Source organism: Streptococcus sp. 29896 (assembly GCF_032594915.1).
GTDB lineage: Bacteria > Bacillota > Bacilli > Lactobacillales > Streptococcaceae > Streptococcus > Streptococcus suivaginalis.
In genome coordinates this window covers 519,044-576,714 of the sequence record NZ_CP118733.1, presented here as the reverse complement: position 1 = coordinate 576,714, position 57,671 = coordinate 519,044, and the positions used below count along the sequence as shown (strand labels likewise).

The window sequence follows — 57,671 nt, the reverse complement described above, 5'->3', positions numbered from 1 at the left end:
GGCCCTTGCTGAACAGGGCATTGACCCATTTGGAAAACGTTTTGAGCGTTCTGCAAATTCAGCTGAATTGAAAGCTCAGTACGAAGAAAAATCAAAAGAAGACTTAGAAGAATTAGGGCAAACAGCAATCATTGCAGGTCGTATCATGACCAAGCGTGGTAAGGGTAAGGCAGGTTTTGCTCACATTCAAGACCGCGAAGGCCAGATTCAGATCTACGTTCGTAAGGATGATGTTGGCGAAGAAAATTATGAAATCTTCAAAAAAGCAGACCTTGGTGACTTTATCGGTGTCGAGGGAGATGTTTTCAAGACAAATGTTGGTGAGTTGTCTATCCATGCTCGCAAATTGACTCACTTGTCTAAAGCGCTCCGCCCATTGCCAGAAAAATTCCACGGTTTGACAGACATCGAGACCCGCTACCGCAAGCGTTATTTGGACTTGATTACCAACCGCGAGAGCTTTGACCGCTTTGTGACCCGCTCAAAAATCATCTCAGAAATCCGCCGTTATCTTGACGGACTTGGTTTCTTGGAGGTGGAAACACCTGTCCTTCACAACGAAGCCGGTGGTGCTGCGGCTCGTCCATTCATCACCCACCACAATGCCCAAAACATTGACATGGTCCTTCGTATCGCGACAGAACTCCACCTCAAACGCCTGATTGTTGGCGGTATGGAACGCGTTTATGAAATCGGCCGTATCTTCCGTAACGAAGGTATGGATGCGACTCATAACCCTGAGTTCACTTCCATTGAGGTTTACCAAGCCTATGCGGATTACTTGGACATCATGGACTTGACAGAAGGAATTATCCAGCATACTGCCAAGGCTGTTGTCGGTGATGGTCCTGTGACCTACCAAGATACTGTCATTAACATCCACGAGCCATTCAAGCGTATCCACATGGTCGATGCTATTAAGGAACAAACTGGCGTGGACTTCTGGCAAGAGATGAGCTTCGAGGAAGCAAAAGTCCTTGCAGCTGAGCATAAGGTCCCTGTGGAAAAACACCATACAGAAGTTGGTCAAATCATCAACAGCTTCTTTGAAGAATACGTTGAAGCAACTCTTATCCAACCAACCTTTGTCTATGGTCACCCAGTAGCCGTATCCCCACTAGCTAAGAAAAACGATGAAGACCCACGCTTCACAGACCGCTTCGAGCTCTTCATCATGACCAAGGAATACGGAAACGCCTTTACTGAATTGAACGACCCAATCGACCAATTAGAACGATTCGAAGCCCAAGCTAAGGCTAAAGAACTCGGTGACGACGAAGCGACAGGCGTTGACTACGACTACATCGAAGCCCTCGAATACGGTATGCCACCAACAGGTGGCCTCGGAATCGGTATCGACCGCCTCTGCATGCTCTTGACAGACACCACTACTATTCGGGATGTACTATTGTTCCCTACAATGAAATAGGTAACAGGCTGACAAGGCCTACCAGACCTTGTCACTCCCGATGATGAAATAAAAACTACAAACTGTTTAACACCGTTACTTAAAACACTCTTGGAATTTCCAAGAGTGTTTTTGCATGCAAAAAATCCCAACCACTTGGTCAGGATTTTCAGGAGATTATGAAAAATATTTAGGATTGACTATAGTATAGCTCATCTTATCAACTATCTCATCAGTCTTGGGACTGATTCTCTTCTTTCTTAGCAAAATAATCTCGGACAATTGGCGCGACTTCTTTTCCGTAGAGTTCGATGGCACGGAGGACATCTTCATGTGGCATAGATCCGATTGGGAGATGGAGGAAGAAACGGTCCAAGTCAAGCGTTTCAATTGTCTTAATAATTTTTTCAGCTACTCGTTTTGGATCTCCGACGATGGTTGCCCCTTCGTCTGTCAGGGAGTAGAGATATTGCGCCTTGGTCATCTCGCTCCAATGTGGGCGGTCTTTAGCGATATTGTCCGTAATTACTTTGGTTGGATGATAGTATTCTTCCACAGCCTTGTCATGGTCGTCCGCAATCCAACCCCAAGAATGGGCTGCAACTTTCGTTTTCTTTGGATCATGACCTGAGTTGCGAGCAACCTTGCGATAAGCATCGACTAAAGGTTTAAAGCGATGGGCACCTGCACCAATGACTGCATACACGATAGGCAAGCCTTTCTTAGCAATCTTGATGGTGGATTCTACATTGCCTCCAGTTGCCACCCAAATGGGAAAATCTTCCTGAACTGGACGTGGATAGACTGGTTTATTATCGACAGACTGAGTGAAATGCCCATCCCACTTGAGATTGGTTTCCTTGTCGATTTCCAGAAGCATATCCAACTTTTCATCGAAGAGTTCTTCATAGTCATGGAGATCATAGCCAAACAAGGGGAAAGACTCCGTAAAGGAACCACGACCCGCCATGATTTCCGCTCTGCCATTTGACAAAGCATCAATGGTGGTGTACTGCTGATAAAGTCGTACAGGGTCCATGGAGGAAAGGATTGAAACTGCTGATGTTAGCTTGATATGCTTGGTATTGACGGCACCAGCTGCCAGCACAATCTCAGGTGCAGAAACCGCAAAATCTTCTCGGTGATGCTCCCCAATCCCATAAACATCAAGCCCCACCGCATCAGCTAGTTCGATTTCTTTGACTAGCTGGCGAATCCGCTCGTCGTGGCTGTAAGTTTCCCCTGTTTTTTCTAGTGGAGTTGTTTCGCCAAATGTTGAAATACCTAATTCTACCATGATGTTTTCTCCTTTAAATCTAGTAGAGCCTGCATCTTCTAGCTCTTACATCTTTGATGGTTTTATTTTATTGCTAACTAGTGATATGGTCAAGACATTTGCTCAAAAAATAAAACGACTAGGAAAACCTAATCGTTTTTGAGTCTTATTCGTATCGTAAGGCCTCGATTGGATCTAGTCTAGATGCCTTATTGGCAGGGAGGACACCGAAGACCACTCCGACCAGGGCTGAGAAGGCTAAACTTCCCAAGACAACAGGGATGGAAATCTCTGCAGTCATGTTTTCTCCCATGATATGGCTGGCATTTAGCCCCCAAACGGTTACTTGGGCAATGATCAAACCAATCAATCCTCCCAAACTGGTCAGAACCATAGCTTCTATCAAGAACTGCATCAAGATATTTCCTCTGGTGGCTCCAAGAGCTTTTCGAAGGCCGATTTCTCTAGTCCGTTCAGTTACGGATACCAACATGATGTTCATAACACCGATACCACCTACCAAGAGGGAAATCCCTGCGACTGATCCGATGAAGAGCGTGACGCCTGACATTTGCTGTTTGAAATCGTCTAACATGGTTGACATATCAAAGATATCGTAGCGAGATTCCTTGAGCCCTGTTGCTTGTGTCAAGTAGTCTGCTGCTGCAAGACCAACCTCACTGGCTCTTGTTACATCTTCCACATAAAGGTAGAGCGAAGAGTTTTCCTTCATCCCTGTTTCTGCTGCCAACTGAGTATTGGTCATGACAGCATTACCGCCTGAGTTCATACCGTAAATGGCTGTTCCTGCTTTGGGATCCTTGTAAACTCCGACCACGAGATAGGAATTTTGGTTCATATCTACAATTTGGTTGAGGGAGGCTTCTACGGTTCCAAATAGCTTTTCTGCCAAGGCTTGGTCCAACATGATAATCCGTGAAAAACGAGAATAATCGTTCTTGGTAAACTGACGACCGGCTAAGATTTCATATTTTTTCACATCAAAGAAGGATTGGCTAACCCCTGTGATAGTGACATTTTCTGCTTTCTTGCTACCGACTGAGATTTCAGACATAGTGTTGATACTGATGTAATAGTTGCTGACACCATCGATATCCAGTAAACCTTGCAAGATATCTTCTGTCAAATCAGGTTCTTCTTCCGTAGAGACTTCTCCACCAGTAGAATAAAGAAATCCTCCAACACCTCCTGTTTCAGTACCAACGATTTGAGAAAAGTAGACCTGGACATTATTTTGATCACCAGCCAGAGATTTTTCGATACTGCGCGACATTCCTGTCCCCATCGCTACAATAATCACAACGGCTGCAACCCCAATGATAATTCCCAACATGGTCAAAAGAGAGCGCATTTTATGCGACAGGATGGATTTTAGGGCAAATTTCCAGTTTTCCATCAGCTACCTCCCTTCCGTTTGTCTTCAGTGATAACACCATCGCGCAAGACAATCGTTCGACTAGCATAGGCAGCTATTTCGGGCTCGTGGGTTACCATGATAATGGTCTTGCCTTCTCGGTTCAAATTGGTCAAGAGATCCATAATCTGCTGTCCTGTCTTGGTATCTAGGGCACCAGTTGGCTCATCTGCCAAGATAATAGCTGGTGAGTTGACCAAGGCACGCGCAATGGCAACCCTTTGCTTTTGTCCTCCCGATAACTCTGAGGGCAGGTGGGTCATCCGCTCAGATAACTTCACCTTTTCCAGCAACTGTTTAGCTAGCTCTTTTCGCTTGGCAGCTGGCAAACCTGCATAAATCAAGGGCAACTCCACATTCTGAAGAGCGTTCAATTTAGCTAGTAAAAAGAATTGTTGAAAGACAAAACCAATCTGATCATTTCGGACCTGAGCCAATTTTTTCTCAGATAACTGACTCACTTCCTGATCTTCTAGCCAATAATTGCCTGTTGTGGACCGATCAAGGAGACCGATAATGTTCATCAAGGTCGATTTCCCTGAACCAGATGGTCCCATAATGGCTAGAAATTCTCCTTCCTCAACCTCCAGATCTATATCTTTCAGTACACGGAGTTCTTGATCTCCATTTTGGTAGCTTTTATTGATAGCGCGCAGTTTAATTAACTGTTTGGTCATAGGCTTCCACCTCTTTTCCTTCTTCGAGGGTGTTATTCGGATTTGAGATGACTTGGTCACCAACTGTTAGACCTGCCGTTACTTCCTGGTTAAGTGCATCTGCATTGCCTAACTCAACCGCTACTTTCTTAGCCTTGCCATCCACAATTGTCCATACATAGGTTCCATCGTCTCCATAGACAAGGGCTGATGTAGGCACAAGAATTGAACTGCTTGTATTGACTACTTCAATATTTACTGTAAAGCCTTGCTTGAGCTCTGCCATATCGCTCGTGATGGCAACTTTGAATGGGTACTTAGCACCACCTGTACCGGTTCCACTTGTTGCGTCTGCTGTTTGATTACCTTCTGGATAGTTTGAAATGTAGGTGATTTTTCCAGTCCATTCTTTATCTGGATATACCTTGGTACGGATACGCACTTCTTGATCAACTGCAAGGTTGGCTAAATCATATTCTGTCAAGCTACCTTTCACTTGGAGGCTTGATTGGTTAACAATATGCACCAAGGTTTGGCTAGTTGTGGATGATTTCGAAACTGATTGGTTTACTTCGACAACTGTACCAGCTACGCTTGAATTAACAGTGGCCTCTGTTACAGCTTGGTACGCTTTATCTACAGCCGCTTGTGCATCTGCATAAGCATCATTAAGATCTTGCAACTGCATGTCTACACTTCTCTGGGCAGATGAGGTCGCTTGGCTATCTGTAGCAGCATCACCCGTCAAATCAACTGTCTGTCCGTTGGTTTTGAGATCGTAGATTTGACGTCCAACTTTGTCTCGCGCTCGAACTGCCGAATCTAAATTGCTTTGCAACTCAGAAGTATCATACTGAACCAAGGGTGTACCAACTTGAACCTGATCACCTTGAGCAACCAGCAAGCCTGTCAAGTCCCCTTTTGAAGAATCATAGTAAACATACTGTTCCTCAGCTGCTGAGACAGTACCTGTCAAAAGCGTTGCTGAGGCGATTGAGCCTTCTGATACAACTGTATAGGTCAATGGCTCTTCATAAGCACCTTCCGTGCTGGTTGTTGAACTCTGCGTCATAAAATAGACTGCAGCCGCAAGTCCTGCTACCAGAACTCCCAAACTAGAAAAGAGCACAATTTTTGCTTTCTTTGACTTTAACATACCTGTCTCCTTTTTCACTTTTAATCTGTGTTAAATATATAATACACCAACACAAGTTGAATTGCAAGAATCTCTTTAAAAATATTCTAGCAAAATTTCGACCAATTCCTCTTACACTTTTGTAAGCTTAACCAGGCGTAGCAGATTTATGCCAATTTTTTCAAAAAACGATACAATACTCATAGAAAACGAGGAGGTACTTTTATGAAGGAATACGATATTATAGCAATTGGAGGGGGAAGCGGTGGTATCGCTACCCTAAATCGAGCTGCTAGTTATGGTGCAAAAGCAGCCGTCATTGAAGCGAGTTTGCTTGGGGGAACTTGTGTCAACTTGGGTTGTGTTCCCAAAAAAATCATGTGGTATGGTGCCAATATTGCAGAAGTGTTTGACCACTACGGTACAGAATATGGCTTCCAGGCAAGAGAGGTTCAGTTTGATTTTGCAACTTTACGTGCTAACCGTGAAGCCTATATCCAACGATCACGCTCATCTTATACCACTACCTTTGACAAAAACAAGGTTGATGTTATCCAAGGCTATGCCCGCTTTCTAAGCAATAAACAATTGGAAGTTAATGGGGAGATCTACACTGCCAAACATATTGTCATCGCAACTGGTGCCCAGCCTAGCATCCCCTCCATTCCAGGAGCGGAATTAGGTATTAGTTCTGACCAAGTATTTGGCTGGGAAGAGCTACCTACATCTGTCGCGATTATTGGAGCAGGTTATATCGCCGTAGAATTAGCTGGTGTTCTCCATCAATTTGGGGTTAAAACCGATCTATTCGTCCGAAATGATCGCCCCCTTCGTAACTTTGATCGCTATATTACTGATGCCTTGATGGAAGAAATGGATCGTACCCATCTAAGACTTCATACCTTTAAAACGCCAAGCCGACTGGAAAAAACAGATGACGGTGCCATTACTATTCATTTCGAAGATGGCAGCAACCACACCGCCCAAGAAGTGGTTTGGGCAATTGGCCGCAAGCCTAATAGCAATCAACTAGGATTGGAGAACACTGATATCCAAGTCCACCCATCTGGTCATATTGTCGTCGACGAATTTCAAGAAACAGGTGTTGAAGGTGTTTATGCCCTTGGGGATGTGACTGGCGAGAAAGAATTGACTCCTGTTGCCATTAAGGCTGGACGCCTGCTTGCCGAGCGCCTGTTCAACCACCAAGACGGAGCAAAAATGGACTATACCTGCATTCCAACCGTAGTCTTTTCACATCCTGCAATTGGAACCGTAGGACTCACCGAGGAAGAAGCAATTAGCCACTATGGGGCTGATCAGGTAAAATCCTACACCTCAAGCTTTACTTCAATGTACACAGCTCTTGCCGACAACCGACAAGCAGCTAAATTTAAGCTGGTGACTGTAGGATCTGAAGAAAAAGTAGTCGGCCTACATGGAATTGGTTACGGTGTTGATGAGATGATCCAAGGATTTGCCGTTGCCATCAAGATGGGGGCAACAAAGTCAGACTTCGATGCAACTGTGGCTATCCATCCAACAGGTTCGGAAGAATTTGTCACCATGCGCTAAAATTGTGACGTCGGATTGGAAAATCTTGACCCTGAGATGAGAATTTTTTATACTATTGTTACCTCATATTTTTAAAAAGGATAACAAATGAAACCATCAAAAGAAACAGCTTTTATCGCTATGGGCCTTGCCCTTCTCATCACCTTGTCACAAATCAGCATCCCAATCGGTATCATCCCTCTTACACTTCAAACCTTTGCAATTGCCCTGATTGCAAGTCTTTACAAACCCAAGGCTGCTATAACCATTACAGGACTCTATCTACTTTTGGGGGCCATCGGCCTACCCGTATTCGCTGGCTTTAGCGGAGGCTTTGCAGCCTTGATTGGACCAACCGCTGGTTTTCTCTGGGGTTTCCTAGCCTTCTCAGGAGTAACTGCCAGTCTGACCCACTCTGACTCCAAACCATGGACAGTCTTTTTGGCGGCCCTAGTCGGCGATGCAATCTGTTTTGTCGCAGGCTGCATCTTCTTTAAATACAACCTGGGCATTGACTGGGGACAAAGTATTAGTCTAACGGTTCTTCCCTTCCTCTTCCATGAAGGAATCAAACTTCTTTTGGTCAGTTTGATCCACAAAGGGCTCCAACCGGTGCTGAAAAAAGAAGCCTACTTTAACTGAACTGCACCCCAAAAGTTAGACACAAAATCTAACGATTGGGGTGTTTTTCTTATGAAATTAAGTTATGAAGATAAACTAGAAATATATGAGCTGAGAAAGAGTGGCGTGTCGTGGGTCAACCTTAGCCAGATATACAAGGTCACTATTGCCAATCTCACATACATGATAAAACTCATGGATCGATATGGCGTGGAAAGCGTTGAAAAAGGTAAAAATAGGTATTATTCACCTGAATTAAAGCAAGAAATAATGGATAAGGTCTTGATTCATGGGTGTTCTCAACTCTCAGTTTCCCTTGATTATGCCTTGCCAAATCGAGGAATGCTTCCCAATTGGATAGCACAATACAAGAAAAACGGGTATACTATTCTTGAAAAACCAAGAGGGAGACCGAGCAAGATGGGACGTAAACGCAAGAAAACCTGGGAAGAGATGACGGAATTAGAGCGCCTTCAAGAGGAAAATGAACGTCTTCGAACTGAGGTGGCCTTCCTAAAAAAGTTGAGAGAACTTCGCTTGAGGGACGAAACACTAGTGCGCGAACAGCAGAAACAATTAGAGATATGGTCCAAGGAGGATTCCGACTAGACCTCCTACTTGCGACAGCTAAAATGCCTCGCTCAACTTATTATTATCAAGTCAAGCAACTGGATAAACCCGACAAGAACAAAGCCATTAAGGCTGAAATTCAAGCCATTTATGATGACCATAAAGGTAATTACGGCTATCGTCGGATTTATTTAGAACTCAGAAATCGAGGTTTCTTCATCAACCACAAAAAGGTGCAGCGCTTGATGACAGTCATGGGCTTAGCGGCTCGTATTCGTCGTAAGCGCAAGTATGCTTCTTACAAAGGTGAGTTGGGTAAGAAGGCTGATAATCTGATTAAACGTCAGTTTGAGGGATCTAAGCCTTATGAAAAATGTTATACCGATGTGACGGAGTTTGCTTTGCCTGAAGGGAAACTCTACTTATCGCCTGTTCTTGACGGCTATAATAGTGAGATTATTGATTTTACCCTGTCTCGGTCACCTGACTTGAAACAGGTTCAAACCATGCTTGCGAAGGCTTTTCCAGCAGATTTATACAGTGGGACTATTCTCCACAGCGATCAAGGTTGGCAATACCAGCACCAGTCTTACCATTACTTTTTGGAAACCAAAGGCATTCGACCATCCATGTCCCGCAAAGGGAATAGCCCAGATAATGGGATGATGGAGTCTTTCTTTGGCATTCTCAAATCTGAAATGTTTTATGGACTCGAGACATCTTATCAATCACTTGATGAGCTTGAAGAAGCTATTACAGATTATATTTTTTACTACAACAACAAACGAATAAAAGCAAAATTAAAAGGACTTAGTCCTGTCCAATACAGAACTAAATCCTTTCAATAATTATTTGTCCAACTTTTTGGGGGCAGTTCAAACAAGTAAGCTTCTTCTTTTAATTTCGAAAGGCATCTAACAATACTTGGAATTCCTCATTGCTCAATGTAATGCCCTTGCCCATCTTGCTATGGTCTGGACTCCAAGTGCGAATGTCATACTTAGCAGGGGCACCATTAAATGATACACGGTTCAATTCCTTGGTCCACCCCTTGTCATTCTCAGACAGGACCAACAATTTTTCCTCAATTTCAAATGTAAATTCTGCCATTTTTTCCTCCTCACTTGATCAATTCGAAAAATACCTTGTTTTTTTATCCTAAATTGGATAAGATAATTATATCAAGATTGAAAGGATTATGCTATGAGAAATTTTCTGACCGTATTAGCCAAACATCTCTACCAATTTATCAGCCAGAAGGGAACTCATATCGAAGAGAATCCTGAAGAACTTGCAACTATCCTAGATACCATTCAACTGGCACTCTATAAAAAAGCAGCTATTCACGTGATTTATGGACAAAAGAGTTTTACTGGTGAAATCGTCAAATGGGATCCTGACAAAGAACGTTTAATCATGAAAAATTTCCAAAAAAATGTTTCGAGTTTGATTCAGTTGAGAGATATTAAGCGTATTTCTCTCCTTCCTGAAAGCATTCAAGAGACACAGAAAAAAGGTCATCTCCACTAAGGGAGGTGGCCTTTTTTAAGCTCGAATTGTCATGGACTGGCCATTGTCTTTATAGAGATTAATCAAGCCAGACTGACAGGAGCGGATCATATCTCCTGGACAAACTGGACGATCAAGCTTGATGGTCAAGAGCTCCATTGGGCGGTTGGCTCTATCAATTGGAAGCCCATCCTGGTCTCGCAGATCTTCCACCTTGGTCTCGAAATGACGGAACCCTGGACCATAGCACTCAATCGCCTCGCCTTCTTTGATGACATTGCGCTGGCGAATGGTCGCCCGCATGGTTTCAGGATCAAAGGAGACAACCTCTGCTACAAATTTATAACGTGGGATTTTCCGACGTGCTCCAAAAAGTTGCTCATCTTCCGATGGTGTCTGATAATAGAATCCTGTCGAAAGTTCCCGTTGGGCAACCTTCCAACATTCATCAATCAAATCCTGTTTGATGGCTTCAAAGGCTTCAGGGCTTTCAAGATAGGCATCCACAGCAGCCTTGTAGCAATTGGTTACCGTCGATACATAGTGAACAGATTTCATCCGGCCTTCAATTTTCAGGCTATCCACACCATTTTCAATCATGTCTGGAATATGCTCAATCATACACATGTCCACAGCAGACATGGAGAATTCCTCTGGAATCTGCCCCTGAACAGATTGACGGCCATCTTCTTCTGTCACTTGGTAGAGATCATATTTCCAACGGCAGGACTGGCAGCAGCCGCCACGGTTGGCATCTCGGAAACTCATATGGTTGGAGAGAACACATCGTCCAGAATAAGAAATACACATAGCACCATGAACAAAGGCTTCAATTTCCACATCTGTCCGCTGACGAATCTGGGCAATCTCTTCCATGGATACCTCTCGCGCCAAGACAACCCTGGTCAACCCCATTTCCTTCCAAAATTCAAATGTTTCAACATTGGTTGAGGAAGCCTGAGTGGACAAGTGGATTTCCAAGCCTGGTGCTTCTGCTGCACAGATAGCAATTAGAGCTGGGTCGGAAACAATCACGGCATCCAAGCCCATATCTCGGAGCTGGCAGAACCATTGACCTGCACCAATCTCATTACCCTCATGGGTAACCATATTGGCCGCAACATAGACTTTGGCCCCTCTTTCATGAGCATAATCAATACCTTCCTGGAGTTCTTCCATGGAGAAATTCCCTGCCCGGCTTCTCAATCCATAAGCCTGTCCACCGACAAAAACAGCATCAGCACCGTAATCGACAGCTACTTTCAACTTTTCCAATGTCCCTGCTGGTGACAATACCTCTGGACGTTTGAGTCGTTTTTTTTGCATCTTATTTTACCTTATCTTTATCAAATTCATAAAAACCAGTGTCTAATTCCCGGCCTTGGGGATGAAGACTTACTACTTCTCTTGCCAATTGACTCGCCACTTCCGCTGAAAAGCTACCGCTTTCTAACAAGTCACGCGCCTGACAGAACAGAGAAACAATAGCGACAAAATCTTGACCTGGTGTAAATAGCCCATCTAATTTCCAATGGTCATAGCCCATCTCTAGCAACTCTTCCAGTTGTAAGAGCATGGAAATATCCTTGTCCTTGAAAATGTGGGTACCATGTAGGTCTTGAAAAATGGAATAATGGGTCTCAGGTTTACCAGGTTCCGATAAGAAGAGACCTTCTTTTTTGGATGCAACCTCTGAGTCCGCCTGAATAAAGTTATAATAGTTATCCAAAAGAGGCCGCTTGGAATGGTGGATGACCGATGGACCATAGACCAAAATCTCCCCTGGAATAGCCAAATTTTCACCAATGCTAGCTAGCTCTTCACGAGGCAATTCTCTTGCCAGAACAGCTTCTACCACACCATGGTCTTTCCAAAAATTAACCTGCCTGCTCGAAGTGACAAACACAGAAGTGTCATAGATAATCGGAAATTGGTAACCATCTTTTTTGTTCTTATAAATCAGGCCTGTATCACCAACCACCAAAAAATCTACTTGAATCTCCTTCATCAAGTCCAAAAATGCTGCAATAGCATCCATTTGTTCCTGATGAAAGAGACCGTTGGCCGCAACTGTCAGTGCTCGCCCAGACTGATGGATCAAGTCTGCCAACTCCCGCAATTCTTCCTGTGAATAAGAATGGGCTAATCGCAACCCGTAGGCTTCTTGTCCTACATAGATCCGGTCCACACCTAGTTCCAATAATTGTTTTGCTTGATCGATTGATTCTGCTGTTGCAGTAAGGATTATTTTCTTCATATTGTACATTATATCACAAAGATTCACGACTGAAACTCAAAATTTTGGAAATTTGTCTGATTTTTACAGTATTTTGTAACCGTTTTGTAATCTAATTGACATAAAAAACAATCAATGTTATGGTATTCTAAATAGGCATAAAGGAGACGATATGGCATTAAGAGACTATCGGCCTGACCTTAACCCGCATGAGATTAATTACCCGAAAGAGAAACAGGCTAGATTCCAAGAATATGAAACTCCCTCGGAAAATCGAGAGAGATTGCGTGAATTAGTATTTTTCATCAACATTGTGATATTCTGTATTATCACAGTTTTTTCTGCGTATATCTTTTTGTCAAATGACTTCCCAGTCTTCCTTTCCTTCTTACTTGCCATTCCATGTGGTGCTGGTGGTTTACGCTTGGTACAATGGGCACTTAAGAAGCAAAAGCAAACAAAACAAGTAAAAAAATAGGCAGCTCAGCTGCTTTTTTTGTTGAGAAAAATCCCACTAGATTCTGAACCGCACCCCAAAAAGTTAGATAAAAAATATTAGTGAAAGGATTTAGTTCTGTACTGAACAGGACTAAGTCCTTTTAGTTTTGCTTTAATGCGTTTATTGTTGTAGTAAAAAATATAATCAGTGATAGCTTGCTCTAGTTGATCGAGAGACTTGAAAGTCTTCTCAAATCCGTAAAACATTTCTGTTTTCAATATGCCAAAGAAGGACTCCATCATACCATTATCCGTGCTAGTTCCCTTGCGAGACATGGAAGGACGTATAACTTTACTGTCAAGAAAATGATGGTAGGCTTCGTGTTGGTATTGCCAACCTTGGTCACTATGGAGAATGGTATTTGGGTAAGTTTCCTCAGGAAAGGCCTTCTCAAGCATGGACTTAACTTGCATGAGATTAGGTGAGCGGGAAAAGGTAAAATCAATAATTTCGCTATTATAGCCATCCAGAACAGGTGACAGATAGAGTTTTTCAGAACAATTTGGCAGAGCGAACTCCGTCACATCTGTATAGCACTTCTCAAAAGGCTTAGTCCCTTCAAAGGCTCTCTCAATGAGATTAGGAGCTTTCTTGCCCACATCCCCCTTGTAAGACTTGTATTTCTTACATCGGCGAATACGAGCTGATAAGCCTAGTTCTTTCATCAGCCGTTGTACTTTCTTATGATTGATAGAAAATCCACGATTTCTTAACTCAAGGTGAATGCGACGGTAACCATAGTTTCCCTTATGTTCATCATAAATAGCTTGAATTTCAGCTTTTAAGTCCTTGTCTTTATCCGGTTTGTCCATTTGTTTGACGTGATAGTAATAGGTAGAAGGAACTAATTGGGAAATAGTCAGAAGGATGTCTAGTCGGAATCCTTCTTCGACCATCTCTCTAACTGTTTGAGTCTTTCTTGCTCTCTGGCTTCGTCCCTTAAACGAAGCTCCCTCAACTTTTTTAGGTAAGCTACCTCAGTGCGTAATCGTTCATTTTCCTCCTGAAGTCTCTCCAACTCCGTCATCTCTTCCCAGGTTTTCTTTGATTTACGCCCCATTTTTGGTGGCCTCCCTCTTGTTTTCTCAACAATAGTATACCCGTTTTTCTTGTATTGTGCTATCCAGTTTGAAAGGGTTCCACGATTTGGCAAGGCATAATCAAGTGAGACGGAGAGAGCTGACTGCTTATTAAGAAGTACTTTGTCAATCATTTCTTGCTTTAATTCTGGGGAATAGTAGTTATTGTTCTCTTTTTTAACAATACTTAAGCCATATCTCTCAATCAATCGAATCATATATTTAATACCAGATTGAGCAATACCGAACTGTTTTGACAAGGAATTGAGGGAGTTACCATTTTGACGTAACTCATAAATTTGGACTTTGTCTTCATAACTTAATTTCATAAAAATAGCACCCCATAAGTTAGATTTTTTCATTCTAACTTTTGGGGTGCGGTTCAAAATACCTATGGGATTTTAAAATTACAAAACTGCTTCCGAATGTAGATCTTGTTCATCTTGAGCTGCTTGAGGTAGTTCAGTCTCTGACACTTCTTCTGAGACCAGTTCTGGCTGAACTTCTTCTGCTAATTCTTGCGCCAACTCTTCTGACACTTCTGCATCTGGACTGGTGAGGTCAATTTCAATAACAGCTGATTCTTCTGCCGTTTCTTCCGTTACATCTTTGGCTGTCAGGGATTGCTCAGATAATTTTTCTTTCATCTGCTCAAATTTTTCAAGAGACTGGTCTTTGAGACTAGTCACTTTTTCTTTACCTGTCTTCACCAAATCATCGACTGTTAATTCACCAGTTTCGAACTGCTCTTTGACAGTTTGGAAACGTTCAACGGCTTGGTTTTTCAACTCAGTCGCCTTGTTGATCAATTCTGCATTGGTATCTTCTGGATTTTCTTTGACTTCCTTGACAAATTCTTGCACCTTATCTTTGATAGCTTTTCCTGATTTGGAAGCTAGAAAAACAGCTGCTGCAGCACCACCGGCAGCACCTAGGACAATACTGGTGAGTAGGCTAGATTTTTTTACCATCTTACTTTCCTTTCTTTCCCAAGAGGGAGGATACTGTACTAACTGCTGAAAGAATACCTCCAGCCTTGGCTGTGGATTTACCTGCAGCAGTCGCTTTTTGCGTTAAGTTACGGGCTGAACTGTTGAGATCTGAAACAGAGGTTGACAGATCTGCAACTGCAACGAACAAAGGATCGAGGGTAGATACTTTTCCATTGACGTCTTCTACCAATACGTTTGTCTTAGCCAGCAATTCGTTGGCTTGGTAAAGGGTTACGTTGACATCACTAGTCAAGACCTTGAGGGTTTGTTGGGCTTCTTCTACAACGGCTGTGACCTTGCGGAGCATGAGAATCAAGTAGATAGCAATACCAACAAAGGCTAGGGCAATCAAAAGGACTGCAATTTCAATCATCATTCTTCTCCTTTTTCATAATAGGGAATACTGCTGTCGGATCTGCGATAGATAAACAGGGCTAATCCGACTAGAATCAAGAGGGCTGATAGCCATTGCGACACACGTAATCCCATAAAGAGAAGACTATCTGTTCGCATACCTTCAATCAACATCCGACCACTTCCGTACCATACCATATAGAAGAAGAGGATGTCACCCCGTTTAAGAAACTGAGGTTTCCGTCTTAGCCAGCAAATAACGGCAAAGCCAAGCAGATTCCACAGGGATTCATATAAAAAGGTGGGAGTCCGATAGGCTCCATCAATATACATTTGATCACGGATAAAGGCTGGTAGATAGTTCAAGTTTTCCACTGCCTGTCCGTATGCCTCTTGGTTGAAAAAATTTCCCCAGCGGCCAATGGCTTGTGCCAATAAGACTGACGGAGCAACAATATCCAAGAAATCAAGCGTGTTGATGAAACGGCGACGGGTAAAGAAATAAAGAACCAAGGCTCCTGCAATGAGGCCGCCATAGATAGCAATTCCACCATTCCAAATGGCAAAGATAGAGGCTAGATTATCTTTATAGGTGTCCCAAGAAAAGACCACATAGTATAATCTTGCTCCGACCAAGGAAAGGGGGAAACCGATGAGAATAAAATCGTAGATATCGTCAGCTTGGATCCGTCTTTTGGGTGCCTCCTTGGCAGCAAGATAGACACCTAGAATCAGCCCTGTCAAAATACAGATGGCATACCAGCGTATTTGGAGGGGGCCAAGTTGGATGGCAATGGGATCCATTAGTTCACCTCCTCTTCCTTATTGGATTCAATGAGGTTAGCGAGGCGCTCTTCAAAACTCTTGGTTGCATCGTAGCCCATCTGTTTAGCACGATAATTCATCGCAGCAGCTTCAATGACAACTGAAATGTTTCTGCCAGTCTTGACTGGGATGCGAATTTGGGGAATAGAGATTCCTGCAATTTCAATTGTATCTCCGCCGTTTCCTAAACGATCAAAAATCTTGCCTGTTTCATAATTTTCCAGATAAACAGCTAGTTGAACTTCGGATGATTCTTTAACGGCACTGGCTCCATACAAACTCATGATGTCGATAATACCAACTCCACGAATTTCTAATAAGTGGCGCAAGATTTCCGCAGGCTCGCCCCAAAGAGTCACATCATCTTTTGCATAGACATCGACACGGTCATCTGCAACGATTCGGTGGCCACGTTTGACCAACTCAAGGCCAGTCTCACTCTTACCAATTCCAGAGTCGCCCTGAATTAAAACCCCCATACCATAGATATCCATCAAGACACCGTGAACGCTGGTCCGCTGGGCCAAACGGCTGTCTAGATAAGAGGACAATTCTCCTGATAGGCGACTGGTTGCAGATTGGCCTTGTAAGATAGCAATGCCTTCTTCTTTAGCGGCGCGGTACATTTCTTCCGGAATTTCCAAACCGCGTGCAACAATCACAACTGGGGTCTGAGGCTGGAACATTTGGCGTAAAACCTGATAGCGGTTGTGGGCTGTCATGGCCATCAAATAGGACCACTCCTTCATCCCAATCAGCTGGATCCGTTCTGGGGAGTAATAATCAAAATAGCCCGTCATTTCCAAACCTGGACGTGAGATGTCTGATGTGGTGATTTCTTTTTGCAACAAGGCATTCGTCGAATACATGGGCTGAACACGAAGATGTTCAAGCAAATCTTTCACAAAAACTGTCATAGAGCCCTCCTTTTCTTTTTTCCTATTATAACATAAGCTCGCTTGACTTGAACAGTTAGAGGGACCCTTCTGGAAGTATTTTTCAGAAAGAAAAGCCCACATCCGTTTCAGATGGGGCGTCTCTGTATCAGCTCATTCTCCTCCTTATTTTTCAGACGACAGAGACTCAGCTTCTTTTATTTTTCGCGGTCCCAAGCCAAACTGTTCTGCTTCCCAATCCTCTCTATAAGGAAGGACAAAACCCAAAATTAGATAGGTCAACAGTAGGCCCATTCCCAATCTGCCCGAAAAAGCAACTAAAAGCACAAAAGCCCAGCGTAGGACGGATACATTCCATGAAAATTTATCTGCCAAGCCTGCAAGAACCCCTCGCCAAACCTGACCCGTCCGTTTTCTAAAAAGCTTTAACAATTTCTTTTCCTCCTTTTAGCGTAATCGGGCTCCGATCTGTTTGAATTCGGACAAAAGCAGTTTCCTGACCAGCCCGATCACAAATAAAGGGATTCGCTATCTTTTTACGATTAATGATCAACTGACCACTTTTGGCTTCCATTTTCCCCTTGATCCCCAATTGCTTACCAAGGTTGAGATGAATGGGAGCCATTCTGACTTGGATAGACAGAGCCTGAGAACGACTACCGTCCAAGGTCAAACGAACGTCCTGTTGTTTTTCGTCCATCTGACTATGCACTGCCATATCTTCAAATGGAAGATAGTCTAGTCGCGCCTCCGCCTTTCCCAAATCCAAATCCAAAATGGACAACCAAGCCTCTGGCAAGGAAACCATTAATTGGCAACTAACTGCAGAAGAATAGTAAAGCCCCTTATTTTCTACAAAAAATTGTGGCAAGTCCTCTTCTCTGGTCTGGCTAGGATAGACAATCTTGACCTGTAAATCGTCTGATTTGGATTTGCTAAAAACCACTTTTCCACTGGTCAATCGAATAAAGAGGGACTCAATGCCTTGAAACTGGTAAGCCTGTTGCCGCTTGGTCGATGAAAAGACCTTTAAACTCGGCAGAGAAAAAGATAGTTTGGTTTTTTCTTCCACAAACAACTGTTCTGGTCGCTCATCAAAGGTCAAAAAACAAGCCTTGGCTTCTTCCTTGGTTAAAACCCCTTTTTCATAGAGCTCCATCAAACGCTCTCTCTGTTGATAACTCATGATGTCACCTCAATTCCCTTCTAGTATATCACATTTGTCCACAAAAAAATCAGCCCGAGGACTGATTCTTACCTGTCTTGCTTTAAAGCTCCTTTGCAGCGCCCACAGCGGTATTTTTTTAGGTCAATGCGGCGTCTCCGCTGGTAAACCTGCCCACAGGACTGGCAGGTATACAGCAGGGAAGGTTTGGCTGTCTGCTGAAGGCTGGGAGCATAGCGGAAGCCGTCCACCGCAGCCAGTAACTCCTTGAAGTCCCTGTCCTTATGCCGATAGCCTTTTTTCTCAAAGTAGAGATGATAATGGCAGAGCTCGTGGCGAACAATCTTACGAAAGACCTCTAAACCTTGCTCCTCCAAATGTTTGGGGTTAAAGTCCAAATGCCCATCTTTTGGAAAAAAGCGGCCACCTGTCGACCGCAGTCGGCGATTCCAAACAGCTTGATGTCGAAATTCCTTACCGAAGTCCTCCAACGAAACCTGCTGCACGTACTCAGTTAGATTCACGAGGGGGCACCAGAGTCAAATTGACCTTCTCACGTTGCTCATCCAGCTTGTGGACCCATACAGTCACCAAGTCACCGACTGAGACCACTTGGCTAGGATGCTTGATGAAATTCTTACTCATATTGGAGATGTGAATGAGCCCATCCTCATGGATACCGATATCAACAAAGGCTCCAAAATCGACGACATTGCGGACTACTCCTTCTAACTTCTGACCGATTTGCAGATCTTTGAAGTCCAAGACATCTTGACGAAGGACAGGTGCTGCAAATTCATCCCGCATATCCCGACCAGGCTTGAGCAAGTCTGCGATGATGTCCTTCAAGGTCTCCTGACCGACACCAATTTTTTCAGCTGTTTCTGCGATAGTCACCTGCTTTAATTTTTCCTGCGCAACTGCATCTATGTGGTCAATGCTTAGGAGTGCCAACAAGTTCTCTACAGCCTTGTAAGACTCTGGGTGCACACCAGTATTGTCCAAAAAGTTGGTCGCATCTGGAATCCGCAAGAAGCCGGCCGCTTGCTCAAAGGCTTTGTCGCCCAAACGGGGAACCTTCTTGAGCTGCTGACGCGAGGTCAGGGCACCATTTTCCTCGCGGTACTTGACGATGTTCTCCGAAATGGTCTTGTTAAGACCGGCCACGTGGGCCAGGAGGGCAGGACTAGCCGTGTTGACATTGACACCGACCTGGTTGACCACCGTATCCACCACAAAGTCCAGACTTTCCGACAGGAGCTTCTGGTTGACATCGTGCTGGTACTGGCCGACACCAATCGACTTGGGATCGATTTTGACCAGCTCAGCCAGAGGGTCTTGCAGACGGCGGGCTATGGAAATGGCAGAGCGTTTTTCGACGGTCAGGTCTGGAAACTCTGTTCTCGCCAGTTCAGAAGCTGAGTAAACAGAGGCTCCGCTTTCATTGACGATGACATAAGAAACCGCTGGAAAATCCTTAAGCAAATCAGCAACGAAAGCCTCCGACTCACGGCTGGCAGTCCCGTTTCCGATGGCAATGATTTCCACTTGGTATTGCCCAATCAAGTCTGCCAAGTCTTTCTTGGCTTGGGCGATTTGGGCCTGAGAAGCAGGTTTGACAGGATGAATAACCTGGGTGGTCAAGAGTTTACCAGTCTGATCCACCACTGCCAGCTTGGCCCCTGTCCGAAAGGCTGGATCAAAGCCCAATACCATTTTCCCTTTTAAAGGCGGTACAAGGAGCAGGTTGCGTAGATTGTCTGAGAAGAGGGCGATGGCTCCTTCTTCTGCACTTTCCGTCAACTCGGTCCGAATGCGGCGTTCCATGGCTGGAATGATTTTTTTCTTAACAGCTTGATTGATGGCATCTGCGATGTAGGCATTTTTCTGCGGAAAACGCACTTCAAAGAAACGGATGATCTTGTCGATATTGTGCTCAAAACCGACTTTCAAGGCACCGATTTTCTCACCACGGTTGAGAGCCAGGGTCCGATAGCCCTGCATCTTGGCAACATTTTCAGAAAAGTCATAGTACATCTGAAAGACTAGCTTTTCATCTGCTTCCTGATCTTTCAATTCGGAATACAGACTGGAATTGGTCTGGATTTCATGGTAGGTCCAAGCCCGAAGCTTGGCATCTTCTGAAATGGCTTCAACCAAGATGTCAACTGCCCCTGCTAGACAGGCTTGTGCAGTAGCAAAGCCTTCACAAATAAAGTTAGCCGCCTGCGTTTCCAAGTCAGCTACATTTTTCAAAATCAGACGTGCCAATGGAAACAGACCTGCTTCACGAGCCACGGTTGCCTTGGTGCGGCGTTTTTCCTTATAAGGTAGGTAGAGTTCCTCGACATCTGCTAACTTTTCCGCTTCTTCAATAGCCTGACGGAGTTGGTCGGTCAACTTGCCTTGTTCTTCAATCTTGGTAAGAACCGTCTCTTTTCGGTCTGCCAAAGCCGTCAAAGCCTTGTCGCGATCAATAATGGCCTTGATGACCACCTCGTCCAAGTTCCCCGTTGCTTCCTTACGGTAGCGAGCAATAAAGGGAATGGTATTGCCTTCAGCTGTCAAGGTCAACACCGTATCGATTTGTTTCAAACTGACGCCCAATTCCTGGGCAATTTTCAAATATTTATCTTCCATACTTACTATTATAGCATGAAGTGGGGGTAAATTTGCTTAATAGAAAAAGCATACGGCTCTTCCGCATACTCTTTCCAATGAGTCAGTTAAAATCCTGCTTGGTCTGGATCCAACCAGCCCTTAACTCCTTCAAGCTTATCCAGCTGGGCTACGGCCTCAGGACTAATCGACAGGTCAGCAATATCTAGGTTAGCCTTGATATTTTCTGGGCTGGTTGATTTTGGCAATGGCAGAAAGCCCTTATCTAAAGACCAAGCCAGTGCCAATTGAGCAACACTACAGCCTGCTTCTTTGGCTAAGTCTGCTGCCTCTTGGCTCTGGAAGAGGGTTCCTGTACCAAATGGGCTATAGGCCTCCAAGAGAATGCCTTTGGCTTTGCAGTAGGCGACTAATTCTGTCTGAGGCGTTCCTGGTGCCAGCATGATCTGGTTGACCATGGGTGTGATTTCAGCCGTTTCAAGCAAGCTCTCAAGGTGATGTTCCATAAAGTTCGAGACACCGATAGCCTTGGCCTTGCCTTCTTTGTAAAGGGTTTCTAAGGCAGACCAAACTTGGGCATTCCTTTCTTTCCAGCCGATACCGTCACGAATAGCCTGTGGATTGGGCCAGTGGATAAGGAGTAGGTCCAAATAGTCCACTCCCAGCTTTGTCATGGACTCCTCAACAGATGCTAGCGTATCCTCCACACCAACCTTGTCGTTCCAGACCTTTGTAGTCAGGAAAATGTCCTCACGAGCCAGTCCACTGTCTGCCAGTGCCTGTCCGACGCTAGCTTCATTGCCGTAAATCTGGGCCGTGTCAATGTGGCGATAGCCAGCTTCTAAGGCGTAGAGAACAGCACGGTGAGCCTCTTCTCCGTCAGGAATTTGCCAAGTCCCAAAACCAATTTTTGGAATGGTGACGCCGTTTGTTAATTGATAGGTTTCCATAGAAAGCCTCCTTGTTTTATTTCTTTTATTATAAACAAATTTGTCAGCACTTACAAAAGAAAAAGGCGACTAAAGCCGCCAATTCTTTACAAAGAAAGTCGTTTCGCAACACGTTCAATAACGAGGGAACCCACTAACAGAGACACCAGTTCCCCTGTTGCAGTTGTCAGCCATGTCAGAAAGAAAGGCAAATCATACAGAACTTTCAATTCCAAAGCGATGGTAAACATAGTCGCCGCAAAAAAGAATGAGAAATAAAAGAATGCCTTATTAAACAAGCCACCAAAGAGGTAGTCTTTCTTGTATTTTTCAAAGAGGATGACCCCGACTGTGACAAAAATCAAGGTTGAAAATCCACCAACAAAAAGGTCAATCACGCCAAAACCAATCAAGTTTGAAATCATACAGCCGATGGTCACAGCGAAGATATATTTGCGATTATAGAAAGCCAAGAAATTGAGCATTTCTGACAAGCGAAACTGAATAGCACCAAATGACATGGCATTCAAGGGCGGTGTCAAGGTAAGAGCTACATAGATAGCCGCAATCAGAGCAATTTCTGCCATATCTTTGGCAGTCCATTTAGATGTTTTCATAAAAATTCTCCTTTAGCAAGATGCTTAAAATATGCTTGGGTAAAGTGAGCAAGCCCCAAGGGTCATTGATTTTCTCAACAACGTTGTCTAGTATAGCATAAATGAAAGAAAAATGATAGACTAGTTCTTATGAAAAAACTATTTTATCAACTCATACATAATGAAGTCATTCTTTATTTGATTGCAGGGGTCGCTGCAACACTTGTCTATATAGTCACTCGGATGGGACTATTTCTAATCATCCCTTCCATTCTCCTTGTTACCCTCTTGGCAAATGCTGTCGCCATTCTCTTTGCCTTCTGGACCAACGATCGGTTCGTTTTCAAACAGGATAGAGAGGGCTGGCCACAGCGTCTTGTCAAATTTGTGTCTGCCCGTATCCTAACACTGGTTTTAGACATGTTTTTAGCCTATTTACTGGTACAAGCCTACCCACAATGGATTGGACAATTCGTCAACAATGACATCTCACTAGTCAACGCCATCGCGACACTCTTCTCACAAGTGCTGGTCATCGTACTCAACTATTTCTTGAGTAAGTTATTTATTTTTACAAAAAAATAGACTGGATTTTTTTCCAGTCTATTTATGTTTCATCAACGTTGGTGAACCGTGCTTTTATCCTGTTCAAGATGGAGACGAAATCTCCATCCCGCGCGGTGAATTCTTCTACTTTCCGGCTTTGATAGGAAGCGTTTAGGACGGCTCCTACTATCAAGAGATTGGCCATAAAAACAAACCAGAGCATCAAAACTAGGAAGATAACTGAGGTCACAAATCGAAAATCCAAGAGTTTGCTGGCATAGGCATCCACATACAAGCCAAACAAGCGCCCTACCGTTCCAAGGGTAAGGACGACAAAGATTGCTCCTGGCAGAACATAGCGGATTTTTCGGATACGGACATTTGGCAAGAAGAAATACAGCATGAGTAGGGCTACAAAAAGTACTATCAAGGCCAGATATTGACTCTGACTCATCAAACTGGTCCATAATTTACTTTCAATTCCAAACTGCCGCGTCAATAACTGAGCCAGGCTATTGCCAAAAGCAAGGATAAGGGCTCCCAAGGTGATAATGATCTGTAGACCAATACCTAAAAATATCCCCACCAAGCGTCCGATGATAAAGTCCCTATGCTTACTGACTCCATAAGCCTTATTGACTGCCTTTTGTAAGACCGACATGCTCTTTGAAATCGTCCAGAGAGTGGTCAGGATGGAAAAGCCCAACCAGGTATTGGAAGGCTGGGTCAATACATTGGTCACAATATGAACCACACTAGGGTAGAGACTGGCAGGAAATAGGTCTTCCAAGATGGTCAAAATCTGCGTCACATCGATAGACAGATAAGGCAGCAAACTTCCCAGGGTCATTAAGATGGGGAAAATGGAAATAATCAGATAGTAAGCCACTGCCACACTTGTCAATTCCAATTCTGCCGATTGATAAAACGCAAAAAAGGAGGAAATGAAGTCGAGACACTTGCTTTTCCAACTCGTCTTCTTCATGTTTTCCTCCTTTCAATTGCATTTCAACTCAATTACTCTTCGTTAGTAGCTACCTTCTTCTCCTTGGCTGGTCAAAATAACTGGTCCATCCTTGGTAATGACAAATTGGTGTTCGTACTGGCAAGACAAGCCACCATCAAGCGTCTTATGAGCCCAACCTGTCTTCATATCGGTATCGATTTCCCAAGTACCTGTGTTAATCATTGGCTCGATGGTCAAAACCATGCCCTCACGCAAGCGAAGTCCACGGCCTTTTGTTCCGTAGTGAGGAACCATTGGCTCTTCGTGGAAAGTTGGACCAACTCCATGACCGACTAAGTCACGAACAACACCATAACCAAGTCCTTCGGCATATTCTTGGATAGCCGCACCGATATCACCGATACGATTGCCAACAACTGCTTGCTCAATACCGCGATATAAGCATTCCTTGGTTACATCCATCAATTTTTGCACTTCTTCAGAAACCTGACCTACTGCATAGGCCCAACAAGAATCCGCACAACCACCACGATAGGTTTGGGTGATTTTCTTCATAGCCTTGACATCATTAAAATTGAGCTTAGACACGTCAACAACTGATTTGTCCAATGGCTCACTGAGAACCATATCGACCTTGAGCAAATCCCCTTCTTTCAGTTTGTAATGACGTGGGAAGGCATGGGCCACTTCATCGTTGAGCCCACAACAAGTTGCATATGGATAGTCCATCAACTCACCATCAACACCAATTTGAAGAGGCAGGACGTTTTTCTCTTTACAGGTTTTGCGGACATATTCTTCTACTTCCCACATGTCCACACCTGGTTTAATCAGGTCACGCAAACCAATATGGATACCCGCTAGCACATCACCAGCACGGTTCATTGCATCAATTTCTCGTTGTGATTTAATGGTAATCATCTTTTTCCTCTATTTCTTCTGTCAGTTGCTGATAGCTAGTCTGGCTTAAGCCAAACAAGCAATACTTGCGCACCTTATGACTATAACGGTCGCTTCCCTTATAGGAACGAATGAGTTGAAAGCCCACGCGTTTGGCAACGGCCTGGCTGGCTCGGTTCTCTTCATGAGTAACCAGCGCCAATTCTCTCAATTGCAAGGAGTTAAAAGCTAGAAAGACCAACGTTTTAAGGGCTTCTGTCATCAACCCCTTTCCTCTGAAGTCTTTCCTTAGCAAATAGCCTATTTCAGCCTGGCGACTGCCTTCTTGGATTTTTTCAAACCGAATCATCCCAATTAAGCACCCTTTTTCCTTGTCTTCCATCCCCCAGACTCCAAGAGGAGCTTGCATCCCCTCACGAACAAGGGCCTCTGTAGCTTCTTCCTTATCAAGAATAGCTGGAAATACAAAGGCCAGATTTTCAGGGTCCGAAACCAGCTGATAAAAATCCTCAACATCCGAAAATCGCAAGGGACGAAGATAGAGGCGCGGAGTCTCCATCTCTGCAAAGGCTGCAAGTTCTTTCCAAATTGTCATCTTCTACCTAAGAGGCTGGACCAGAGTCCAGCCTCATTTTTTTTGCCTGACTTAGTCTTCAATCAACTGGATATCCGCACCTAAGTCTTGTAATTTTTCAATAATGTTTGAATACCCACGCAGGATAAATTCGATATTGGTGATCTCTGTTTGACCTTCAGCCATCAAGCCAGCAATGACCATAGCAGCACCAGCACGCAAATCAGTTGCCTTCACAGATGCTCCCTTCAGTTGGTTTGGGCCTTGATAGGCAATATGGTTGCTGCGTGTACGGATATCTGCTCCCATCCGTGCCAACTCTTGCACGTGACCAACCCGTTTTTCATAAATGGTATCTGTAATACTGCCACTGCCCTCTGCTTTCAAAAGAAGCGGCGTCAGAGGCTGTTGTAGGTCTGTCGCAAAACCAGGGTATGGTGCAGTTTTCACGCTAACAGCTTTCAGTTTCTCTTGTTTTTCAACAAAGATACTATCTTCAGAAATCGTCATCCGTACACCCATCGCTTCCAACTTGGCAATAAAGCTTTCCAAGTGTTCGTAAAGCACATTGTCAATCTGGATGCCTTCTCCGACAGCGGCAGCCAAGGCAATATAGGTTCCTGCTTCAATCCGGTCTGGAATTACCTGATGGCGAGTACCATGAAGACTATCCACACCTTCGATGGTAATCACATCTGTACCAGCACCACGAATATGAGCTCCCATGTTATTCAAAAGAGTTGCCACATCAATGATTTCTGGCTCACGCGCAGCATTTTCAATGACCGTACGGCCTTCTGCTTTTACAGCTGCCAAAATCGTATTTATAGTTGCTCCAACACTGACAACATCCATGAAGATATGGGCTCCATGAATACGACTACCGTTGGTCGAGAGGCGCATATTAGTGCCTTCATAGGTTACCTCTGCTCCCATGGCTTCGAAGGCTTTCAAATGCAAATCAATCGGACGAGGGCCGAGATCACATCCTCCTGGCAAGCCGACAACGGCTTGACCATAACGACCTAAGAGCGAACCGTAGAAATAATAGGAAGCGCGTAGGCTATTGATTTTACCGAAAGGCATAGGCATGTCTTTCACACCACGAGGATCGATTTCAAGAGTTTCACCATCACGCTTGACACTTGCCCCCATGGTTTCCATAATATCAATCAAACTATCCACATCCGAGATAGCCGGAACACCATCTAGAGTGACAATACCATCTGCTAGAATAATGGCTGGAATCAAGGCAACAACTGAGTTTTTAGCTCCACTCACCGTTACATTTCCTTTTAAGGTACGACCACCATTGATAACAATCTTTCTCATACTTTCGAATCACTTTCCTGTTTTTGCCCAAAAGGGCATACATTTCATTTTATCATAATAAAACTGATTAAGCTAGGTTAATGCATAAAAAGGCAACGTTTCCATTGCCTTTTTCTTTTTATATGATGGATTTAATCACTTTTTCAGCATGCTGAAGATAGGTTTCCAGTTGGTCACGCTCCAAATAAGGAACCCGACCATAGAAGATATGGTCCAAAACCTGACAGTCATTACTATTAAATAGCCAATCGGATGTCAAGGTCCTCATGGCTTGATCAATAGGCGTCAAACTGCCATCTTCATTTTGAGGTTGACCTGTCGGTGTGAAAAAGAGGGCCTTTTTCTGGGCAAAGCGTTTGCGGGGTTCATCCGATTCAAAGCTATAAGCAAAGCCGTGTTGAAAGACACGATCAATGTAGCCTTTCATAATAGCTGGCATGCCATTCCACCATGATGGGAAAATATAGATCAGCAGATCGCTTTCTTCAATCAAGTCCATTTCAATCTGGACGTCTGCTGGGTAGGTATCTGACTGTCGAACAAAGCGTCCTTCTTCGATATGGATGGTATCTGGTCCCATCAAAATGGGATTAAACTCCAAAGCATATAAGTCGCGAACAGTCACTTCTGCTCCACCTTTTCTCAAAGCCCCTTCAACTCGTTTCACCAAGGAATGAGTGAAGCTTTCTTTTCGCGGATGTGCAAATACTATCAAGGCCTTCATCTTTTCACTCCTACTGCCCTATCTCTTAAGCCTGAATGGCTGCTAGCAATTGATCCACCTTGTCCAATTTCTCCCATGGCAAATCAATATCGGTACGTCCCATGTGTCCATAGGCTGCAGTTTGCTTGTAAATCGGACGTTTGAGGTCCAACATTTGAATAATACCAGCTGGGCGCAAATCGAAAATCTGACGAACAGCTGCTTCTAATTTGCTCTCAGCCACTGTACTTGTACCAAATGTATCAATACGAACTGAAACTGGATGAGCAACACCGATAGCGTAAGCCAATTGAACTTCCGCCTTTTTAGCCAAACCAGCTGCGACGATATTTTTTGCGATGTAGCGTGCCGCATAAGATGCAGAACGGTCCACTTTGGTCGCATCCTTACCAGAGAAGGCACCGCCACCATGACGAGAATAACCACCATAGGTATCAACGATGATCTTACGACCTGTCAAACCAGAGTCCCCTTGAGGTCCACCAATAACAAAGCGACCAGTTGGGTTGATAAAGTAGTTGGTTTGATCATCCAGATAATGAGCTGGAATGATTTCCTTGATCACACGTTCAATGACATCCTGACGAATTTGCTCCTGGCTAACTTCTGGATCATGCTGAGTCGAAATAACAACTGTATCCACACGAACAGGTTGATTGTCTTCATCGTATTCAACTGTTACCTGTGACTTAGCATCTGGACGGAGATAAGCAATTTCACCAGATTTTCTCAACTCGGCCAAACGACGCACCAATTTGTGACTAAGTGAAATTGGCAACGGCATAAGTTCAGGCGTTTCATCTACTGCAAAACCAAACATGAGCCCCTGGTCACCTGCACCAATCAAATCCAATGGGTCTTGACTAGCATCTTGACGAGTTTCCAAAGCTTCATTGACGCCTTGAGCAATATCTGGCGATTGCTCTACAAGTGACGGATGAACCCCAACCGACTCAGCTGAAAAACCATACTCACCTTTTGTATAGCCGATCTCCGCAATCGTATCACGTACCACACGGTTAATATCCACATAGGCAGTGGTCGAAATCTCTCCAAAGACATGAACACTACCTGTATAAACAGCCGTCTCTGCCGCTACGTGCGCATCTGGATCCTCTGCTAAAATAGCGTCCAAAATAGCATCTGAAATCTGGTCTGCAATCTTATCCGGATGACCCTCCGAAACAGATTCAGACGTAAACAACTTACGTTCTGACATAAAAATGTCCCCCTTAAAATAGAATATATGCTAGAAACCTAGCGGGTTACTAAGGTTACAAAGAACTAGTCAAAGACTAGTTCTTTGCGAAAGACTCCTGTCTTGAGCAAAGGGAAATCCTATTTGCGAAAGACTCCTGTCTTGAGCAAAGGAAAATCCTATTTGCGAAAGACTCCTGTCTTGAGCAAAGGGAAATCCTATTTGCGAAAGACTCCTGTCTTAAGCAAAGGAAAATCCTATTTGCGAAAGACTCCTGTCTTGAATAAAGGAAAATTTCCAGATACTCAACGAGAAAGACAATACCAGACTGTATGAAATTAGCCTTATTTAAAGAAAATGGTTACTGAAGTGTGGTAAAGTTTTTACACTTACTACGATGTTACCAGCTTCTTTAATTGTGTTTCAAGTATTTCTGCAAATATTAACTAGTCTATAAACTACCTTTTCGGGACTTAATAACTCTTCTAGTATAGCATACTCCTTTCATTCCTACTATGCATTTAGCGAAGATATTTTAAAAAAACTTATAATATTCCTAGAAAAAAAGCCTATTTTCTATTATAATGGTTTCAATACATTTTTTAGGGGAGTGTTATGAAAGTAAAAAACGCTATTTTCCTCGCTAGTAGCTCACTAGCCCTTTTTACGAGTCCACTCGTTGCAGCTGATCAGACCAGTCAAACACTTCAGTCTGTTGAAAATGCAGCCATTTCTGTAACTGTTTCGAGCCAACAAACAGCAGACACTGTTCAATTGAGCTTATCAGGACCTAGTGATGGCAGCTTGACCAACCTTGCAACACGCTTGGTGTCAACGGATGGTCAGTCAATCCCTGTCAGCTTTAGCTTAGATGTCAGTGGTTTGTATATCGCACAAGTCAGCACCAGCAAATTGACAGCGAGCGAATGGCTACTTTATGCAACTGCAACTGACCAGCAAGGACAGACACTTTCCTTCCAACCAGCTGCCATTTCAATTCAATTGAACCAACCACTTGCTAGCTCTGAAGCAACAAGTACTGAAACTACAGCCGATCCTTCAACGGGAACTAACACTTCTACGACAACAGCTTCTCAAACCGCTGCAATAACAAATGCAACGACTCCATCTTCGAGTACAACAGTGGCAAGTGTTAGCAAGTCAACTGCAACTGCCGTCACCGACGGCAAAAGTTCATCAACTGCAACTAGTACAAGTCAACTTCGCACTGCTGCTCAAGCTCGTGTCACCAGTTCAACCGCAACAAGCACGTCAGCTGCAAAGCCAAGCGCTAGTGTATCCATTGAAAATCTTGACCAAACCAAGGCTCAATTTGATGTGGTTGTAAAAAATGTCGTGAGTCCGAACGGGATCAAGACCATTCGAGTGCCTGTCTGGTCTGCTGAAAATGGCCAAGATGACATCATTTGGTACCCAGTAACAGATCAGGGAAATGGCACCTACCGCGTAACGGTTCAAGCCAAAAACCACAAGAACTCCCTTGGTACCTATCTTGCCCATGTTTATGTGGTCCCTCAGACAGGTAATCTGGTATATGTCGGTGAAACTAAGACCGTCCTTGAAAAGCAATCTGCTAAAGGAACCATTGCAGTTTCAAGTCCTGATCCAACAACTGGTGCCTTCAAGGTACAAATCAACAATCTAGTCACACCAAACGGCATTCAGTCGGTATTCATTCCAACCTGGACAGATGCCAATGGCCAGGACGATATCGTTTGGTATCAAGCCACCAAGGCAACTGATGGTAGCTATTCTGTCGCCATTTCACCTAGCCAACACAAGTCTGAAGATGGCAAGTACATCATTCACGCTTATGTGAAGAATAGCCAAGGCAAGATGGAATTCATTGGTAGCCAAACTGCGACCATCAACCGACCAAAGCCAAGCGCTAGTGTATCCATTGAAAATCTTGACCAAACCAAGGCTCAATTTGATGTGGTTGTAAAAAATGTCGTGAGTCCGAATGGAATCAAGACCATTCGAGTGCCTGTCTGGTCTGCTGAAAATGGCCAAGATGACATCATTTGGTACCCAGTCACAGATCAAGGAAATGGCACCTACCGCGTAACGGTTCAAGCCAAAAACCACAAGAACTCCCTTGGTACCTATCATGCCCATGTTTATGTGGTCCCTCAGACAGGTAATCTGGTATATGTCGGTGAAACTAAGACCGTCCTTGAAAAGCAATCTGCTAAAGGAACCATTGCTGTTTCAAGTCTTGATCCAACAACTGGTGCCTTCAAGGTACAAATTAACAATCTAGTCACACCAAACGGCATTCAGTCGGTATTCATTCCAACCTGGACGGATGCCAATGGCCAGGACGATATCGTTTGGCATCAAGCCACCAAGGCAACTGACGGCAGCTATTCTGTCACCATTTCACCTAGCCAACACAAGTCTGAAGATGGCAAGTACATCATTCACGCTTATGTGAAGAATAGCCAAGGCAAGATGGAATTCATTGGTAGCCAAACTGCGACCATCAACCGACCAAAGCCAAGCGCTAGTGTATCCATTGAAAATCTGGACCAAACCAAGGCTCAATTTGATGTGGTTGTAAAAAATGTCGTGAGTCCGAATGGAATCAAGACCATTCGAGTGCCTGTCTGGTCTGCTGAAAATGGCCAAGATGACATCATTTGGTACCCAGTCACAGATCAAGGAAATGGCACCTACCGCGTAACGGTTCAAGCCAAAAACCACAAGAACTCCCTTGGTAACTATCATGCCCATGTTTATGTGGTCCCTCAGACAGGTAATCTGGTATATGTCGGTGAAACTAAGACCGTCCTTGAAAAGCAATCTGCTAAAGGAACCATTGCTGTTTCAAGTCTTGATCCAACAACTGGTGCCTTCAAGGTACAAATCAACAATCTAGTCACGCCAAACGGCATTCAGTCGGTATTCATTCCAACCTGGACGGATGCCAATGGCCAGGACGATATCGTTTGGCATCAAGCCACCAAGGCAACTGACGGCAGCTATTCTGTCACCATTTCACCTAGCCAACACAAGTCTGAAGATGGCAAGTACATCATTCACGCTTATGTGAAGAATAGTCAAGGCAAGATGGAATTCATTGGTAGCCAGTCAACAACTGTCAAACTACCAGCTATTAAAACAGCTGCATCCGTAGAAATTGCAAACCTCAATCACGAAAGAGGACAGTTTGATGTCATCGTATCCAATATCACAATTGCCAACGGTTTGAAAAAAGTTCAAGTTCCTGTTTGGTCTGGTATAGGTGGCCAGGACGATATCCAATGGTACGAAGCAAGCCTTCAAAGTGATGGAACCTATCTAGTAACTGTCCGAGCAAGCCAGCACAAGCACTCTGCTGGTAACTATCATGCCCATGTTTATCTGACAGATACTATTAATCAGCGAACCTTTGTTGGTGCTACTAGTATCGAATTAAACTACAAGCAGCAACCGTCACGGATTTTCATCGATGTAAGCAGTCACAATAATTACTTATCTGTAGCAGACTATCAGAAACTCTCTGCAAATGGAGTCGCTGGGGTTGTTGTGAAATTGACAGAAGGAACCAGTTATAAAAATCCATTTGCCCAATCTCAGGTCTCAAATGCATTAGCTGCTGGACTGAAAGTTTCAGTTTACCACTATTCTCACTTCACTTCAGCAAGCGATGCTCGCACTGAAGCAACTTATTTTGTTGAAGAAGCTCGAAGACTCGGTTTGCCAAACACAACCCTGATGGTCAATGATATTGAAGAATACAAGACTCGTGCAAATATCAATTCCAATATGAAGGAATGGGAAAAGAGAATGAGAGAGCTTGGCTTTACCAATACCATTCATTACACAGGGGCAAGTTGGTTAGATAAAAACTCACTTGGAATTGTGGGTCCTATTGACACTTCCTTATTTGGAGCAGAGAATTTTTGGGTCGCTCAGTATCCCTATATCAATGGAATGTCGCCAGAAACTGCTATTCAAATGAGCCTGCATTCACAGACTGCAGCTTGGCAGTTTACCTCAAAAGCAAAACTCCTACCTACTCATTCCAATTTCGATTTGAACCTAGACTACTCTGGACGCTTCACAAGATAATCGAACTAGACTCTATAAAAAAAGCCCATAGGGCTTTTTTTATATAAATTCTGCATCTTGAATTGCTTTTTTAACGGTTTCCAACGGTAAATGAACCAACTCACACTCTTTTTCCTTGTAAAGATACTGGGCGTAATCATCCATTCGGTATTCGTTTATATAGACGACACGTTGGCAACCAACCTGAAGCAATTGCTTAGAACAATTAAGGCAGGGAAAATGGGTCACATAGGCAGTAAAACCATGTGGAATGCCCCTTTCTGCTCCCTGCAAGATGGCATTGACTTCCGCATGTAAGGTCCTAGCACAATGACCATCAATCATAAGGCATTCCTGATCCAAGCAATGCTCTGTCCCTGAAACCGAGCCATTATAGCCGGTTGCCACAACCTTGTTGTCCTTGACCAAGACAGCACCGACTTTAGCACGTTTACAAGTCGCCCGATTGGCAATCAAGAGCGCCTGTGCCGCAAAATATTCATCCCAGGCTAAACGATTTGTTGACATGACTTACCTCCTAAAGTTTTTCACCTATAGTCGCATAAATCTCCGCCAAATCATGGCTAGTGATAATGCCTACTAAATCTTCTACTTCTTGGACAGTCCCATCCTTGCGCCGAGAAACCAGGACTGCCGCTTTTCGTGAACCTCCAACTGCTGTCACTTGTTCAATTAATTGGAACAGACTGGAGCTTGCGGGTAAGGTCAGAACACGCAGACTGGCTTCTTCACAAGCCAAGACTCTAGATAAGGGGGTCTTTTGTACCAATTCTTTCAAACTCGTTGACTCGTGAATGGACCTTGCCAACCAATTGCTGATTCCATTTTCAGATAGGAGCCCCTGATAACCTGTCTGTGAAAAAAGAGGGAATTTTGAAAAATGCTCTCGATCCACCACTTCCAAAGCCTGTGAGAGGGGCGTTGTTATTGAGAAACTGATGGGACGAGCCTTCTGGCTGGACGCCAAATAGTCCGCCAGAGTAACTGGTGTTTCATACTGGGCAATGACCTTTTCCAAGACAGCAATCAACTCTTGCGAAGGTTGGGCTACTTCTTTTAAACCAGTCCGTTTTTCATGGACCATGAGATTGCGGAGCTGTCTGGCAACATAGAGATTGTCCCAATTGGCTTGAACGGGATTAATTGGACTTAAGTCTTTGGCTTTGGCCAACATGGAGCCAACATCCGCATAATCTCCATCTGCAATACTACAAACTTTGCGCAAAACCTTGTCTAGATCATTATAGAGTTCTAAAAAGCGTTCTTCTTTCATATCCAACCTTACTTGACCAATTCAGATCGTAAATACGCATCTACCATCTTTTCAGTTGCCTCCACGGAATCAAGATGGGTCCGCTCGTAAGAATGGCTAGACTCGATTCCAGCCCCTAGAAGCGCATGCTTGACATCAGCTCCTGCTCGCATAGCTGCTGAAGCATCTGAGCCATAGTAAGGATAAATGTCCAGCTTATACGGGATTCCATCTCTTTCAGCCAAGGCTACCAAGTGTTGACGGAATTCATAATGATAAGGTCCTGACCCATCCTTGACGCAGATAGAGACCGTGTATTCGTCAGTTTGCTGATCATCTCCCATTGCCCCCATATCGACCGCCAGATACTCAACCACCTGAGTAGGAATGCTAGAGTTGGCACCGTAGCCAATCTCTTCATTATTGGAGAAATAGAAATGGGTGGTATAAGGAAGCTTGATTGCCTCTTCCTTGTAAACCTTCAAAAGATGAAGCAGGATAGCGGCAGAAACCTTGTCATCCAGATGACGACTCTTGATAAAGCCAGTTTCTGTCACAATGGTCCGTGGATCAAAGGAGATAAAGTCTCCGACTTCAATACCCAAGGCCCGCGTCTGATCTGCACTGGTCACCTTTTCGTCCAAACGAATTTCCATGTTGGTTTGATTTCGCTCGGCGGTGCTGGCATCTCGGTAGACATGGACTGAAGTTTGGTGCATCAAAATCGTACCTGTAAAGGTCTTACCATTCTTGGCACAATGAATTAAGCAGTTTTCTCCCTCAATAGAAGGGTATCCAAATCCTCCCACCAAATCCATTTTGAGTCGGCCATCTGGCTTGACTGCACGCACCATGGCCCCCAAAGTGTCCAGATGGGCAGTCAGCATCCGGTGCTCTTGGTCATTTTCACCCGGAACTGTCACCAAAACGCCTCCCTTGGCGGTCTTGACGACCTCATAGCCGAATCCTTCCACTTCTGCCTTGATGTAGTTCATAATGTCCGTCGTAAAGCCTGTCGGGGACGGGGTGTTGGTCAGTTTGACGATGTAATCAAGTGTCTTCATGAAAACCTCCTTATTTGTAATCTATTATAACATGTTTTATGGCATTTTTTTGCTATAATAGGGATATGAAAACCTACCAGAAGATTTATTTACTTTTAGAAGAAAGACAAGACTACATCAGTGGTGAGGATTTGGCCCAGGAATTAGGGATTTCACGGACTTCTGTCTGGAAGGCTATCCGCCAGCTGGAGATGCAGGGCTTAACCATTGAAGCTGCTCGCAACCGTGGCTATAAGTTGGTTGATGGGGATTTGCTTCTTCCTGTAGCCATTTCGGAGGAGTTGGGATTGCCCGTCTACTTTAAGGCGGACAGCGATTCAACTCAGCTGGATGCCAAAAATGGGATTGAGAACAACCACCCTAGTCCTGCCCTGTACTTGGCTCCTCATCAAAACAAGGCCAAGGGACGGTTTGGAAGGCCTTTTTATGCCTCCAAGTCAGGTGGTATCTACATGTCGCTCCGCCTTTCTCCAAACGTTCCCTTTCTTGCATTTAAGCCCTACACCATTCTAGCTGCAGCAGCCTTGATAAAAGCTATTATCCAACTGACAGGCTTGGATGTCCAGATCAAGTGGGTCAACGACATTTATTTAGGCAAGAAAAAAGTCGCTGGCATCCTGACCGAAGCTATCTCATCCATGGAAAGCCAGACCGTCACAGATGTGATCATCGGCGTTGGTATCAATGTCTTTATTGACGATTTTCCAAAAGAACTGCGCCGCACAGCTGGTAACCTCTTTGACCAAGAGCCAACTATTACCCGAAATCAACTCATCATCGCATTTTGGAAAGCCTTTTTTGAAACAGATGAAAAAGAACTCATAGCTCTCTATAAAGAAAAATCACTCGTCGTTGGTAGACAAGTGACATTTGTAGAAAATCAGGTGGAGTATAAGGGAACAGCCATAGCGGTGACTGACTCAGGCAATCTGGTCCTTCAACTAGAGGGCGGCCGCTCCAAAATCCTTTCTAGCGGTGAAATTAGTCTCCTTTCTTGGTAGTTTTTTCTACCAAATGGAGAAATTTCGTCACCTTGTAGGAAAAATAAAGATTGCGACCAACAAAGACAGCATAAATAGCAGCAAAAAGATAATCTCCTGCTAATAATGATGCATTCATAAAATAAGTCGCAAAAGCCGTCACTAGGGCTAAAAAAATAAACTGTGGAATTCTCATAGGACTAGTATAGCAAAAAATCAGCTCAAGGGCTGTTTTTTTGTTAGCCATGAAAACAATTTCAGAAAAAAACGTCAACTCGAACCACAAAAAATCACTAGCAATTGCCAGTGATTTCTAGGAGATTATGAAAAATATTTAGGATTGAATACAGTATAACCCAAATCCAGTCCCCCCACATCCGACTTAAGACGGATATTGCCTCGAGTCACAGAAAGTTTTAAAGAAATCTCCAACTTTTAAATCCATTTTGAAAGAAAAATTTAGACAAACAAGGTTGCTTCAACAGTCTGGGCAAAAAGCCCCTGACCACTTCTCAGAGTTCGTGTCAACCTCTCAGCGCAGTGGTTGATAAGCAGATTTGTTCATTTTTCACACTCCAAATCTGACCTCTACGACTGTCGCGAACAAGTTCGCCTCATCTCCAACCTCCAACAGTCACTACTCTGACTTAACGATTGATGCGAACTTTGTTCGCTCTATCTCCAACCTCCAAAGGTTCCCCAAACCTTTGGAGCTATACGGGGGCGGGAGTTCAAAAGGTCTGGGAGACCTTTTGAAGTATGAGATACAAGCTGACGATAGTCAGCTCACATAATTCAAAGTCTGGGGATAGACTGTTTCAGATCAACAACTCAAAACGAGAAATTGTTGACGAACTCTTTTTTAGACTAGTCGAGTTCTTTCCCACTCCCGTTGAAGGTGGGAAATTAAACGAACATAGTTCGCATCAATAAGGTCCCCCGGACCTACTTCGCTTTTATATTTTTGGGCGAAGGCTTCAACAGTCTGGGAGACTGTTGAAGGTGGAAAATAGAGCGAACATAGTTCGCATCAATAAGGTCCCCGGACCTACTTCGCTTTTATATTTTTGGGCGAAGGTTAAAAAGGTCCCCCGGACCTTTTTAATCATCTATAATTTCTGCCTGTTCTGCTAAGAAGCTAAATTCTTCTGGGATTGGGCTTTCTTCTTTTTGTTCTGCCTGTTCTGATCTTTGGCCTTTGGCTTTGAGGGAGAACTCAGCTCGAATGGTTTGCCATTCTTCCATAGCAATGGCTAGGATTTGTGGTGAAAAACCTGCTGCCTTGCTGAGAATATTCCCAAACATGGTATTGAGGTTGTCTCGCTTCATGGTCTGCTCTGCATTAAAGGAAGATTCAAAAGCTAGAATGGCATGGTTTTCATTGGCAGCGACCGGCTGGGAGCCTGTTAGGAGCGCCTTATCTGCACCTGCCAAACTTTCAATCACTTCTCCCCAGGCATTTTGCAGGCGGGTTAGATTTTCACGCGCCAGGGCTGGATTTTCCATGGCCTCTTGCAAAATGGCATGCACCTTTCCTGTATCTACTCTATACTTTTTGGCGGTTTGTGGCTTACGTGATACAGGTTTTACTGTCTGCGGTTGTGTGGAGAGTCGAGCAAGTTCCTGCTTAAGACTGGTCACTTCTTTTTGGAGCGACTGGATTTGCTCAACCAAGTCAGCTGGTAGCTCTGCCATTGCCCCCGAAACTGGACCTTCTTCTGCCAAGGCAATGGTCATCATCTCAGCGTAAATCTTGGGCTGGGGACTGGACTTGATGTCAGTTAGGGACTTGGTCACCTGGTCAATCATGCCGAAAATCCGCTGCTTGTCCAAGGCCAGGTTATCCAGGAATACAGGGCTAGTGTGGGTATTTTCCCCACCTGTCTGGACAATCAATAGGTCGCGAAGGTAGTGAAGGAGGTCTGTCGCAAAGCGGGTCATGCTCTTGCCGTTGTTGAAAATGGTAGTCAGATGGCTCAATGCTGCTACCGTATCAGCTTGCCGAAGGCTGGCTACATAGTCATCGAGGGCGCGCAGGCTGATTGATCCTGTGATTTCTTCTGCTATGTCCAGCGTGACTGACTCTTCTGCACTCAAGCTGAGTGCCTGATCAAGGATGGACAAGGCATCACGCATCCCCCCTTCTGCTCTTCGAGCAATCAAGGTCAAAGCCTGTTCATCGTAGGAAATGCCCTCCTTGTCCAAGATAGCCACCAAGTGTTGCTGAATATCCAAGACCTTTATAGACTTGAATTCAAAGCGCTGGACACGGGATAAAATGGTTGCTGGAATTTTATGTAGCTCGGTTGTCGCAAGGATAAAGACCACATTCTCCGTCGGCTCTTCCAAGGTTTTCAAGAGGGCATTGAAGGCCCCTGTTGATAGCATATGGACCTCGTCGATGATGTAAACCTTATACTTGGCGAGACTTGGGGCGTAGGTGGATTTGTCTCGAATATCACGAATTTCATCGACACCGTTATTTGAAGCCGCATCAATCTCAATAACGTCCTCCAAACTGCCCTCCGCAATGGCCTGACAGATGTAGCAGTCATTGCAAGGCTCGCCAGCCTCTTGATTAGGACAGTTCATAGCCTTTGCAAAAATCTTGGCCGCAGAGGTCTTACCCGTACCTCTTGGACCTGAAAAGAGGTAAGCATGGCTGATCTTATCCTGCTCAATAGCCTGTTTGAGCGTGGTCGCAACCACCTCCTGCCCTACCATTTCTCCGAAGGTCTGGCTACGGTATTTCCGATATAAAGCTTGGTACATTAGCGTTTTTCTCCAAACATAGCAAAGTTCCAGTCCGTCTTTTCAACCAGAAGCGCCACAAATTTCTCTAAGTATTCTTTGTCAATGGCATCATAATCGGCTACCAAACGAGAATCCAAGTCCAAAACGCCCAAAAGCTGGTCGTTTTTCGTCATGGGGACCACGATTTCAGACAAAGCTGCCGCATCGCAGGAGATGTAGTTGTCATGTAGACGAACATCGTCTACGAGAATAGTCTGGCCTTTAGCTGCCGACTCCCCGCAAACTCCCTTTCCAAGTGCAATGTGAACACAGGAAACGCCACCTTGGAATGGACCCAAAATCAATTCCTGACCGTCGTATAGGTAAAAACCTGTGAAAACAGAGTTGGGAAGAGCTTGATTAAGAAGAGCTGATGCATTGGACAGGTTGGCAAGAGCATTGGTTTCGCCTTCTAAAAGAGCCTCTAGTTGGGCAAGTAAAAGTTGATAGGTTGAGATTTTTTCTTGTTTAGTCATAGACACATTATAGCACATTTCCAGGCAAAATTGACCCCTTTCAGTACTAGCTGTCAATCAATTTCAATAGATAAGAAAAACACGTAAGCTTACGTGTTTCCTTCCTGCCAATATGATGGACGATTGCGCTCGTATTGGCTGATTAAATCCTCATACTGAAGGGTAATGCCAATATCATCCAGACCATTGATGAGTTTGTACTTCCATTCTTCCTCGATAGCAAATGCAAACTCCCCAACGGAGGTTATGATTTTTTGGTTGGGAAGATCGATTGTAATCTCCTCATCTGGCGCCAGCTGGGCCAGTCTCTGTCTAACCTCCCTCGGTTGAACAATAGGAAGCATACCATTGTTAAGCTCATTGTTGTAATGGATATCTCCAAAAGATCCCGCAATCACAACCTTGAAGCCATAGTCCGCCAAGGCCCAGGCAGCATGTTCACGAGAAGAACCCGCTCCAAAATTATCACCTGTGATGAGAATAGTTGCTTGTCGGTAGTCCTCTTTGTTGAAAATAAAATCAGGATTTTCAGTATACAGATGGTCTGTATAGCGCCAAGCATACATGAGATATTTGCCGAAGCCTTGCTTGTCAATCAACTTGAGAAATTGCTTGGGCAAAATCTGGTCTGTGTCGATATTGTCATTCATCAGAGGAACTGTCCTGCCCTTGTAAATAGTAAATGGCTCCATCTTTATCCTCCTACGATTTCTGTCATGGTGCGTACATCCACAAAACGCCCTGCTATCGATGCAGCAGCAGCCATGGCCGGACTACACAGGTGAGTTTTGGCGCCAAAACCTTGCCGATCTTCGAAATTTCGATTGCTGGTTGATGCACAGTGAACGCCGTCTGGGACCTTATCAGGGTTCATGCCTAGGCACATGGAACATCCTGGATCCCGCCATTCAAAACCGGCATCTAAAAAAATTTTATCCAGACCCAGCTTTTCTGCCGCCCTTTTAACAGGTCGAGATCCTGGAACTACAATGGCAGTCAGATTAGGGGCAATCTTTTTTCCTTTGACAAATCGTGCAGCTAACTCTAAGTCACTCAAGCGCGCATTGGTACAAGAGCCGATAAAGATATAGCCCAGCTCAATATCCGCTGCAGTTTGGCCCGGTTTGAGCCCCATATAGCCATAGGCCCGTTCATCATTCATATCTGTCACTTCTGGAAAGGCTTGGTCAAAGGCAACACCCATAGAAGGATTGGTTCCCCAAGTGACCATGGGTGCTAGCTTTGAAACATCCATCACAATGGTCTTATCATAGACTGCATCTTGATCCGAAACCAGGGTTTTCCAATCCGCAATCGCCGTCTCAATATCTTTGGGTGCATGCTCTGTTGCTCGGACATAATCAAAGGTTTTTTGATCTGGATTCATCATTCCAATCTTAGATCCGAACTCGATAGACATGTTGCAAATCGTCATCCGCTCTTCCATAGATAGGGCATCAACTGCCTCACCACGAAATTCAACTGCATAGCCAACTCCAACTCCCACACCGTATTGGGCAATCAAGGCAAGGATGTAATCCTTAGCATAGACACCTGACTGGGGCCTTCCGGTAAATTCAACCAGCAGTTTCTTAGGTTTGACTTGCCAAATGGTCTGTGTCGCAAAAACATGCTCAACTTCAGACGTTCCAATTCCAAATCCTAGGGCACCAAATGCACCGTGGGTTGCGGTATGGCTATCGCCACACACGATAAATTTTCCAGGCTGTGTCCGCCCTGATTCGGGGCCAACCATGTGGACAATTCCTTGATGTTCTGAGCCATGGGCTGCACAGTCAATGCCAAACTCTAAGACATTTTCAGCCAGCTTATCCATCTGGGCCTTTGAAATTGCATCTCGAATATCAAAAATATTGACAGTTGGAACATTGTGGTCAAAGGTTCCAAAGGTCAAATCTGGCCTCCGCACCTTTCTTCCAGCCTCCCGTAGCCCTTGAAAAGCCTGAGGACTCGTCACTTCATGGATATAATGTTGGTCCACATACATGAGCTGAGGTTGTCCTTCTTGCCCCGTAATCACATGCCGTTCCCAGACTTTATCTAAAATGGATTGTCCAGCCATCTAGCTACCTCCCTATCCAATAAACCACCAGAATATCAATCAAGACTCCGATTGCCCAAGCTAAGCGAAAATACACCTTTTGCGTCTTGTGGCGGAAATAAGTACCACCTCCCCAAGCCCCTAGCCCACCAAAGAAGTAGGCCATCAGTAACAAGGTCTTCTCTGAAATCCGATAGGCTTGCTTACGAGCACGGTGCTTATCTACACCGTAGGTTAGAAAAACAATGAAATTCCACAGACAAAGTGCCAAACTCATCATTTGTTGAATGGTCATAATTCGCTTATTATGGCGGCCAGCATCTCAGCTGTCGTCGCCTTTCCTCCTAAATCTTGTGTTCTAATGCCTTTTTCAAGGCTTCTTTCAACTGCTGATTCAATCACCTGTGCAGCTTCTTCCTGTCCCAACGATTCCCGTACCATCATAGCTACCGATAAAATCATGCTGATGGGATTGGCTATGCCTTTTCCAGCAATATCAGGTGCCGAACCATGGATAGGCTCGTAGAGACTTGGCCCATTTAGAGAATGAGAAGCCGAAGGCATAACTCCCAAGCTACCAGATAAGACACTGGCTTCATCGGACAGGATATCTCCAAATAAGTTTTCTGTCACAATGACATCAAATTGAGATGGACGAGTAATGAGCAACATGGCAGCACTATCAACCAACTGGTGCTCTACCTCCACATCTGGATAATCCTGAGCCAGCTCATCGACCACCTTGCGCCAGAGTTTTGATGTCGCCAAAACATTTTGCTTGTCAATACTGGTCAGCTTTTTTCTGCGTCTTTGCGCTGCTTCAAAGGCCAGTCTGACAATGGCTTTGATTTCTTCTCTTGTGTAGGAGTTGATATCAAACGCCTTGTCTTCCTCTAAGTGATGGGTACCAAAGTAGATTCCCCCAGTCAATTCTCTCACAACTAGAAAATCCACGCCAGTTAAAAGATTGGCTTTCAGGGGCGAACGATCAGACAAACTGTCAAAAAGTTTGACCGGCCGTAAATTGGCATAGAGTCCTAACTCCTTTCGCAAGGCCAACAAGCCTTGCTCTGGTCGAATAGTTGCCTGGTCATACTGGGGACCACCAATGGCTGCCAATAAAATTGCATCTGCAGACCGAACCGCTTCCAAGGTACTGTCAGGAAGAGGATGTTGGTAAACATCTATGGCTGCCCCTCCAAATAGATGGTGTTCAATTGTAAGATCCAATTGGAACCGCTCTGCGACCTCTTCAAGCACTGCTAAGCCAGCTGCCATAATTTCTGGTCCGATGCCATCACCAGCTAGTGCAATAATTTTCTTAGCCATCCTTTTCTCCTATCTAGGACTGTCTTTTTCAGACAAGTTTTTTACAAAGCCGCCTTCATTTTCCTTTTGAACCATGATATTGGCATGAATGTAAGCCTTAGCAGCTGCTTTCAATACATCAAAGTCGATTCCGTTGGCATTGAAAATCGTATCTGTTTGGATATTTTCAACAGAAACATTAACCGAAGCTTGGGCATCAATGCCATCCGTGATAGCATCGATATTGAAGGTATCCAAACGAACGGCATGATTGAAAAACTGATCAATAGCATTGAAAATCGCTTCGACGGACCCTTTTCCATCAGCAACCAGTTCAACACTTTCCTCTTCCTGGTTGACCATGATAACAGAGGCTGTAATGGTTTCATCCTTATGCGACGCCAATTTCAAGTCTGCAAAATGGAAGCCATCTACATTTTCAACCGTTACCCCCGCTACTAGAGCACGAATATCCGCATTGGTGATCTGCTGCTTTTTGTCCGCCAGATTTTTAAACTTGACAAAGAGAGTTTGCAGTTCCGCTTCATCGACGTCCAGTTGGAGTTCTTCCAATTTTTTGGCAAAAGCATGGCGACCAGAAAGTTTGCCCAAGGGGAGGGAGTTTGAAGTAAAACCAACCAGCTCTGGGGTAATAATTTCATAGGTCAATGGATTTTTCAAGACACCGTCTTGATGAATACCTGATTCGTGTGAGAAAGCATTGCCACCAACAACCGCCTTGTTCTTCGGAATAGAAAGACCTGAGAAACGTGATACCATCTCTGAGGTATTGACCGTTTCCGCCAATCGAATCGGGCTTCGGACATCATAAAAATCAGAACGAATTTCCAAAGCTACTGCCACCTCTTCCAAGGCAGCATTGCCTGCCCGCTCTCCGATACCATTGATAGTCCCTTCAATCCGACCTGCACCGTTTTTAATGGCTGAAAGCGTGTTGGCAACCGCCATCCCAAGGTCATTGTGGCAATGGGGACTGAAGCGAATGTCACGGTCGGATTTCACATGTTCAATCAAGTAACGAAAAATATAGCCGTACTCTTCCGGTGTCGTGAAACCAACAGTATCGGGAATATTGATGTAGCTTGCTCCTGCATCCACAGCTGTTTGCACTACCTCCAAAAGAAAGCCCAATTCTGTCCGCGTTGCATCCTCAGGTGAAAATTCGACCACCTCAAATTTCGAACGTGCATAGGTCACATGTTCCTTGATAGCTGCCAAAATCTCCTCCTTAGACTTTTTGAGTTTAAACTCACGGTGGATGGGGCTAGTTGCGATAAAGACATGAATTTGAGGAAATTTGGCATCTTTTAAAGCTTCATAGCAGGCATCAATATCCGACTTAACAGAGCGCGCCAAACCTGAGACAGCTGTCTTGGTCAAGACTTTTGCAATAGCTTGCACCGCCTCAAACGAGTCCGGACTGGCTGCTGGAAATCCTGCTTCAATGGCAGATACCCCCCATTTTTCCAGTTGTTTGGCGATGGCAATTTTTTCCTTGATGGTAAAATGAACACCTGGTGTCTGTTCGCCGTCTCGAAGACTGGTATCTAAAAATTCGATGGTACGCATACTAAACTCCTTTTCTCACGCCTAAAATAAAAACATCTCACTTGGAATCCAAGCGAGATGTGGTGCCCGCTTGGTAAGCCAAACAGGACTAATGCTTGTTAGCACTAGCCCTGGTCCCTCAACAACAAGTTTTGTTTGACTGCTGACATCATTGGCACTCTCCCTGAGATAGAATAGGTCTATTCTACTAAAAAGAAGATAGTTTGTCAAGAATTTTCTGTATTGTCTAAATTGTCAGAAAATGCAATACAAAGAAAAAGATTCAGGAATCTGAATCTCATTTCATTTTTAAGGTCTGTTTCAACCATTTGATTTGATCACGGTTTCGTGCAATGGCTCTGGTCAAGATGAGATAGTGACCATAGCGGTTTAACATGTCTTCCGGACTCGCAAAAAGATTGTTTTTTCGCTGCTCTAGGTGTTCCAAATGCTTATTGAGTAAGTCGATTTGGGCATGGATGAGTTTAGGAATGCGCTGGTCATCCTTGTCCTTGATAAAGAATAGCTTCAGGGTGAAAATATCCTTTTGTAAGGGCAATTCATGGTTGGGTTCTGACAACCAGTTTTCCAACATTTCCAATCCTAGTTCAGTAATTCCGTACTGTTTCTCTTTCTCGTTATTGGGAACGGGATGGCAAACAATCCAGCCATCTTCCGTCATCCGTTTGAGTTCTGGATAGACTTGACTATGGGCAACTTGCCAATACTCGCCAATTTCACGTTGGACATAATCAGTAATTTGTTTTCCAGTTACCTCTGCTTCCGACGTCGCAATGATGCCGAGAATGATATGAGGTAAAATCCGTTGCTTGGGCATTTTAACCACGCTCTCTTAGAATACTCTCTACCTTGGTATTGATTAAGTCAATGGCTACAATATTTGAAACCCCTTCAGGAATCACGATATCTGCATACCGCTTTGTCGGTTCAATAAATTGATGGTACATTGGTTTGACTACCGAGGTATATTGATCAATGATACTATCCAAACTACGGCCACGTTCTTCCATGTCTCTCTTAATACGACGAATAATGCGGATATCATCATCAGTATCTACAAAAATTTTGATATCCATCAAATCTCTCAACCGCTTGTCCTCTAAAACCAAGATTCCTTCAACGATGAAGACATCCTGAGGTTCTTGACGATAGGTCTTATCTGAACGAGTGTGTTGGGTATAGTCATAAATTGGAATGTCCACTGCTCGACCTGCTAAAAGTTCGCTGATATGATAAATCATCAAATCAGTGTCAAAAGCCAGCGGATGGTCATAATTGGTTTGTATTCTTTCTTCATGGGTCAAATGAGACTGATTCTTATAATAGGAATCGTGCTCAATCATACAAATACGAGCATCAGGGAAATTATTTAGGATGGCACGGGACACACTGGTCTTTCCTCCACCTGAACCACCAGTTACGCCAATAATAATGGGTTTTTGCTTCATTATCATCTCCTTTTCTTTTCAATATTATTTTAACATGAAACATGTTATAATGAAAAGAATAACACAAGGAAAAGAGAAAATATGATCAGATTTGGTGTCATTGGTAGCTCATTTATCAGTCAAAAGTTTATAGAAACCGCACATTCCACCCAAAAATTTCAATTGTCTGCTGTTTTTTCAAGACAATTAGAACGAGCCCAGGAGTTTGCAGCACCTTTTCAATCTGCACAAGCTTTCGCAGATTGGCAGGAATTTTTAGCCCAGGATCTAGATGCCATCTACATCGCAAGCCCAAATGCTTTGCATTACGAGCAAGCTAAGGCTGTCCTTCTGGCAGGAAAGCATGCTATCGTCGAAAAGCCCATGGTTTGCCATCCTGACCAGCTTGCTGAACTCCTTCGTATTGCTAAAGAAAACAAGGTTTTCCTCCTCGAAGCTGCTCGCAACACCTACGAAGCAGCCTTTGAATCCATTGGCTCCTTTTTACGAAATCACACTATTTTGGGCGCTCAGTTTTCTTATGCCAAGTATTCCTCAAAGATGCCTGAGCTACTAGCCGGAACAGAACCCAATATCTTTTCCGAAAAGATGGCTGGCGGGGCCTTGATGGACCTAGGTGTCTATGCCTTGTATGCTAGCGTGACCCTCTTTGGTCCTGCACAAAAGGTCGCTTATCAAGCTCAGCAACTCCCAAATACTGTTGACCTCAATGGATTTGGGTACTTGGACTATGGCCACTTTCAAGTGGGTATCTTTGCTGGAAAAAATCTGACTAGTACCCTTGTAAATGAAATCTACACGGATAAGGGGACCTTGGTGCTAGACAGCTGCCAACATATTCAGAAGGCTACCTTCTACTACCATGATGGAAGCCATATTGACTTGGACATTCACGCCCCTTCCGATAACATGTTAGAAGAATGCCTTAGCTTTATCCATATCATTGAAAAGGGTGACCAAGTCTTGGCTGATAGCCTGACCCAACGGGCTGAAGCTGTCCATCAAGCCTTGTATGACATGCGTCAAGTAGCCGGCATTCACTTTTCATCCGACCCTATTTAAGCACAGAAAGGAATGGACTTTGTCCATCTCATAACTATGAAATCACATTTTCCAACAAGCTGGACCACTCAGATGGAAGAGCTTCAATTTCAAGACTTTACCCCCATTCAAGAGGCTATTTTTGCTCCAATCTCTGAAGGGAAAAACGTTTTAGCACTTAGCCCAACAGGTTCTGGAAAAACCTTGGCTTATCTCTGGCCTAGTCTCTTAAAGCTAAAGCCTAAAAAAGCCCAACAATTACTCATTCTTGCACCAAATACAGAATTAGCGGGGCAGTTGTTCGATGTCTGTAAAACCTGGGGAGAAAGCCTCGGCTTGACCTGTCAGCTCTTTTTATCTGGTTCCAGTCAAAAACGCCAGATTGAGCGCTTAAAGAAAGGGCCTGAAATCCTGATTGGCACACCAGGTCGTATATTTGAGCTGATTAAACTCAAAAAAATCAAAATGATGAACGTTGAAACTATCGTCTTGGATGAATTCGATGAATTATTCAGCGATTCTCATTATCATTTCGTGGAGAAAATCGGCCACTATGTTCCAAAGGACTACCAATTCATTTACCTGAGTGCAACCAGCAAGTTTGACCCAAGTAAATTGGCGCCAGGTACCGTCACCATTGATGTCACAAAATCAGAAACTTCTACCATCGACCACTACTACATCATGGTCGAAAAACGTGATCGTCTAGACTTATTGCGTAAGTTTGCAAACCTTCCTGATTTTCGTGCCTTAACCTTCTTTAATCAACTGTCAGACTTGGGTGCCAGTGAAGAGCGGCTCCAATTCCATCAAGCCAATGTCATTTCCTTGGCATCAGATGTCAATGTGAAATTCCGCAAAGTTATCTTGGAGCGTTTCAAACAAGGGCAATTGCATCTCCTCTTAGCAACTGACTTGGTAGCACGTGGGATTGACATCGAAAACTTAGAATGTGTCATAAACTATGACATTCCTTTTGATAAGGCTAGCTACACCCACCGAGCTGGACGAACCGGCCGAATGGGTAAAGACGGTATGGTCATCACCATGGTCACGAGCAACTATGAACTTCAACAACTGAAAAAATTTGCTTCGGTCCAAGAAGTTGAATTAAAAAACCAACAATTATTTAAAAAATAAGAGGCTAGTAAAACTAGCCTCTTATTTTATTGTGCTACGAGAGAATTATCTTTTGAATAATAGATACGTTGGCTGCTTAGCTGATCTCCTAAAACCTGGCTTGCAGTTCCAATCGTATACCCCTTGCTTAGCAAGTAAGATAAGACTCCATCTAGGGAAGCGACTGTTGATTGGTGGATATCATGCAACAAGAGCACACCGCCTGGATGGGCTTGTGCCTGAACTTCTTTTAAAATGCTTGTAGCATTCCGTGACTGCCAATCCTTAGAATCAATCGACCAGTTGATAATCGGCATCTGAATAGAAGACATGGTTGTTGCATTGATTGCACCATAAGGCGGTCGCATCAAGCTAGGCTTAAAGCCAACAGCTGCTTCGATAGCTGATTGTGTTTGCTGGATTTCTGCTGCTACATCTGTAGCAGAAAGTTTCGTCAAGTTTGGATGACTCCAAGAATGGTTGGCAATCTCATGCCCTTCTGCTACCATTCTTTGCAGAATTGCTTCATTTCCTGCGACAGACTTTCCTAAGACAAAGAAGGTTGCCTTGACCTGGTATTTTTTCAAGATATCTAAAACTAGCGGTGTTGTGGCTGGATTTGGTCCATCATCAAAGGTTAAAGCAATCATGTTGCGGTATTTTTTAGCCTCTTCTTCTGCTAGATAAGTCTGATAACTAGCCTGATCCTGACTCGACAAATACTGACTATTGACCACAGGGAAAAAGCTAGCAATCGGTAGCCCAATCTGCTCGACCAAATAGGTTTCTTTTGGTAGTAGTAAGAAAATCTGGCTATCTGAGTAAGAAAGTGTAAACTGGGTGAGGTCAGCAGTCTGAAATGCCTGTAGTATATTTGTTTTTTCTGTAGCATCAACTCCGAGCTGGTCCAAGCTTGCTGACAGGACCCCCTCAAATTGGGGACGGAGCGTTCCCATATCCGTTACCAAATCAGACAAATCAAAAGGATCTGCTTGGGCTGTCAATAAAACCTGACCGACCTCTTCAACTTGTTTTGAACTGATTTTAGTCCCCTTCATCTGGTAGCGATTGGAAAGAATCTCATGCTTAGTTACAGTTGAAAATTCAGAAGCTTGACTCTTAGAACGGACTTCTATGTAGTCTGAAATTCCTTTCTTTCCAGCTTGCTTGCCCAATTTCCCTTGGACATAGGCTTCTATTTTTGTTCTCACTGTTTCCAAAGGCTGCCCAGCTTCATTTTTAGGAATGGCCGCCGATACAACTGTAGTACCAACCTTTCCTTTTTGAACATAGGTGGCAGCCTGTTTTTTCAGCTGACTTTCTTGCTGTTGAATAAATTGATCCCATGTTCGGTACTGATAAAGTTGATAGGTTTTAAAACCTAAAACAACTATACAAGCTAACAAAATAACATTAACCACTGCTAAAATAACTGTTTTTCTCATCCTACTCACCTCATTCTTGTACAAATCTTCACTACTATTCTATCAAATATATTAGGAGGCCTCAACCAAGATTCGATATTTTTTGGAAAATAGCTACCTTTTTTCAGATACTTTTCCGCAATTTCTTTACAAAAAACCTACTCATCTGAGTAGGTTTTCTGCTAGTCTGCACGGATAACCTCGACACGGTAGCCATCTGGATCCGTTACGAAATAATAGCGTCCAGGGCTGCCTGGTAATCCCTTGATGTCTGTCGTTGGATAGCCCAAGTCCTTGTGTTTTTGGTTGTCTCCTTCCAAATCATCTGATGAGAGAGCCAGGTGTGAGAAGCCGTCACCAACTGTATATGGTCCATGACCGTAGTTGTAGGTCAGTTCAATTTCAAATGAATCCCCTTCAAGTGCCAGATACACCAAGGTAAATTGATGGTCTGGATAGTCCTTTCGGCGAGTTTCCTTGAAACCAAAACCTTCTTCATAGAAGCGTTGAGATGCTTCGAGATTTTCCACACGCAAACAAGCGTGTAACATTTTTTTACTTGCCATTTGCTACCTCCTTTTTTTCGAGTATAGCACAGTTAGGAAAAAACTTCCATTGACAGCACTTTTGTATCACTGCTCTTTTCGCTTCTTAGCTAAGCACAAGCCTGTCAAACCAAGGAACCCAAGACTTGCTAAGGTTGAAACTACCGAATCAGCTTGCCCTGTTTTCGGAAGTGCTTGACCTTCCGATTTTGTTGGTGTTTGAGAGGCAGTAACAATCGTCTCTTTCTCCCCTTTATCTGGCAAACTACCAAGTGGTTTTTCTGCCGTCCAGAGACCTGAGCCATGAAGCGTGAGATGACCCAATGGTTTTTCTGGCGTCAGCAATCCGTCTCCATTGATGGAAATATGTCCCAATGGTAAAGCCTCTGCTGTTGGAGCAGTATCAGGAACTGCGGTCACCAATTCTTCGATAGGTTGCTCTGGATCAGTTGGTTGGTCTGGTTGAACAGGTACTTCTGGATCAATTGGTTGATCTGGCTGAACAGGTACTTCTGGATCAGTAGGTTGGTCTGGTTGAACAGGGGATTCTGGATCAGTTGGTTGGTCTGGCTGAACAGGTACTTCTGGTTGAATTGGAGAAGCAGCTGGGCCATATACCGCAATCTCTTTTCCAGATACAAAGCCACCAACACTTGCTAACCAATGAACCTTGATGAATCGAGCCTTGCTTCCTTCTGGAAGAAGAGCCACTTTTTCCGTATTATTGACTGCCCAAGCAATCGGCGCCGTTACTTCCTCCCACTCTTCTCCGTCATGACTGATGGACAATTTTACACTAGTAATCGTACCATTTCCGGCATTGTTGCGAGGTCGATAGAGGATGTGATCGATATCTTTTACTTGGCCCAAATCAAGAACAATGTGACTAGGAACCGCCTGACGATTCGCCCAAGAACTATGGTAAAGCGTCGTATCGTTTCCATCGATGAAATAGGTCAATTCTGTTCCTGCTTGGTCCGCAATTGGAGTGGTCGCTAGAACAATCGGAACTTTTCTTGTCGCATCTTTGGCAGGAGTCACAAGACTTACTACTTCAGAAGCTTCAGATGTCCCCAAGCTATTTTTAGCCTTCACACGGAATCGATAGGTACTTTCTGGCGCCAAATTGTAAACAGTCCAGTTAGTCTGGTCTGTCTGCCCAACTGGAACAAAGCCATCTGCTGTCTCCTGCTCAATCAGGTATTCAAAGGCCTGCTTGTCTCCAGTCCAAGTCAGGGTCGCACTACCACTTGTTATGCGGTTGGCTTGAACCGAACCCGGTACTGTTGGTACAGCTGTGAAATTCACCGCCTGACGAATTGCTGAATCTGAAATTTCCTTTGTTCGAAGACCATTGCTGACTAAAATACCATCTTGCATGGTCAGATTAAGTGGACCATCTTTCAAGGCTTTGAGGGTAATGCGGCCAATTTCTCCACTTCCTGTCAATTGTGGCTTGTCACCAAAGTTAACAAAGCTAAAGACAATGTTGGACTGGTTGCCACGAGTACGGACATAGGAGAAGTTTTCAGCTTCTTTGGTAAAGGTTTGGTTGGCTGTTACTTGACCGACTACTTCAAACTGACTGCCATCGATCATCACAGTGCTCGTCAAGGCGTTGACAGCTTCCAAGTCTGCAGCCATCAAACGGATGGTAGTGGTTTGACCAGCTGTCAAATTTAGTTTGTCGGCCGTTAGATAAGTCCGACCTGCAGGGTTGCTTTGAGACGGTGTCGCGACACCACCCTCTAACTGAACTGCGGCCACACTAATATCGTAGGCATCAATCAGACCATTTTTATTAGAGTCTGCATGACTGATATAGCCAAAGTCATTGTCTTCCGTCCGCAAGCCAGTATAGTTCAAGAAGGAGGTCTTATCATCGTCTGAAATTCGTCCGTCATTACTAATATCACCTGGTATCAACATGCGGCTGCCTGGTTTTTTGAAGACCAGTAATTCCTCACCTGATACAAAGCTATTTACCCCCTCTGCAATATGCATCCGAACATAGCGCACGCGCGGAACTGCAAATTTATAGGTTTTGGTCTTATTGTCATTTGCCCAAACAGAGTAATATTCATCTGTAGTCCAGTTTACACCGTCTTCACTGACTTCAAAGTAGGCTTTCGTTATCCGACCATTTGCACCATTATCATTGCGTGGGTAGTATTCAATACGGTCCACTTCATAGGTTCCACCAAGGTCCATGTTAATGGTCGCTGGGAAGGATACTGCTTCACCCCATTGACTGTGGAATTGGTGACCAACTTGCTTATCAAATAATTTATCCAAGCCCTGACCACTCTGAGGTGTGATGTTGGTAGTTGCCTGTATGCCTTCGATAGCATCGCTCCACGGATCTTCATTGGTTGCTACGCGCAATTCTTGGGACCAATCTGATGCTCCTTTGGCATTAACGGCACGGATTTTGAAACTATGTTCACTGCCATAAGCGAAATCATCAAAGGTAAAGTTGGTACCAGTAATACCTGTAAAGAGAGTTCCATCTCGCAAAATATCATAAGAACTTGCACCCTCTACCCCTGTCCATTGAAGGCGGATCGAGCTTGCCGAAATCCCTTCCTCTGGTGCAGCAAGTCCTGTTGGAATCGTTGGAACTTGTAGATCTGCTGGCACTTCAGCAACTGGATTTTGATGAACAAAGCCGTCAATCGTAACAACAACTGCTGCCTGGGTAACGTCTCGAGCTGCCAACTTAATCTTCAAGAGGTCATTCATTTCCACCCGAAGATTTTGAATGTCTGCACTCTTTGGATTGTAAGTTGCCATCAATGGGTTGGCATGATAGTAGAATACATCGCTACCTGCCTCGTATTCTTCTAAGCTGTTTACTCGTCTCAGGGTCACATCTTGATTGCCCACGCGAACAGTCACAGCATCTACATCTTCTGAAACATTGACATGAAGCTCTGTTGTTTTTTCCTTGATAAATCCTGGGAAACTGCCTTCTGTTGCCCCAATCGTCAAGACTGCTCTGCCTTTTTCATTGGAATCACCAGCTTGACTGCTAATCACTGTTTTAGCCAATTGACCCGCCTGGTAACCAACGCTCTTACCATCATCTTCATAGAGGGTAAAGCTGGAATCCCCATGCGGATAGAATTGAATCACACGTTTGGTCCGGTCAATTTCTCCTGGATGATTGTTGGCATCAGTCATCGGGATGATGGCTCCATTTCGGACAAACACAGGAGCCTTCCAAAGCGGAGCAGCAAAGCCATTTAAGACCTGACCTCCCTTGTATTTTTGACCAGAATACCAGTCAATCCACTCCTGGTCCTCTCCACCTGGTAGGTAGATATTATTGCGGATGTCATCGCCATTTGCCTGCATGGCTGTATTCTTATAAACAGGTGCTACTAATAAGTTCGCCCCATACATATACTGATACTGAACATCCTTGCCATAGTTGATGACCTCGTCAGGGAATTCTATAAACATAGCACGCACGATTGGCTTCCCTGTTTCCCTCGCCTCGTGACCCAAGGAATAAGCATAAGGCATGAGGGTTGATTTTTGTTTGAGGGAGATACGGTTAATATCGGTTGTTCGATCATCAAAAGAGAATGGTGTTTTTGGTTTCGCACCCCAGCCATCCATGTTCATCAAGATGGAGGTGAATATTTTCCATTGGTAATCACGGGCATTGATAATCGGATCTGCACCACCAAATATTCCATCCATATCCGAACCAATGTTTGGATTTCCTGACAAGCCTAAGCCAATATAGGTCGGAATGTGGAAACGAATGTACTCCCATTCCCCACCAGACTGGTCACCACTCCAAATGGCCGCACTCCGCTGAGTACCCCCCCAACCATCCAAGGTGACGATAAATGGACGAGCCTGCTCAGCGCCACTTCCCTGGGTAATACGTTTGGCACCTTCGTCAATCCCGTTCAAGCCAAAGGAATAACCAGGACCAACCCAGGCAACGTCGGTCTTAATGGCCCGAATTCCTGCCTCAATCACTTCTTTGTCAATATCCCGATGAAGAACAACTTCCTTGCTTGGATTGGTATCAACAAGATCTGACTGGGTCCACAGTCCTACTTGAATGCCTTTTGATTTGGCATAGTCCACAAATTTTTTCAAATTGGCAATATTGCCATCCAGACTATCTGTTTGGCCATAACCTGCACCATAGCCATCGTTTGGCAGGAACCAGGCAAGCGGCATATTCTGCTCTTCATAGCGATCGATAACAGCTTTTGCTGAGAATAGATAACTGTTTCCCTCACCATTTAAGGTTTCCTTGACTGCATTTGCCCGATCGGCTTCTGGCAAATGTTGTGGCTGGTATTCACGATACCACTTGTCGCCTAGTTTAATAGCGCCACGTGTTCCTTCAGCGACTTCCACCCAGTAATCTCGGTTGTAGGCATTTAAGTGTCCCAGGTAAAGAGCATATTCAGGCAAAACAACTGGTGCTCCTGTCAATTCCTGGTAGTCTTTGATAATGGCAGTTGGACTGCTATTGATGAAGAAATAGGCATCAAAGCGCCCTTCAAGGTGCTTGGCCTCAACCTGGTCTGACTGTTCCGTTCCAAAATCATAGAAACCACGTTGGAAGGTGTTACGTAAAACACCGTAGCCATTTGTGGACCAGTAGAATGGACTTGGTGAAGTTACCCCGCCATCAACCCAGTTGTTTTCGTTTACAATGTTTATCTTTTGGCCCTTGTGACTGAAGCGACCATTTTGCATTCCTCCACCGAAGAAGAACTCATTTTCATCCTGGCTCAGCACTTGACTGGTTTGAGTCGGGGTGATTTGGACTGGCAAAACTTCCTTAGTGACATATTTGTTGGCAAGGCGGTCAAAAACAGACATGCGGGCAGTCGCCTTATCAAAGAAAATCCAGATTTTTTCTGTTTCAAGAATATAGCGATGCTCCTCCTCCAACAACCGACCAACCTGCTGATAGTCTTGACGATAAGCTTCCAAGGATTTCACCGTAATGGTCGCAGGTCGGTCTTCGCGACTAGGTGCTGGATGCTCTTGGAAATCCCCTGTTTTGTCAATATAATAACGGAAAACATGGTCGTTATAGAGGCTGACCTGGGCTTGCTCACCTGTTTGATAGCGAATGGTCGCGACACCATTATCAAAAGTCAATCCTGTGATGGCACCAACTGCAGTAGCTGGTTTTGAAAAACTAGCGTCCGCTTGATGACTAGGCAGTTCTGTGGTCGGAGAAGGACTAACCGCAGCAGGCTGGGCCGCAGGAGCAAACTCCATCCGCTCAACTTCGGAGTTACTTGCCAAATTGTCTGAACCAACCCTTGTGTCTGCGGACAAAACAGGCACCTCTGATTCTACGGTTTCAGTTCCTTCAGCAACATCTCCAGTTTCTCCTTCCAGATTTGCTACTGGGGAACTGTCGGTTCCTACTTCATCGACTTCTTCAGCAACCTCGTCCACTTTCAACTCTTCTGAAGCCTCCTCAGGAGATAATTGATTGCTGATTGTATTTTCTCCCTCAAGGCCTGTCTCTGCAAAAACTGACTGACCACCAAAGAGACTACAACCAATCGCAACAGAAGCGACACCAACTGCTAGCCGCCGAATCGAAAAACGATAGCGTTTATCAAATAGATATTTGGAATGTTGACTCATTTGTTCCTCCTCATTTGTAAAAATGTGTAGAATTCTCTCAATCATACTATACTAAATCCTGACAATAAATTCAATATATGTATATACTTTTTACAAGTGTTTTCGCATGTTTTTGAACAAACTTTCCAAATATGTAAAAAACCTCTATTAACTTATACAAACAGAGGTATTCTAGTAACAGAAAACAAACTGACACAACTTGACTGCCTCACTTTCTTATTCTCCAAGCAAATGATTGCCCAGTCTAAGAGAGTGAAAACTTTCCGTGAACTGTTTCAGCCCGACCCTAGAGATAGCGAAGTGAGGTTCTAGTGGAGATGAAGCAAGCGAGCACAAATCCCAGAACAACTTTTCAACATCCTGTCATCTTACAGCACAGTGTTTGATTGACTAAAGAGTCAGCAATCAAGACTGTTACTAAATTCCCATTTTGTCTAACCTCAACTGTTCTCCTTTTTGTCAAATCTAAAAAACACCTGAGGAAAGCTCAGGTGTTTTGCTCACAATATTATAGGTAATATTCTTTTACAATGTTCAAGTTTTCATCCAATTCGAAAACAAGTGGTGGGAAGTTTGGAATTTCCACATCCATGATTTCGTCATCAGACAAGCCTTTGATGTGTTTTACAAGGGCACGGATTGAGTTACCGTGTGCACCTACGAATACGTTTTTGCCGTCTTTCAAAGCTGGAGCAATTTTATCTTCCCAGAATGGAAGAGCGCGCTCAAGCGTTACTTTCAAGTTTTCAGCATCTGGAATAACTGCTGAGTCAAGGTGAGCATAACGACGGTCAGTATGTGCTGAGTGCTCATCGTCTTTTGCCATATCTGGAGGCAATACATCGTATGAACGACGCCAGATGTGAACTTGCTCATCACCGAATTGTTCTGCAGCTTCTGCCTTGTTTTTACCTGTCAAACCACCGTAGTGACGCTCGTTCAAACGCCATGATTTTTCAACTGGTACCCACAATTGGTCCGCAGACTCAAGTGCCAAGTTAGTTGTTTTAATCGCACGTTTCAATACTGATGTGAAAGCAAGGTCAAACTCGATACCAGCTTCTTTGATCAAAAGACCAGCGTCGATTGCTTGTTGAGTACCTTTGTCAGACAAATCAACATCAGCCCAACCAGTGAAAAGGTTAGCTTTGTTCCATTCAGACTCACCGTGGCGAGCAAAAACCAATTTTACCATTAATGGATTCTCCTTTTTATTTTGAGGTTTCCCTCTGTTACCCTTCTATTTTACACGAATTTCAGGAAAAAGGCTAGTCTTTCCCATTTCTGATTACGCTTACATGTCCTTACCGCCAAAATCAGCCCTGAGACTGATTTTTATTTCCTTGTTTTTGCCAAAAAAATGGTATAATGAATGAAAGAAATTTGGAAATATTTCCTAGTCTATTGTTAGGAGTACCCATGAAAAAAGTTGCTATCGTCTCAGCCTACCGATCTGCAATCGGTAGTTTTGGAGGCAGTCTCAAGGACATTGCCATCGCCGATTTAGGTGCACAAGTCCTTGAACACGCACTCAGTACCAAACACATACCAAAAGAAGACATTGACGAAGTCATTTTCGGCAATGTCCTTTCTGCTGGGCATGGACAAAATATTGCCCGTCAAATCGCCCTAAAGGCTGGACTTCCAGAAACCACCTCCGCTTACTGTGTCAATAAAGTTTGCGGATCAGGTCTCAAGTCAGTCCTCCTGGCTGCCCAATCCATCATGCTTGGTGACAATGATGTCGTTGTTGCTGGAGGCATCGAAATCATGAGCCAAGCTGCCTATCTCTCCAAATCCAGCCGATTTGGAAGTAAGTTTGGCCATATTACTTTAGAAGATTCCATGTTGACAGATGGTTTGACAGATGCTTTCAACGACTATCACATGGGCATTACAGCTGAAAATGTGGCTGAACGCTATCAAATCAGTCGTGAAGCCCAAGACGCCTTTGCATACTCTAGTCAAGAAAAAGCTGCAAAAGCTATTGCTGAAGGACGCTTTATCGATGAGATTGTACCAATAAAGCTGAAGAGTCGAAAGGGCGAAAGTATTTTTGATAAGGATGAGTATCCTCGACTAACACCACTTGAAAAACTGGCGACCTTACGACCTGCCTTCAAAAAAGATGGAACGGTTACAGCTGCCAATGCTTCTGGTATCAATGATGGCTGTGCAGTCCTCATTCTCATGTCTGAGGAAAAGGCTAATGAGCTAAACCTCATGCCTCTGG

53 protein-coding genes and 1 riboswitch (2 of these 54 running past the window's edge) are annotated in these 57,671 nt (G+C 44.2%); of the genes, 12 read left to right on the top strand and 41 right to left on the bottom strand.

The genetic code is table 11. The features are described 5' to 3' along the window. Window positions 1-1,429, top strand: partial view of a lysine--tRNA ligase gene (gene lysS, locus PXH68_RS02740; RefSeq protein ID WP_248027577.1) — the 3' portion only. 62 nt of this gene lie to the left of the window's left edge; the window shows 1,429 of its 1,491 coding nt (coding positions 63-1,491); its start codon lies off the left edge, out of view; it ends in the stop codon at window positions 1,427-1,429. 211 nt (window positions 1,430-1,640) lie between these two features. On the opposite strand, the gene PXH68_RS02735 is transcribed toward lysS, so the two are convergent. The 4 genes from PXH68_RS02735 to PXH68_RS02720 all read right to left on the bottom strand — a co-directional run bounded on the left by PXH68_RS02735 (window position 1,641) and on the right by PXH68_RS02720 (window position 5,931). Then, the gene (locus PXH68_RS02735) at window positions 1,641-2,705 is read right to left on the bottom strand and encodes an LLM class flavin-dependent oxidoreductase (protein ID WP_002942916.1); all 1,065 of its coding nucleotides are present in this window, start codon (window positions 2,703-2,705) and stop codon (window positions 1,641-1,643) included. Between the two features lie 145 nt (window positions 2,706-2,850). Further along, window positions 2,851-4,101, bottom strand: a complete 1,251-nt coding sequence (locus tag PXH68_RS02730) for an ABC transporter permease (RefSeq protein WP_248027579.1) — start codon at window positions 4,099-4,101, stop codon at window positions 2,851-2,853. After that, window positions 4,101-4,796, bottom strand: coding sequence for an ABC transporter ATP-binding protein (locus PXH68_RS02725; protein ID WP_248027580.1), 696 nt, complete (start codon window positions 4,794-4,796; stop codon window positions 4,101-4,103). The genes PXH68_RS02730 and PXH68_RS02725 overlap by 1 nt, the downstream gene beginning before the upstream one ends. Beyond that, window positions 4,777-5,931: an efflux RND transporter periplasmic adaptor subunit gene (locus PXH68_RS02720; RefSeq protein ID WP_248027582.1), complete on the bottom strand. Its 1,155-nt coding sequence runs from the start codon at window positions 5,929-5,931 to the stop codon at window positions 4,777-4,779. Before PXH68_RS02720 ends, PXH68_RS02725 begins: the two co-directional genes overlap by 20 nt. A gap of 204 nt (window positions 5,932-6,135) precedes the next feature. Between PXH68_RS02720 and gor the strand changes: the two genes are divergently transcribed. From gor to PXH68_RS02705, 3 genes are all read left to right on the top strand, one after another. Continuing rightward, window positions 6,136-7,485, top strand: coding sequence for a glutathione-disulfide reductase (gene gor / locus PXH68_RS02715; RefSeq protein WP_248027584.1), 1,350 nt, complete (start codon window positions 6,136-6,138; stop codon window positions 7,483-7,485). An 87-nt stretch (window positions 7,486-7,572) separates the two neighbouring features. Continuing rightward, the gene (locus tag PXH68_RS02710) at window positions 7,573-8,106 is read left to right on the top strand and encodes a biotin transporter BioY (RefSeq protein ID WP_248027586.1); all 534 of its coding nucleotides are present in this window, start codon (window positions 7,573-7,575) and stop codon (window positions 8,104-8,106) included. A gap of 51 nt (window positions 8,107-8,157) precedes the next feature. Then, a protein-coding gene (locus PXH68_RS02705) for an IS3 family transposase (RefSeq protein WP_316715495.1) occupies window positions 8,158-9,503 on the top strand; the annotation gives its coding sequence in 2 pieces (ribosomal slippage) (window positions 8,158-8,599 and window positions 8,599-9,503; 1,347 coding nt in all). A 49-nt stretch (window positions 9,504-9,552) separates the two neighbouring features. Here PXH68_RS02705 and PXH68_RS02700 read toward each other — a convergent pair. Further along, the gene (locus PXH68_RS02700; protein ID WP_172043706.1) at window positions 9,553-9,765 is read right to left on the bottom strand and encodes a YdbC family protein; all 213 of its coding nucleotides are present in this window, start codon (window positions 9,763-9,765) and stop codon (window positions 9,553-9,555) included. A gap of 93 nt (window positions 9,766-9,858) precedes the next feature. Between PXH68_RS02700 and PXH68_RS02695 the strand changes: the two genes are divergently transcribed. Continuing rightward, window positions 9,859-10,185 (top strand): hypothetical protein, encoded by a 327-nt coding sequence (locus PXH68_RS02695; RefSeq protein ID WP_158455373.1) that lies wholly within the window; start codon window positions 9,859-9,861, stop codon window positions 10,183-10,185. Window positions 10,186-10,200: 15 nt separating this feature from the next. On the opposite strand, the gene PXH68_RS02690 is transcribed toward PXH68_RS02695, so the two are convergent. Both PXH68_RS02690 and PXH68_RS02685 read right to left on the bottom strand, forming a co-directional pair. Further along, window positions 10,201-11,490, bottom strand: coding sequence for a peptidase U32 family protein (locus PXH68_RS02690; protein ID WP_158455375.1), 1,290 nt, complete (start codon window positions 11,488-11,490; stop codon window positions 10,201-10,203). A gap of 1 nt (window position 11,491) precedes the next feature. Beyond that, window positions 11,492-12,421: a peptidase U32 family protein gene (locus tag PXH68_RS02685; protein WP_248028835.1), complete on the bottom strand. Its 930-nt coding sequence runs from the start codon at window positions 12,419-12,421 to the stop codon at window positions 11,492-11,494. 151 nt (window positions 12,422-12,572) lie between these two features. On the opposite strand from PXH68_RS02685, the gene PXH68_RS02680 reads away from it, so the two are divergent. Continuing rightward, on the top strand, window positions 12,573-12,878 hold the full coding sequence (locus tag PXH68_RS02680) for a DUF3270 family protein (protein WP_248028834.1): 306 nt from the start codon (window positions 12,573-12,575) through the stop codon (window positions 12,876-12,878). Window positions 12,879-12,955: 77 nt separating this feature from the next. On the opposite strand, the gene PXH68_RS02675 is transcribed toward PXH68_RS02680, so the two are convergent. The 11 genes from PXH68_RS02675 to PXH68_RS02625 all read right to left on the bottom strand — a co-directional run bounded on the left by PXH68_RS02675 (window position 12,956) and on the right by PXH68_RS02625 (window position 22,375). Continuing rightward, window positions 12,956-14,307, bottom strand: a protein-coding gene (locus PXH68_RS02675; protein WP_316715819.1) for an IS3 family transposase whose coding sequence is annotated in 2 segments (ribosomal slippage) — window positions 12,956-13,851 and window positions 13,851-14,307 — 1,353 coding nt in all. Because the reading frame shifts where the segments join, the coding sequence is not laid out codon by codon here. Window positions 14,308-14,385: 78 nt separating this feature from the next. After that, entirely contained in the window at window positions 14,386-14,949 is a 564-nt protein-coding gene (locus tag PXH68_RS02670) for a YtxH domain-containing protein (RefSeq protein ID WP_205031661.1), read from the bottom strand. Window position 14,950: 1 nt separating this feature from the next. Beyond that, window positions 14,951-15,343 carry a DUF948 domain-containing protein gene (locus tag PXH68_RS02665; RefSeq protein WP_248028339.1) on the bottom strand — a complete coding sequence of 131 codons (393 nt, stop codon included), beginning with the start codon at window positions 15,341-15,343 and terminating at the stop codon, window positions 14,951-14,953. Next, on the bottom strand, window positions 15,343-16,128 hold the full coding sequence (gene lgt, locus PXH68_RS02660; protein ID WP_205031662.1) for a prolipoprotein diacylglyceryl transferase: 786 nt from the start codon (window positions 16,126-16,128) through the stop codon (window positions 15,343-15,345). Before lgt ends, PXH68_RS02665 begins: the two co-directional genes overlap by 1 nt. Beyond that, window positions 16,128-17,066 carry an HPr(Ser) kinase/phosphatase gene (gene hprK, locus PXH68_RS02655; protein ID WP_205031663.1) on the bottom strand — a complete coding sequence of 313 codons (939 nt, stop codon included), beginning with the start codon at window positions 17,064-17,066 and terminating at the stop codon, window positions 16,128-16,130. Before hprK ends, lgt begins: the two co-directional genes overlap by 1 nt. Before the next feature lie 144 nt (window positions 17,067-17,210). Continuing rightward, the gene (locus tag PXH68_RS02650; RefSeq protein ID WP_205031664.1) at window positions 17,211-17,477 is read right to left on the bottom strand and encodes a PspC domain-containing protein; all 267 of its coding nucleotides are present in this window, start codon (window positions 17,475-17,477) and stop codon (window positions 17,211-17,213) included. Continuing rightward, window positions 17,461-18,231 carry a hypothetical protein gene (locus PXH68_RS02645; protein ID WP_205031665.1) on the bottom strand — a complete coding sequence of 257 codons (771 nt, stop codon included), beginning with the start codon at window positions 18,229-18,231 and terminating at the stop codon, window positions 17,461-17,463. The genes PXH68_RS02650 and PXH68_RS02645 overlap by 17 nt, the downstream gene beginning before the upstream one ends. Before the next feature lie 68 nt (window positions 18,232-18,299). Continuing rightward, window positions 18,300-18,734 carry a SprT family protein gene (locus tag PXH68_RS02640; protein WP_248028300.1) on the bottom strand — a complete coding sequence of 145 codons (435 nt, stop codon included), beginning with the start codon at window positions 18,732-18,734 and terminating at the stop codon, window positions 18,300-18,302. Further along, entirely contained in the window at window positions 18,721-20,850 is a 2,130-nt protein-coding gene (locus PXH68_RS02635) for a Tex family protein (RefSeq protein ID WP_248028301.1), read from the bottom strand. Before PXH68_RS02635 ends, PXH68_RS02640 begins: the two co-directional genes overlap by 14 nt. Window positions 20,851-20,936: 86 nt before the next feature. Continuing rightward, a complete protein-coding gene (locus PXH68_RS02630; RefSeq protein ID WP_248028302.1) occupies window positions 20,937-21,779 on the bottom strand; it encodes an aldo/keto reductase in 843 nt (280 codons plus the stop codon). Window positions 21,780-21,865: 86 nt separating this feature from the next. After that, window positions 21,866-22,375, bottom strand: coding sequence for a QueT transporter family protein (locus tag PXH68_RS02625; RefSeq protein ID WP_248028303.1), 510 nt, complete (start codon window positions 22,373-22,375; stop codon window positions 21,866-21,868). Beyond that, window positions 22,373-22,475, bottom strand: a riboswitch (PreQ1 riboswitch). (Overlaps the previous gene by 3 nt.) A gap of 29 nt (window positions 22,476-22,504) precedes the next feature. Here PXH68_RS02625 and PXH68_RS02620 point away from each other — a divergent pair. After that, window positions 22,505-22,939, top strand: coding sequence for a GtrA family protein (locus PXH68_RS02620; RefSeq protein WP_248028304.1), 435 nt, complete (start codon window positions 22,505-22,507; stop codon window positions 22,937-22,939). Window positions 22,940-22,961: 22 nt separating this feature from the next. On the opposite strand, the gene PXH68_RS02615 is transcribed toward PXH68_RS02620, so the two are convergent. The 6 genes from PXH68_RS02615 to metK form a co-directional block, all read right to left on the bottom strand. Then, on the bottom strand, window positions 22,962-23,885 hold the full coding sequence (locus tag PXH68_RS02615) for a YihY/virulence factor BrkB family protein (protein WP_248028305.1): 924 nt from the start codon (window positions 23,883-23,885) through the stop codon (window positions 22,962-22,964). Window positions 23,886-23,927: 42 nt separating this feature from the next. After that, a complete protein-coding gene (locus PXH68_RS02610; RefSeq protein ID WP_205031672.1) occupies window positions 23,928-24,788 on the bottom strand; it encodes a methionyl aminopeptidase in 861 nt (286 codons plus the stop codon). Beyond that, complete coding sequence (locus PXH68_RS02605; protein WP_248028306.1) at window positions 24,775-25,362, bottom strand: GNAT family N-acetyltransferase; 588 nt, start codon at window positions 25,360-25,362, stop codon at window positions 24,775-24,777. The genes PXH68_RS02610 and PXH68_RS02605 overlap by 14 nt, the downstream gene beginning before the upstream one ends. Window positions 25,363-25,413: 51 nt before the next feature. Beyond that, entirely contained in the window at window positions 25,414-26,673 is a 1,260-nt protein-coding gene (locus tag PXH68_RS02600) for a UDP-N-acetylglucosamine 1-carboxyvinyltransferase (RefSeq protein WP_158455409.1), read from the bottom strand. A 118-nt stretch (window positions 26,674-26,791) separates the two neighbouring features. Next, window positions 26,792-27,388, bottom strand: coding sequence for an NAD(P)H-dependent oxidoreductase (locus PXH68_RS02595; RefSeq protein WP_398582974.1), 597 nt, complete (start codon window positions 27,386-27,388; stop codon window positions 26,792-26,794). 34 nt (window positions 27,389-27,422) lie between these two features. Further along, window positions 27,423-28,616: a methionine adenosyltransferase gene (gene metK, locus PXH68_RS02590; RefSeq protein ID WP_248028308.1), complete on the bottom strand. Its 1,194-nt coding sequence runs from the start codon at window positions 28,614-28,616 to the stop codon at window positions 27,423-27,425. Between the two features lie 594 nt (window positions 28,617-29,210). Between metK and PXH68_RS02585 the strand changes: the two genes are divergently transcribed. Then, window positions 29,211-32,693 carry a GBS Bsp-like repeat-containing protein gene (locus PXH68_RS02585; RefSeq protein WP_248028309.1) on the top strand — a complete coding sequence of 1,161 codons (3,483 nt, stop codon included), beginning with the start codon at window positions 29,211-29,213 and terminating at the stop codon, window positions 32,691-32,693. Window positions 32,694-32,732: 39 nt separating this feature from the next. Here PXH68_RS02585 and PXH68_RS02580 read toward each other — a convergent pair whose 3' ends face one another. Genes PXH68_RS02580 through PXH68_RS02570 form a run of 3 tightly spaced genes read right to left on the bottom strand, consistent with a single transcriptional unit; the run spans window position 32,733 to window position 35,009 of the window. Continuing rightward, the gene (locus tag PXH68_RS02580) at window positions 32,733-33,200 is read right to left on the bottom strand and encodes a deoxycytidylate deaminase (protein ID WP_158455415.1); all 468 of its coding nucleotides are present in this window, start codon (window positions 33,198-33,200) and stop codon (window positions 32,733-32,735) included. A gap of 10 nt (window positions 33,201-33,210) precedes the next feature. Continuing rightward, window positions 33,211-33,966, bottom strand: a complete 756-nt coding sequence (locus tag PXH68_RS02575) for a hypothetical protein (RefSeq protein ID WP_248028310.1) — start codon at window positions 33,964-33,966, stop codon at window positions 33,211-33,213. 8 nt (window positions 33,967-33,974) lie between these two features. Next, on the bottom strand, window positions 33,975-35,009 hold the full coding sequence (locus PXH68_RS02570; protein WP_248028311.1) for a M42 family metallopeptidase: 1,035 nt from the start codon (window positions 35,007-35,009) through the stop codon (window positions 33,975-33,977). A gap of 65 nt (window positions 35,010-35,074) precedes the next feature. Here PXH68_RS02570 and birA point away from each other — a divergent pair, with 65 nt between their 5' ends. Further along, complete coding sequence (gene birA, locus PXH68_RS02565) at window positions 35,075-36,010, top strand: bifunctional biotin--[acetyl-CoA-carboxylase] ligase/biotin operon repressor BirA (protein WP_248028312.1); 936 nt, start codon at window positions 35,075-35,077, stop codon at window positions 36,008-36,010. Here the strand turns inward: birA and PXH68_RS02560 are convergent. The 10 genes from PXH68_RS02560 to udk form a co-directional block, all read right to left on the bottom strand. Further along, window positions 35,991-36,185 carry a DUF3272 family protein gene (locus tag PXH68_RS02560; protein WP_158455423.1) on the bottom strand — a complete coding sequence of 65 codons (195 nt, stop codon included), beginning with the start codon at window positions 36,183-36,185 and terminating at the stop codon, window positions 35,991-35,993. The two genes, birA and PXH68_RS02560, sit on opposite strands and share 20 nt — an antisense overlap. 905 nt (window positions 36,186-37,090) lie before the next feature. Further along, window positions 37,091-38,761: a DNA polymerase III subunit gamma/tau gene (gene dnaX, locus PXH68_RS02555; protein WP_248028314.1), complete on the bottom strand. Its 1,671-nt coding sequence runs from the start codon at window positions 38,759-38,761 to the stop codon at window positions 37,091-37,093. Then, window positions 38,761-39,258, bottom strand: a complete 498-nt coding sequence (locus PXH68_RS02550; RefSeq protein WP_248028315.1) for a GAF domain-containing protein — start codon at window positions 39,256-39,258, stop codon at window positions 38,761-38,763. Before PXH68_RS02550 ends, dnaX begins: the two co-directional genes overlap by 1 nt. Before the next feature lie 89 nt (window positions 39,259-39,347). After that, complete coding sequence (gene leuD / locus PXH68_RS02545; RefSeq protein ID WP_248028316.1) at window positions 39,348-39,950, bottom strand: 3-isopropylmalate dehydratase small subunit; 603 nt, start codon at window positions 39,948-39,950, stop codon at window positions 39,348-39,350. A gap of 2 nt (window positions 39,951-39,952) precedes the next feature. Beyond that, window positions 39,953-41,341: a 3-isopropylmalate dehydratase large subunit gene (leuC, locus tag PXH68_RS02540; RefSeq protein WP_248028317.1), complete on the bottom strand. Its 1,389-nt coding sequence runs from the start codon at window positions 41,339-41,341 to the stop codon at window positions 39,953-39,955. Window positions 41,342-41,345: 4 nt separating this feature from the next. Further along, window positions 41,346-41,615 carry a DUF1294 domain-containing protein gene (locus tag PXH68_RS02535; RefSeq protein WP_248028318.1) on the bottom strand — a complete coding sequence of 90 codons (270 nt, stop codon included), beginning with the start codon at window positions 41,613-41,615 and terminating at the stop codon, window positions 41,346-41,348. Then, the gene (gene leuB, locus PXH68_RS02530; RefSeq protein WP_248028319.1) at window positions 41,612-42,649 is read right to left on the bottom strand and encodes a 3-isopropylmalate dehydrogenase; all 1,038 of its coding nucleotides are present in this window, start codon (window positions 42,647-42,649) and stop codon (window positions 41,612-41,614) included. Before leuB ends, PXH68_RS02535 begins: the two co-directional genes overlap by 4 nt. Window positions 42,650-42,658: 9 nt before the next feature. Next, entirely contained in the window at window positions 42,659-44,218 is a 1,560-nt protein-coding gene (locus PXH68_RS02525; RefSeq protein WP_248028320.1) for a 2-isopropylmalate synthase, read from the bottom strand. Between the two features lie 277 nt (window positions 44,219-44,495). Further along, on the bottom strand, window positions 44,496-45,035 hold the full coding sequence (locus tag PXH68_RS02520) for a PadR family transcriptional regulator (protein ID WP_248028321.1): 540 nt from the start codon (window positions 45,033-45,035) through the stop codon (window positions 44,496-44,498). A gap of 1 nt (window position 45,036) precedes the next feature. Next, entirely contained in the window at window positions 45,037-45,666 is a 630-nt protein-coding gene (gene udk / locus PXH68_RS02515; protein WP_248028322.1) for a uridine kinase, read from the bottom strand. 81 nt (window positions 45,667-45,747) lie between these two features. Between udk and PXH68_RS02510 the strand changes: the two genes are divergently transcribed. Together PXH68_RS02510 and PXH68_RS02505 are read left to right on the top strand one after the other, a co-directional pair. Further along, window positions 45,748-46,728, top strand: a complete 981-nt coding sequence (locus tag PXH68_RS02510) for a Gfo/Idh/MocA family protein (protein ID WP_248028323.1) — start codon at window positions 45,748-45,750, stop codon at window positions 46,726-46,728. Window positions 46,729-46,764: 36 nt separating this feature from the next. Further along, a complete protein-coding gene (locus tag PXH68_RS02505; RefSeq protein WP_248028324.1) occupies window positions 46,765-47,847 on the top strand; it encodes a DEAD/DEAH box helicase in 1,083 nt (360 codons plus the stop codon). A gap of 26 nt (window positions 47,848-47,873) precedes the next feature. On the opposite strand, the gene PXH68_RS02500 is transcribed toward PXH68_RS02505, so the two are convergent. The 4 genes from PXH68_RS02500 to PXH68_RS02485 all read right to left on the bottom strand — a co-directional run bounded on the left by PXH68_RS02500 (window position 47,874) and on the right by PXH68_RS02485 (window position 56,633). Continuing rightward, window positions 47,874-49,271 carry a polysaccharide deacetylase family protein gene (locus PXH68_RS02500; RefSeq protein WP_248028325.1) on the bottom strand — a complete coding sequence of 466 codons (1,398 nt, stop codon included), beginning with the start codon at window positions 49,269-49,271 and terminating at the stop codon, window positions 47,874-47,876. Between the two features lie 161 nt (window positions 49,272-49,432). Next, on the bottom strand, window positions 49,433-49,816 hold the full coding sequence (gene gloA / locus PXH68_RS02495; RefSeq protein WP_172043668.1) for a lactoylglutathione lyase: 384 nt from the start codon (window positions 49,814-49,816) through the stop codon (window positions 49,433-49,435). Window positions 49,817-49,882: 66 nt separating this feature from the next. Continuing rightward, window positions 49,883-55,438 carry a discoidin domain-containing protein gene (locus PXH68_RS02490; protein ID WP_248028326.1) on the bottom strand — a complete coding sequence of 1,852 codons (5,556 nt, stop codon included), beginning with the start codon at window positions 55,436-55,438 and terminating at the stop codon, window positions 49,883-49,885. Between the two features lie 508 nt (window positions 55,439-55,946). Further along, entirely contained in the window at window positions 55,947-56,633 is a 687-nt protein-coding gene (locus PXH68_RS02485; RefSeq protein ID WP_158455453.1) for a phosphoglycerate mutase, read from the bottom strand. 224 nt (window positions 56,634-56,857) lie between these two features. Between PXH68_RS02485 and PXH68_RS02480 the strand changes: the two genes are divergently transcribed. Further along, window positions 56,858-57,671, top strand: partial view of an acetyl-CoA C-acetyltransferase gene (locus tag PXH68_RS02480; protein ID WP_248028327.1) — the 5' portion only. The gene runs 362 nt beyond the window's last position; the window shows 814 of its 1,176 coding nt (coding positions 1-814); its start codon is at window positions 56,858-56,860; its stop codon lies beyond the right edge, outside the window.

Excerpts from the sequence above, each read along its gene's own strand:
- PXH68_RS02625 (WP_248028303.1), bottom strand. The coding sequence starts at position 22,375 with ATGAAAACATCTAAATGGACTGCCAAAGATATGGCAGAAATTGCTCTG.
- PXH68_RS02560 (WP_158455423.1), bottom strand. The coding sequence starts at position 36,185 with ATGAGAATTCCACAGTTTATTTTTTTAGCCCTAGTGACGGCTTTTGCG.
- gloA (WP_172043668.1), bottom strand. The coding sequence starts at position 49,816 with ATGGCAAGTAAAAAAATGTTACACGCTTGTTTGCGTGTGGAAAATCTC.
- PXH68_RS02710 (WP_248027586.1), top strand. The coding sequence starts at position 7,573 with ATGAAACCATCAAAAGAAACAGCTTTTATCGCTATGGGCCTTGCCCTT.
- lgt (WP_205031662.1), bottom strand. The coding sequence starts at position 16,128 with ATGGATCCCATTGCCATCCAACTTGGCCCCCTCCAAATACGCTGGTAT.
- PXH68_RS02575 (WP_248028310.1), bottom strand. The coding sequence starts at position 33,966 with ATGAAAGAAGAACGCTTTTTAGAACTCTATAATGATCTAGACAAGGTT.
- PXH68_RS02620 (WP_248028304.1), top strand. The coding sequence starts at position 22,505 with ATGAAAAAACTATTTTATCAACTCATACATAATGAAGTCATTCTTTAT.
- dnaX (WP_248028314.1), bottom strand. The coding sequence starts at position 38,761 with ATGTACCAAGCTTTATATCGGAAATACCGTAGCCAGACCTTCGGAGAA.
- PXH68_RS02665 (WP_248028339.1), bottom strand. The coding sequence starts at position 15,343 with ATGATTGAAATTGCAGTCCTTTTGATTGCCCTAGCCTTTGTTGGTATT.
- leuC (WP_248028317.1), bottom strand. The coding sequence starts at position 41,341 with ATGGCTGGACAATCCATTTTAGATAAAGTCTGGGAACGGCATGTGATT.
- birA (WP_248028312.1), top strand. The coding sequence starts at position 35,075 with ATGAAAACCTACCAGAAGATTTATTTACTTTTAGAAGAAAGACAAGAC.
- PXH68_RS02520 (WP_248028321.1), bottom strand. The coding sequence starts at position 45,035 with ATGCCCAAGCAACGGATTTTACCTCATATCATTCTCGGCATCATTGCG.
- udk (WP_248028322.1), bottom strand. The coding sequence starts at position 45,666 with ATGAAGCAAAAACCCATTATTATTGGCGTAACTGGTGGTTCAGGTGGA.
- leuB (WP_248028319.1), bottom strand. The coding sequence starts at position 42,649 with ATGGCTAAGAAAATTATTGCACTAGCTGGTGATGGCATCGGACCAGAA.
- PXH68_RS02730 (WP_248027579.1), bottom strand. The coding sequence starts at position 4,101 with ATGGAAAACTGGAAATTTGCCCTAAAATCCATCCTGTCGCATAAAATG.
- PXH68_RS02605 (WP_248028306.1), bottom strand. The coding sequence starts at position 25,362 with ATGACAATTTGGAAAGAACTTGCAGCCTTTGCAGAGATGGAGACTCCG.
- PXH68_RS02490 (WP_248028326.1), bottom strand. The coding sequence starts at position 55,438 with ATGAGTCAACATTCCAAATATCTATTTGATAAACGCTATCGTTTTTCG.
- hprK (WP_205031663.1), bottom strand. The coding sequence starts at position 17,066 with ATGACAGTTTTTGTGAAAGATTTGCTTGAACATCTTCGTGTTCAGCCC.
- PXH68_RS02535 (WP_248028318.1), bottom strand. The coding sequence starts at position 41,615 with ATGACCATTCAACAAATGATGAGTTTGGCACTTTGTCTGTGGAATTTC.
- PXH68_RS02510 (WP_248028323.1), top strand. The coding sequence starts at position 45,748 with ATGATCAGATTTGGTGTCATTGGTAGCTCATTTATCAGTCAAAAGTTT.
- PXH68_RS02630 (WP_248028302.1), bottom strand. The coding sequence starts at position 21,779 with ATGGAAACCTATCAATTAACAAACGGCGTCACCATTCCAAAAATTGGT.
- PXH68_RS02600 (WP_158455409.1), bottom strand. The coding sequence starts at position 26,673 with ATGAGAAAGATTGTTATCAATGGTGGTCGTACCTTAAAAGGAAATGTA.
- PXH68_RS02525 (WP_248028320.1), bottom strand. The coding sequence starts at position 44,218 with ATGCGTACCATCGAATTTTTAGATACCAGTCTTCGAGACGGCGAACAG.
- PXH68_RS02700 (WP_172043706.1), bottom strand. The coding sequence starts at position 9,765 with ATGGCAGAATTTACATTTGAAATTGAGGAAAAATTGTTGGTCCTGTCT.
- PXH68_RS02725 (WP_248027580.1), bottom strand. The coding sequence starts at position 4,796 with ATGACCAAACAGTTAATTAAACTGCGCGCTATCAATAAAAGCTACCAA.
- PXH68_RS02670 (WP_205031661.1), bottom strand. The coding sequence starts at position 14,949 with ATGGTAAAAAAATCTAGCCTACTCACCAGTATTGTCCTAGGTGCTGCC.
- PXH68_RS02695 (WP_158455373.1), top strand. The coding sequence starts at position 9,859 with ATGAGAAATTTTCTGACCGTATTAGCCAAACATCTCTACCAATTTATC.
- PXH68_RS02680 (WP_248028834.1), top strand. The coding sequence starts at position 12,573 with ATGGCATTAAGAGACTATCGGCCTGACCTTAACCCGCATGAGATTAAT.
- metK (WP_248028308.1), bottom strand. The coding sequence starts at position 28,616 with ATGTCAGAACGTAAGTTGTTTACGTCTGAATCTGTTTCGGAGGGTCAT.
- PXH68_RS02645 (WP_205031665.1), bottom strand. The coding sequence starts at position 18,231 with ATGAGTTATCAACAGAGAGAGCGTTTGATGGAGCTCTATGAAAAAGGG.
- PXH68_RS02610 (WP_205031672.1), bottom strand. The coding sequence starts at position 24,788 with ATGATTACCATTAAATCACAACGAGAAATTGATGCAATGAACCGTGCT.
- PXH68_RS02580 (WP_158455415.1), bottom strand. The coding sequence starts at position 33,200 with ATGTCAACAAATCGTTTAGCCTGGGATGAATATTTTGCGGCACAGGCG.
- PXH68_RS02570 (WP_248028311.1), bottom strand. The coding sequence starts at position 35,009 with ATGAAGACACTTGATTACATCGTCAAACTGACCAACACCCCGTCCCCG.
- PXH68_RS02690 (WP_158455375.1), bottom strand. The coding sequence starts at position 11,490 with ATGCAAAAAAAACGACTCAAACGTCCAGAGGTATTGTCACCAGCAGGG.
- PXH68_RS02720 (WP_248027582.1), bottom strand. The coding sequence starts at position 5,931 with ATGTTAAAGTCAAAGAAAGCAAAAATTGTGCTCTTTTCTAGTTTGGGA.
- PXH68_RS02500 (WP_248028325.1), bottom strand. The coding sequence starts at position 49,271 with ATGAGAAAAACAGTTATTTTAGCAGTGGTTAATGTTATTTTGTTAGCT.
- PXH68_RS02635 (WP_248028301.1), bottom strand. The coding sequence starts at position 20,850 with ATGGAAGATAAATATTTGAAAATTGCCCAGGAATTGGGCGTCAGTTTG.
- leuD (WP_248028316.1), bottom strand. The coding sequence starts at position 39,950 with ATGGAGCCATTTACTATTTACAAGGGCAGGACAGTTCCTCTGATGAAT.
- PXH68_RS02685 (WP_248028835.1), bottom strand. The coding sequence starts at position 12,421 with ATGAAGAAAATAATCCTTACTGCAACAGCAGAATCAATCGATCAAGCA.
- PXH68_RS02615 (WP_248028305.1), bottom strand. The coding sequence starts at position 23,885 with ATGAAGAAGACGAGTTGGAAAAGCAAGTGTCTCGACTTCATTTCCTCC.
- gor (WP_248027584.1), top strand. The coding sequence starts at position 6,136 with ATGAAGGAATACGATATTATAGCAATTGGAGGGGGAAGCGGTGGTATC.
- PXH68_RS02485 (WP_158455453.1), bottom strand. The coding sequence starts at position 56,633 with ATGGTAAAATTGGTTTTTGCTCGCCACGGTGAGTCTGAATGGAACAAA.
- PXH68_RS02550 (WP_248028315.1), bottom strand. The coding sequence starts at position 39,258 with ATGACTAAACAAGAAAAAATCTCAACCTATCAACTTTTACTTGCCCAA.
- PXH68_RS02585 (WP_248028309.1), top strand. The coding sequence starts at position 29,211 with ATGAAAGTAAAAAACGCTATTTTCCTCGCTAGTAGCTCACTAGCCCTT.
- PXH68_RS02735 (WP_002942916.1), bottom strand. The coding sequence starts at position 2,705 with ATGGTAGAATTAGGTATTTCAACATTTGGCGAAACAACTCCACTAGAA.
- PXH68_RS02505 (WP_248028324.1), top strand. The coding sequence starts at position 46,765 with ATGAAATCACATTTTCCAACAAGCTGGACCACTCAGATGGAAGAGCTT.